The organism is Levilactobacillus sp. FUA 3915, from assembly GCF_044053135.1.
GTDB lineage: Bacteria > Bacillota > Bacilli > Lactobacillales > Lactobacillaceae > Levilactobacillus > Levilactobacillus lanxiensis.
Map to the genome: position 1 here is coordinate 519,045 of NZ_CP168704.1, position 57,671 is coordinate 576,715.

At 51.8% G+C, this 57,671-nt stretch carries 43 protein-coding genes, 1 tRNA gene, 3 rRNA genes, 2 pseudogenes and 1 other annotated feature (2 of these 50 cut by a window edge); of the genes and pseudogenes, 14 read left to right on the forward strand and 35 right to left on the reverse strand.

The window, feature by feature from the left end; genetic code table 11:
• The 6 genes from ACEPST_RS02785 to ACEPST_RS02810 form a co-directional block, all read right to left on the reverse strand.
• Positions 1 to 642 carry the 5' portion of an NAD-dependent protein deacylase gene (locus ACEPST_RS02785; RefSeq protein ID WP_203646715.1) on the reverse strand. 63 nt of this gene lie to the left of the window's left edge, so the window shows 642 of its 705 coding nt (coding positions 1–642); the start codon lies at positions 640 to 642; the stop codon falls past the left edge of the window.
• A gap of 706 nt (positions 643 to 1,348) precedes the next feature.
• Positions 1,349 to 2,314 (reverse strand): IpaB/EvcA family protein, encoded by a 966-nt coding sequence (locus ACEPST_RS02790; RefSeq protein WP_204121559.1) that lies wholly within the window; start codon positions 2,312 to 2,314, stop codon positions 1,349 to 1,351.
• Positions 2,315 to 2,329: 15 nt separating this feature from the next.
• Positions 2,330 to 3,592, reverse strand: coding sequence for a hydroxymethylglutaryl-CoA reductase, degradative (locus tag ACEPST_RS02795; protein WP_204121560.1), 1,263 nt, complete (start codon positions 3,590 to 3,592; stop codon positions 2,330 to 2,332).
• 11 nt (positions 3,593 to 3,603) lie between these two features.
• Complete coding sequence (locus tag ACEPST_RS02800) at positions 3,604 to 4,524, reverse strand: Ppx/GppA family phosphatase (RefSeq protein WP_125765446.1); 921 nt, start codon at positions 4,522 to 4,524, stop codon at positions 3,604 to 3,606.
• A gap of 20 nt (positions 4,525 to 4,544) precedes the next feature.
• Positions 4,545 to 5,564, reverse strand: coding sequence for a tryptophan--tRNA ligase (gene trpS, locus ACEPST_RS02805; RefSeq protein WP_204121561.1), 1,020 nt, complete (start codon positions 5,562 to 5,564; stop codon positions 4,545 to 4,547).
• Positions 5,565 to 5,998: 434 nt separating this feature from the next.
• Complete coding sequence (locus ACEPST_RS02810) at positions 5,999 to 6,949, reverse strand: alcohol dehydrogenase catalytic domain-containing protein (RefSeq protein ID WP_204121562.1); 951 nt, start codon at positions 6,947 to 6,949, stop codon at positions 5,999 to 6,001.
• A 936-nt stretch (positions 6,950 to 7,885) separates the two neighbouring features.
• Between ACEPST_RS02810 and helD the strand changes: the two genes are divergently transcribed.
• Positions 7,886 to 10,192 carry an RNA polymerase recycling motor HelD gene (helD, locus tag ACEPST_RS02815; RefSeq protein ID WP_204121563.1) on the forward strand — a complete coding sequence of 769 codons (2,307 nt, stop codon included), beginning with the start codon at positions 7,886 to 7,888 and terminating at the stop codon, positions 10,190 to 10,192.
• 53 nt (positions 10,193 to 10,245) lie between these two features.
• Here helD and ACEPST_RS02820 read toward each other — a convergent pair whose 3' ends face one another.
• The 5 genes from ACEPST_RS02820 to ACEPST_RS02840 form a co-directional block, all read right to left on the reverse strand.
• Positions 10,246 to 10,707, reverse strand: coding sequence for a hypothetical protein (locus tag ACEPST_RS02820; RefSeq protein WP_204121564.1), 462 nt, complete (start codon positions 10,705 to 10,707; stop codon positions 10,246 to 10,248).
• Between the two features lie 506 nt (positions 10,708 to 11,213).
• Positions 11,214 to 12,395, reverse strand: a complete 1,182-nt coding sequence (locus tag ACEPST_RS02825; protein ID WP_204121565.1) for a cation:proton antiporter — start codon at positions 12,393 to 12,395, stop codon at positions 11,214 to 11,216.
• Between the two features lie 100 nt (positions 12,396 to 12,495).
• Positions 12,496 to 12,684 (reverse strand): hypothetical protein, encoded by a 189-nt coding sequence (locus ACEPST_RS02830; RefSeq protein ID WP_204121566.1) that lies wholly within the window; start codon positions 12,682 to 12,684, stop codon positions 12,496 to 12,498.
• An 851-nt stretch (positions 12,685 to 13,535) separates the two neighbouring features.
• Complete coding sequence (locus tag ACEPST_RS02835) at positions 13,536 to 14,870, reverse strand: dihydrolipoyl dehydrogenase family protein (RefSeq protein ID WP_204121567.1); 1,335 nt, start codon at positions 14,868 to 14,870, stop codon at positions 13,536 to 13,538.
• Between the two features lie 55 nt (positions 14,871 to 14,925).
• Positions 14,926 to 16,191 (reverse strand): MFS transporter, encoded by a 1,266-nt coding sequence (locus ACEPST_RS02840; RefSeq protein ID WP_204121568.1) that lies wholly within the window; start codon positions 16,189 to 16,191, stop codon positions 14,926 to 14,928.
• A 187-nt stretch (positions 16,192 to 16,378) separates the two neighbouring features.
• Between ACEPST_RS02840 and ACEPST_RS02845 the strand changes: the two genes are divergently transcribed.
• The 3 genes from ACEPST_RS02845 (at position 16,379) to ACEPST_RS02855 (ending at position 18,075) form a co-directional block, all read left to right on the forward strand.
• Complete coding sequence (locus ACEPST_RS02845) at positions 16,379 to 16,825, forward strand: DUF3290 domain-containing protein (RefSeq protein WP_204121569.1); 447 nt, start codon at positions 16,379 to 16,381, stop codon at positions 16,823 to 16,825.
• A 3-nt stretch (positions 16,826 to 16,828) separates the two neighbouring features.
• Complete coding sequence (locus tag ACEPST_RS02850) at positions 16,829 to 17,467, forward strand: DUF421 domain-containing protein (RefSeq protein ID WP_204121570.1); 639 nt, start codon at positions 16,829 to 16,831, stop codon at positions 17,465 to 17,467.
• 77 nt (positions 17,468 to 17,544) lie between these two features.
• Complete coding sequence (locus tag ACEPST_RS02855; RefSeq protein WP_204121571.1) at positions 17,545 to 18,075, forward strand: NUDIX hydrolase; 531 nt, start codon at positions 17,545 to 17,547, stop codon at positions 18,073 to 18,075.
• 398 nt (positions 18,076 to 18,473) lie between these two features.
• On the opposite strand, the gene ACEPST_RS02860 is transcribed toward ACEPST_RS02855, so the two are convergent.
• The 10 genes and pseudogenes from ACEPST_RS02860 to ACEPST_RS02905 all read right to left on the reverse strand — a co-directional run.
• Positions 18,474 to 21,704: a MucBP domain-containing protein gene (locus ACEPST_RS02860; RefSeq protein ID WP_395390489.1), complete on the reverse strand. Its 3,231-nt coding sequence runs from the start codon at positions 21,702 to 21,704 to the stop codon at positions 18,474 to 18,476.
• 154 nt (positions 21,705 to 21,858) lie between these two features.
• Positions 21,859 to 22,710, reverse strand: a complete 852-nt coding sequence (locus ACEPST_RS02865; RefSeq protein ID WP_204121573.1) for a C39 family peptidase — start codon at positions 22,708 to 22,710, stop codon at positions 21,859 to 21,861.
• Positions 22,711 to 22,727: 17 nt separating this feature from the next.
• A complete protein-coding gene (locus ACEPST_RS02870) occupies positions 22,728 to 23,630 on the reverse strand; it encodes a C39 family peptidase (protein ID WP_395390490.1) in 903 nt (300 codons plus the stop codon).
• A 15-nt stretch (positions 23,631 to 23,645) separates the two neighbouring features.
• Positions 23,646 to 24,431, reverse strand: coding sequence for a CAP domain-containing protein (locus ACEPST_RS02875; protein WP_239064526.1), 786 nt, complete (start codon positions 24,429 to 24,431; stop codon positions 23,646 to 23,648).
• A gap of 380 nt (positions 24,432 to 24,811) precedes the next feature.
• A tRNA-Thr gene (locus ACEPST_RS02880) sits at positions 24,812 to 24,884 on the reverse strand.
• A gap of 73 nt (positions 24,885 to 24,957) precedes the next feature.
• A 5S ribosomal RNA gene (gene rrf / locus ACEPST_RS02885) occupies positions 24,958 to 25,074 on the reverse strand.
• A gap of 74 nt (positions 25,075 to 25,148) precedes the next feature.
• Positions 25,149 to 28,067 (reverse strand): 23S ribosomal RNA (locus ACEPST_RS02890).
• A gap of 220 nt (positions 28,068 to 28,287) precedes the next feature.
• A 16S ribosomal RNA gene (locus ACEPST_RS02895) occupies positions 28,288 to 29,853 on the reverse strand.
• The 16S, 23S and 5S rRNA genes sit together here with 1 tRNA gene alongside, the layout of an rRNA operon.
• A 570-nt stretch (positions 29,854 to 30,423) precedes the next feature.
• Complete coding sequence (gene tyrS / locus ACEPST_RS02900; protein ID WP_204122292.1) at positions 30,424 to 31,683, reverse strand: tyrosine--tRNA ligase; 1,260 nt, start codon at positions 31,681 to 31,683, stop codon at positions 30,424 to 30,426.
• A 55-nt stretch (positions 31,684 to 31,738) separates the two neighbouring features.
• Positions 31,739 to 31,937 (reverse strand) — a binding site (T-box leader).
• Positions 31,938 to 32,011: 74 nt separating this feature from the next.
• Positions 32,012 to 32,896 (reverse strand): annotated as a pseudogene (locus ACEPST_RS02905) (divalent metal cation transporter); the annotation flags it as partial.
• Positions 32,897 to 33,016: 120 nt separating this feature from the next.
• On the opposite strand from ACEPST_RS02905, the gene ACEPST_RS02910 reads away from it, so the two are divergent.
• Complete coding sequence (locus ACEPST_RS02910; RefSeq protein ID WP_204122300.1) at positions 33,017 to 33,910, forward strand: IS982 family transposase; 894 nt, start codon at positions 33,017 to 33,019, stop codon at positions 33,908 to 33,910.
• Positions 33,911 to 33,919: 9 nt separating this feature from the next.
• Here ACEPST_RS02910 and ACEPST_RS02915 read toward each other — a convergent pair.
• Positions 33,920 to 34,411: pseudogene (locus ACEPST_RS02915) on the reverse strand (Nramp family divalent metal transporter); the annotation flags it as partial.
• A gap of 203 nt (positions 34,412 to 34,614) precedes the next feature.
• On the opposite strand from ACEPST_RS02915, the gene ACEPST_RS02920 reads away from it, so the two are divergent.
• On the forward strand, positions 34,615 to 34,842 hold the full coding sequence (locus ACEPST_RS02920) for a hypothetical protein (RefSeq protein ID WP_204121902.1): 228 nt from the start codon (positions 34,615 to 34,617) through the stop codon (positions 34,840 to 34,842).
• Positions 34,843 to 34,877: 35 nt separating this feature from the next.
• Here ACEPST_RS02920 and ACEPST_RS02925 read toward each other — a convergent pair whose 3' ends face one another.
• From ACEPST_RS02925 to ACEPST_RS02940, 4 genes are all read right to left on the reverse strand, one after another.
• A complete protein-coding gene (locus ACEPST_RS02925; RefSeq protein ID WP_204121901.1) occupies positions 34,878 to 35,255 on the reverse strand; it encodes a MarR family winged helix-turn-helix transcriptional regulator in 378 nt (125 codons plus the stop codon).
• Between the two features lie 469 nt (positions 35,256 to 35,724).
• Positions 35,725 to 37,086, reverse strand: a complete 1,362-nt coding sequence (locus tag ACEPST_RS02930) for a DUF2252 domain-containing protein (protein ID WP_204121900.1) — start codon at positions 37,084 to 37,086, stop codon at positions 35,725 to 35,727.
• Positions 37,087 to 37,722: 636 nt separating this feature from the next.
• Positions 37,723 to 39,192: a helix-turn-helix domain-containing protein gene (locus tag ACEPST_RS02935; RefSeq protein ID WP_204121899.1), complete on the reverse strand. Its 1,470-nt coding sequence runs from the start codon at positions 39,190 to 39,192 to the stop codon at positions 37,723 to 37,725.
• Positions 39,193 to 39,280: 88 nt separating this feature from the next.
• On the reverse strand, positions 39,281 to 39,523 hold the full coding sequence (locus ACEPST_RS02940; protein ID WP_204121898.1) for a hypothetical protein: 243 nt from the start codon (positions 39,521 to 39,523) through the stop codon (positions 39,281 to 39,283).
• Between the two features lie 361 nt (positions 39,524 to 39,884).
• Here ACEPST_RS02940 and ACEPST_RS02945 point away from each other — a divergent pair, with 361 nt between their 5' ends.
• Genes ACEPST_RS02945 through ACEPST_RS02955 form a run of 3 tightly spaced genes read left to right on the forward strand, consistent with a single transcriptional unit; the run spans position 39,885 to position 42,139 of the window.
• Positions 39,885 to 40,958 (forward strand): glycosyltransferase family 2 protein, encoded by a 1,074-nt coding sequence (locus ACEPST_RS02945; protein ID WP_395390491.1) that lies wholly within the window; start codon positions 39,885 to 39,887, stop codon positions 40,956 to 40,958.
• A gap of 3 nt (positions 40,959 to 40,961) precedes the next feature.
• On the forward strand, positions 40,962 to 41,255 hold the full coding sequence (locus ACEPST_RS02950; RefSeq protein ID WP_204121896.1) for a hypothetical protein: 294 nt from the start codon (positions 40,962 to 40,964) through the stop codon (positions 41,253 to 41,255).
• Positions 41,252 to 42,139 carry a polysaccharide deacetylase family protein gene (locus ACEPST_RS02955; RefSeq protein WP_204121895.1) on the forward strand — a complete coding sequence of 296 codons (888 nt, stop codon included), beginning with the start codon at positions 41,252 to 41,254 and terminating at the stop codon, positions 42,137 to 42,139. Before ACEPST_RS02950 ends, ACEPST_RS02955 begins: the two co-directional genes overlap by 4 nt.
• 454 nt (positions 42,140 to 42,593) lie before the next feature.
• Here the strand turns inward: ACEPST_RS02955 and ACEPST_RS02960 are convergent, their stop codons facing one another.
• Complete coding sequence (locus tag ACEPST_RS02960) at positions 42,594 to 43,997, reverse strand: cytosine permease (RefSeq protein WP_204121894.1); 1,404 nt, start codon at positions 43,995 to 43,997, stop codon at positions 42,594 to 42,596.
• 450 nt (positions 43,998 to 44,447) lie between these two features.
• Complete coding sequence (locus ACEPST_RS02965; RefSeq protein WP_204121893.1) at positions 44,448 to 44,888, reverse strand: nucleoside 2-deoxyribosyltransferase; 441 nt, start codon at positions 44,886 to 44,888, stop codon at positions 44,448 to 44,450.
• A 423-nt stretch (positions 44,889 to 45,311) separates the two neighbouring features.
• Between ACEPST_RS02965 and ACEPST_RS02970 the strand changes: the two genes are divergently transcribed.
• On the forward strand, positions 45,312 to 45,791 hold the full coding sequence (locus tag ACEPST_RS02970) for a PH domain-containing protein (RefSeq protein WP_203646986.1): 480 nt from the start codon (positions 45,312 to 45,314) through the stop codon (positions 45,789 to 45,791).
• Positions 45,778 to 47,220: a PH domain-containing protein gene (locus ACEPST_RS02975; RefSeq protein WP_204121892.1), complete on the forward strand. Its 1,443-nt coding sequence runs from the start codon at positions 45,778 to 45,780 to the stop codon at positions 47,218 to 47,220. The genes ACEPST_RS02970 and ACEPST_RS02975 overlap by 14 nt, the downstream gene beginning before the upstream one ends.
• Before the next feature lie 178 nt (positions 47,221 to 47,398).
• Here ACEPST_RS02975 and ACEPST_RS02980 read toward each other — a convergent pair whose 3' ends face one another.
• The 4 genes from ACEPST_RS02980 to ACEPST_RS02995 all read right to left on the reverse strand — a co-directional run bounded on the left by ACEPST_RS02980 (position 47,399) and on the right by ACEPST_RS02995 (position 51,263).
• Positions 47,399 to 48,334, reverse strand: a complete 936-nt coding sequence (locus ACEPST_RS02980; RefSeq protein WP_204121891.1) for an ABC transporter permease — start codon at positions 48,332 to 48,334, stop codon at positions 47,399 to 47,401.
• Between the two features lie 12 nt (positions 48,335 to 48,346).
• Positions 48,347 to 49,240, reverse strand: a complete 894-nt coding sequence (locus ACEPST_RS02985; protein WP_204121890.1) for an ABC transporter ATP-binding protein — start codon at positions 49,238 to 49,240, stop codon at positions 48,347 to 48,349.
• Positions 49,237 to 49,608: a GntR family transcriptional regulator gene (locus ACEPST_RS02990; protein WP_125764762.1), complete on the reverse strand. Its 372-nt coding sequence runs from the start codon at positions 49,606 to 49,608 to the stop codon at positions 49,237 to 49,239. The genes ACEPST_RS02985 and ACEPST_RS02990 overlap by 4 nt, the downstream gene beginning before the upstream one ends.
• 926 nt (positions 49,609 to 50,534) lie before the next feature.
• Positions 50,535 to 51,263: a DUF975 family protein gene (locus ACEPST_RS02995; protein ID WP_204121889.1), complete on the reverse strand. Its 729-nt coding sequence runs from the start codon at positions 51,261 to 51,263 to the stop codon at positions 50,535 to 50,537.
• Between the two features lie 589 nt (positions 51,264 to 51,852).
• Here ACEPST_RS02995 and ACEPST_RS03000 point away from each other — a divergent pair.
• Complete coding sequence (locus tag ACEPST_RS03000) at positions 51,853 to 53,568, forward strand: aryl-sulfate sulfotransferase (protein ID WP_204121888.1); 1,716 nt, start codon at positions 51,853 to 51,855, stop codon at positions 53,566 to 53,568.
• A 108-nt stretch (positions 53,569 to 53,676) separates the two neighbouring features.
• On the opposite strand, the gene ACEPST_RS03005 is transcribed toward ACEPST_RS03000, so the two are convergent.
• Positions 53,677 to 53,895 carry a hypothetical protein gene (locus ACEPST_RS03005; protein WP_204121887.1) on the reverse strand — a complete coding sequence of 73 codons (219 nt, stop codon included), beginning with the start codon at positions 53,893 to 53,895 and terminating at the stop codon, positions 53,677 to 53,679.
• A gap of 185 nt (positions 53,896 to 54,080) precedes the next feature.
• Here ACEPST_RS03005 and ACEPST_RS03010 point away from each other — a divergent pair, with 185 nt between their 5' ends.
• Entirely contained in the window at positions 54,081 to 55,022 is a 942-nt protein-coding gene (locus ACEPST_RS03010; RefSeq protein ID WP_203647006.1) for a nucleoside hydrolase, read from the forward strand.
• Positions 55,023 to 55,149: 127 nt separating this feature from the next.
• Positions 55,150 to 56,094, forward strand: a complete 945-nt coding sequence (locus tag ACEPST_RS03015) for a DMT family transporter (protein ID WP_204121886.1) — start codon at positions 55,150 to 55,152, stop codon at positions 56,092 to 56,094.
• A 333-nt stretch (positions 56,095 to 56,427) separates the two neighbouring features.
• Here ACEPST_RS03015 and ACEPST_RS03020 read toward each other — a convergent pair whose 3' ends face one another.
• Positions 56,428 to 56,709 carry a type II toxin-antitoxin system RelB/DinJ family antitoxin gene (locus ACEPST_RS03020; protein WP_203647010.1) on the reverse strand — a complete coding sequence of 94 codons (282 nt, stop codon included), beginning with the start codon at positions 56,707 to 56,709 and terminating at the stop codon, positions 56,428 to 56,430.
• A 252-nt stretch (positions 56,710 to 56,961) separates the two neighbouring features.
• Positions 56,962 to 57,671 carry the end of an ABC-F family ATP-binding cassette domain-containing protein gene (locus tag ACEPST_RS03025; protein WP_204121885.1) on the reverse strand. Its footprint extends 922 nt past the window's final position, so the window shows 710 of its 1,632 coding nt (coding positions 923–1,632); its start codon lies off the right edge, out of view — the gene reads right to left on this strand; the stop codon is at positions 56,962 to 56,964.

The window sequence follows — 57,671 nt, forward strand, 5'->3', positions numbered from 1 at the left end:
AAAGCCTAAATCCAAGCGCTCTTGGTTGACCACGACCACCTTGGCCTGCTGATTGCGGTAATCTAGGAGCCCGGCAAACGGGTAAACCCGCATGGAGGTCCCGACAATCACGACCAAATCGGCCTGGCCCATCGCGGCAACTGACCGCTGAATATTCAGCTCGTTGAGGCCCTCGTCGTAAAGCACGACGTCCGGTCGTAACCAGCCACCGTCAGCGTCGTGGTGCGGGTCCTGCAAGTAATCTTGCCAGTCGACCTTCGCCCCGCAGAGCTGACAGTGAACCTGATACATGTTGCCGTGAAATTCCACCAAATGCTTAGTGTGCGCCACGTTGTACAGGTTATCAATGTTTTGTGTGATGACCATCGCCCGGTCCTGCTGGGTCAAGGCCGCCTGTTTTTCATGAATGACGTTGGGTTTGGCGTCTGGGTAGTACAGGTTTTGTTTCACATAATCATAAAAGACCTCTGGCTCCTGTACCAGGCAGGCGTGACTCAGGTAATACTCGGCGTTGCGGTGTCCCGTATACAGGCCGTTTTTCGACCGGTAATCCGGAATCCCCGACGGCGTCGAGACGCCTGCACCGGTTAGAAACACGATGTATTTGGCGTCATCAAAGGTTGCTTGCAAGCTCGCTTCCATCCCCATCATCCCTTCTTAATCCTTAACTTAGATGGACCTGTGCCGTTCCCGGCGGTGGGCTCAAGGTGCCCTGCTGTGGGGCACGGTTCCGGCCTGAGAAGCGGTCCTTCACCTCGCCTGAAAGCCTGGAAAACCACCAGTCTCTCAGGTCGTCCCGTGCTCTAGGCTGGAAAAGGACTCCAGCCAAGACCACCGACACAGCTGGTCGCCTTGTCCCACCTCTGGTCACTGACATGGTCCATCTAAGTTAACATTACTTCAGTTTATCAGTCTTATCGCAACTGCATTTATTTCAATACTCATTCTTCATGCCACAATGATTAACGTTTGCACGAAACAATCGAATCCTAAACAGATTTCGCTCTCATTGTATGCCGGTTTCATCTGATTGTCGCGGATCCTTTTCGTAAAGTTCAAATACATCTAGCTAAATGAGTCCAACTACTATCTGACAACTGACCATCAACCTCACACAAACACCATTCATCCTACTGTCGCGGGATACGCCAGTGTCAGCCGTGAGGGCGGGCAAAATGAGCCCAGCCGTGGGAGTTCTCTTGGCGGCCGTGCCGCCTAGAGAACTGGTATCTTTGAGACTCGCTCTTGGAGGCTCAAAGTAAGTCCCAAGACCGCTTCTCAGGCTTGGGACGTCCGCCCCAGCGTTCCGGTCTCATTTTGCCCCCCCCGGTAAGGCGCACCCTAGCAACTACCGTAAGATGTATGGCATCTTGAGTTGCTTGAAGAGCTCTTCGACCGTCATGCTGTAAATCTTCGTGAAGTACTCTGGCGTATCGTCCTTAGGTGCTGGTGCTGGGAGCACGAACGCGTTTTGCTCGTCGGCGTGATTGAAACCAACGTAGCCACGGCGTTGCGTGGTCTTTTCGTGCATGTCTGAGTGGTACAGCTCAAAGATTTGCTTGACCTGTAAGCTTAATTGTCGCTTGGACAAGACACTGGTCAACGTTGTGAACTCAGTGTTGTGCAGGGCTGGTAAGTTCCAGGCTTCCAGTTGGGCATCGAAGGCCTTGAATAGTTTGACCACGTTCCGGCGCAGACTAAATGGCGAGTCGACTGGCTTTTCCGTGATAACTTTATACAACTTTTGTGCGGCGGCGAAACTGATCGGATAGTCCTTGGTGAACTGTGCCATCAGGTCTTGGTCGTCGGTCCCGAAGAAGACCAACGCATCCAGCAAGGTCAACGTCCGCAACGTCATTTCATCATCAACTGGGTTAGGTTCTGGCTTAATGGTTGCCGTGACCCCTTTCAAGTATAAATCCTTGATGTTGTCGTCGATTAAATGGTGCTTGCGCTGTTCACTGACCACGACTTCGTGGCTGACGATATCATAGAGCTCGGTGCCCATGATCATCAGTTGTTCGTCGAGTTGGGGTTGACCGGTCGTCAAGGAGAAGAAGACTTGCGGGAACCCGGATAGAATCATTAACAAATGGAGCAGTTCATGTGAGGCCGTGTAGTTTGGCGCGGTCAAATCGGCCACTTGAATGGCAATATCCTTGCCCATTTGCATCTGTTGGGCCTGGTCATGCCGGACGAAACCGGCTTGCAGTTCCCCAATAAATTGGACTTCAACCTTACCTGGATAGATAGCGTTAACTTGATCTAACAGGCTTTGAACCTCTTTATTTAATTTGACATCTTTTGCTTGCATACTGTTTGTTTTCACCTATTCCTTTAAATTTGCTTGACGAACGGCGGTTAGGGCCGCTTGGGCCTGCGCCATAGTTGGCTGGGTGATGGTCGCTAAACGGTGCATCACCTCAGGTAGCTCCGCGGGGGTCGCCCCGACGGATAGGGCCAACGACTTGCGTTGCAAGGACATGTGACCGCGTTGAATGCCATCGGTCACTAAGGCCCGCAATGCCGCCACGTTCTGGGCGAGTCCGACTGCCGCGGTGATGCCCATGAGTTCACGAGCACTCGTCACGTGCGCAATCTGTTGGTTCACCTTGACCAGCGGCAACACGCGCGTTGCGCCGCCCACAAAGCCTAAGGCCAAGGGAAGCGTCAACTCGCCGCGTAATTTGCCATCAACGATTGACCATTGGCTGAGCCCCTGATACTGACCATTACGGCTAGCATAGGCGTGAACGCCGCTCTCAACGGCCCGCCAGTCGTTACCCATGGCCAGGACGACGGCATCGATACCGTTCATGATGCCCTTGTTGTGGGTCACGGCGCGGTACGGATCGACCTGAGCCAGGTCACTGGCCTCAACGATGCGTTGGGCCACTGCAGCCCCGGCAATCGTGGACGTTTTCAGTTGGTCGACTGGTACCTCGCAGGTCGCGGTCACCAGGCTGTGCGTCGCGTAATTACTGAGAATACTCATTAAAATATCCTCGTCGCGATGGGCCTTGATGTCCGCCGCCACGGCTTCCGTCATGGTATTGACCAGGTTTGCTCCCATGGCCTCCCCCACGTCAATGAAGACGTCCAACAATACCCAATCAGGCGGGAGCTGGCGAATCCGCAGACTGCTAGCGCCACCCCCGTGGGTAATCAGGCTGGGGTGCGCCGCATCGGCAACGTTAAGGAGTCGCTTGCGGTTAGCCGTCAACCATTTCACTAAATCACTGGCATCAATGACGTGACTGAAAACGATTTGTCCCATCAATTCTCGCTGGGTAACCTGGGTACTGATTCCCGTTGGGCTGGCCAATAGCCGGCCACCATTGCTCGCTGCCGCGATGACTGAGGGTTCCTCGGTCACCATTGGCACCGTCACCGGGCGGCCATCGACGGTCAGGTTCACGGCCACCCCCTCGGGCAGACCGTACGTCGTGAGATAATTTTCAATTAAATTCTCGTCGGTCGCCTGTCGGTGGGCGGTCAGCTCAACTAACTGGTCGACCGTCAAATGGCTTTGGCTGGCAATTTGGTCCCGGCGCGCCTCATAGGGTAGCCGGTAAAATGGTGGTTGGCTCATTGATGTCCCTCCTAACGTTGACTCAGGTACTCGGAGATGATGCCTTCCCGGACGCCACTTTCAGAGAAAATGACCCGGTCAGAATCCAGCATTTGGAGCAGCGTGACCAGGGGCAACATCCCCCCGATAATAATATCAGCCCGCTCCGTCTCTAGGCCAGAGATTCGCTTGCGTTCCCGCAAAGGCACGCGCAGTAACCGTTCAAACGTCTTCATGACTTGACCCGTGGTGAGTCGATACCCGTGAATATTTTCGACGTGCAAAATCTTTTGCTGCTGGCGGTTCATCCGGGCTAGTGTCCGGTTGGCACCACCCAGGAGCACCAGTGGCAGGTGTTTGGCATCATTGAGCCACCAAATATCTTGGAGCCGTTCCCGGAGGAAAACCTGGGCGGAGAACAAGTCTACCGCCGTAACCCGGTCATCGAGCCGAAATTGTTCCGACAGGTTAACAGCACCAAACGGCACGCTAATCAGGTTAGCATCGCGGCCATCCTTGACGTGAACCAGTTCACAGCTGGCCCCACCGGTATCCAGCAACAGACAATCCTTAATTTTTAACCGGTTGACCGCGCCCAGGTAGTCGTAGTAGGCTTCCTGGTCCCCGGACAACACTTCTAATTCAATGTTTGTGGCCGCCGCGACGCGTTTCAAGAATTCGTCGCGGTTGCGGGCTTGGCGCACGGCCGCTGTCGCAATTCCCCTAACAATTAAATGGGGTAATTGCTCATAGTACGGTCGAAACGACTTCAACGCCGCAATCGTGCGGTCCATCGCCTTCGGTTGGAGGATCTTTTCGGGACCCATCCCCTCTGACAAACGGCTGTCAGCCTTGATGCGGTTGACTTCGCGGTACGTACCGTCGTCATGCAGTTCGTTAACGGCCATCCGGACCGAGTTAGAGCCCAAATCAACAATGGCTAAGTTTTGCATTGTTCATCCCCCGTTTCAATCTAACCGAAGTAATCGATGCCAATCGCGTGCCGAACTTCACGTAAGGTCTGAGCGGCAACTTGGTTAGCCTTTTCGCTCCCCTGCTTGAGGATGTCGTAAACGGCGCCCTCATCAGCTGCGAAGGCTTCACGGCGTTCGCGGATTGGTTGTAATTTGGCTTGTAAGACTTCGTTCAGGTACCGCTTGATCTTCACGTCACCCAGGCCACCGTGTTGGTATTGGGCCTTTAATTCTTCAACGTGTTCATGGTCGTCGGCAAAAATGTCGAGGTAAGTGAACACAGTGTTGCCTTCGATATGGCCAGGATCTTCGATGTGAATGTGTTCTGGGTCCGTGTACATGGACATGATTTTCTTTTGAATCTCATCGGCGCTGTCGCCCAGGTAAATGGCGTTGTCGAGGGACTTGCTCATCTTGGCGTTGCCATCCAAGCCAGGGATCCGGCCTTGGCCCTTAGGTGGGAAGTAGCCTTCAGGTTCGACTAGAATCTCTTGTTGGTAGATATTGTTGAAGCTCCGCACAATTTCGCGGGTTTGTTCCAACATGGGTTCTTGGTCTTCCCCAACAGGAACCGTGTCGGCCTTGAACGCCGTGATATCAGCGGCTTGGCTAACTGGGTAAATGAAGAAACCAGCCGGCACACTTTCACCAAAGGCCTTTTGCTTAATTTCCGTCTTAACGGTTGGGTTCCGGTTCAAACGGGAAACGGAAACCAGGTTCAAGTAAGCCATGGTCAGCTCGTTCAAGGCAGGAATCTGGGATTGCACCAGAATCGTGGACTTGGCAGGGTCGATACCCACGGCCAGGTAGTCCAAAGCAACTTGTAACAAACTGTGGCGAATTTTTTCGGGATCTCGGGCGTTGTCGGTCAGGGCCTGCATGTCCGCAATCATGATATAAGTGTCGTAATCACCGGTGTTTTGCAAAGCGACCCGGTTCTTCAATGACCCCACGTAATGCCCAATATGTAGCTTACCTGTTGGTCGGTCTCCAGTTAAAATAACGTGTTTTTTACTCATTTTGTTCTTCCTTTCTGAAAAAGCGCCCTACTGGCCAATTGCCAATAGGACGCTCGTGCGCGGTACCACCTAATTTGTGGTCGTTGGGACCACCACTCTCGTCAATAACGGCGACACCGCGATAATTAATTATCGATTAAATGAAACTTGCTTGACCCATTTGGGCCGTAAAACCGTTTCAGCACGAGCGGTTTTTCTCTAATATTGGCCTACTTTTATCAAGTTCTATTTCCTTATTTTAGAGGTTTTTTCGGGTAAAGTAAACTGGTAACTTCCACAAAGATTTTTATACTGAAAGCGTTGGCGATTACGCCCCCACTTGGGCTGACTTACGTGAATTATTTGTCCCAGCTTACACGCCAAAACAATTCCTGATAACTTAAAAATCACCACCAGCATTTAACCGCCGATGATGATTTCAAAATTCAAATTAGCTAGTCTTGCGTGGCAATCAGCCGACCGGTCACGCCACCTTGACGCAACGTTTCCAGCCCCTCATCAATTTTACTGAAGTCGATGGTCGACAACGTTGGCTTGACCTGGCCTTTGGACAGCGCGTCGTAGCAAAAGGCAATGTCTGAGCTGTCACCGCCCATGCTACCGACGACCTGAGCGCGTTTCATAATCAAATCCCAGGTGCTGATGGTTGAATGGAGAATCCCCATCCCCACCACGACGACCTTGCCACCGGGTGCGACAACGGACAGGGCGTGACTCGTGGTGCTGTCGAAGCCTGCGAAGTCAACGATAAGGTCTGGTGCGATATCTTTCATCTCACTAACATCGTCGAAGATGCCCTTGCAGCCCATCGCCTCAGCCATCTTCTTAGCGGCTGGCTTCGGGTCAGCAGCATAGACGTCACAACCCGCCGCAATCGCGAGCTGGGCACCGAAGTCACCGATGCCACCAATGCCAACGATACCAACCTTCATCCCCGCCTTCGCACCACCGACGCCAAAGATAGCTCGGTGAGACGTCATGCCGGCATCAGTTGCCGCGGCACCATCGATAAAGGACACATTGTCGGGTAACGGAATCAGCTCGGTTTGCGGAACAACAAGTTTGTTGGCGTAAGCCCCGTCAACGACCCCGCCGATTGAGACTTGCGTGTCCGGATCAATGGGGCAAACCCCAACCCGGTCACCTGGTTTAAATTTAGTCACACCCGTGCCGACGGATGCAATCACGCCCGCACACTCGTGACCCAAAATAACTGGCGGCTGAATTAAATCCATCCACCCGGGGTCATCAATGATGGTCACGTCAGTATGACACAACCCCGAAGCCTTGATGTCAATCACAACTTGCCCAGCCGCCGCAACAGGATCAGCGACCTCAACCAATTGCAGTGGTTCATGCGTCTTCGTAAATTGCCAGCCTTGCATTCAAATCATCCTTTCCAATCTCAGAGAAACGACAACAATGCTTATGTACCACAAAATGTAAAACTAATGGAACAAGATAATCGTATCATAAAAGCGCTTACATAGTAAGGATAACTTATAATCCAGGAAATTGACAAGCCAGTAAATAAATTGCAAAAACACAAAGTGTCAGCCCAATCCCACTCCGATTATCGCCATCCCCCGCCACCGTCAGCCCTGCAGGGTGTTTCAAAATAGGCTCAGCCGTGGGATTTCCTGAGGGTACCTCAGGAAATGGTGACTTTGAGACTCGACCTTTGAGGCTCAAAGCAAGTCCCGAGACCGCTTCACAGGCTCGGGGCGTCCTCCCAAACACATCCACCTGGAGGAGAACAAAGTATCAGCCAAATCCCACTCCGATGTCGCCAATCTCCGCCACCGTCAGCCGCAGGGCGGGGCTAAATAGACTCAGCCGTGGAAATTCTCTTAGTGGCGGGCTTAGCCACTTAGAGAATTGGTGACTTTGAGACTCGCCTTTCGAGGCTCAAAGCAAGACCGGAGACCGACCTTTGGCTCCGGTCGTCCGCCCACACCCCCCACTGTCAGCCGAAAAAAGATAAAGCGTCAGCCCAATTCCACTCCGATTGCCGCCAACCTCCACCACCGTCAGCCCTGCAGGGTGGTTCAAAATAGGCTCAGCCGCGGGATTTCCTGAGGGAACCTCAGGAAATGGTGACTTTGAGACTCGACCTTTGAGGCTCAAAGCAAGTCCCGAGACCGCTCCTCAGGCTCGAGGCATCCTCCCCACAGCGTTCCGGCCTATTTTGAACCACCCGGAAGGGCGAAACCAAAGACCAAAAGAAAAAAGGCGACAATCGAAGTGGGATTGATTGACACGGCCGGGGAATATGACTAAACTTGTTAGGCACTTTAGCCTAGCAAAAGGAGGCGGTCAGTTTGACCACCAGCGAAGAAGCACAGGAACAACAGCGCGTCGACCGCGTGGCAAATGAAATTGGTAAGCGCATCGCGAAGACCGATGCGGATTACAACGCCGCGCACCAAGAATTGCGCAACGTCCTGCAGAATTATAGTGAAAACACCTCGGTCAACTGGTTTGAAGTCGATGACCGAATCGAAACCAGTGCTGAACTGCAACAGCAACGGGCGCTGGTCTCCCGGCTGACTGAAAACCAAAACATTATTCAAGACCAATTGGATACCTTTAAGGAACTCCAGAAGTCCCCTTACTTTGGTCGCATTGACATCCAGGATCCGGGCGAAACGCAGTCCGAATCCCTCTACATTGGGACCGCCTCGTTTGTCGACGATGACCAGAACTTCTTGGTCTACGACTGGCGCGCGCCCATTTCCAGTATCTACTACAACGGGGTGTTGGGGAAGGTCGCCTACAGCACGCCAGCCGGCGACCAACAGACCGACCTCTTAAAGAAACGGCAATTTTTGATTCAAAATGGTCAAATCGAGAGCATGTTCGACACCAACGAGACCGTGGGTGACGAGATGCTTCAGCATGCCTTGGGCGAGCAAAACGACGCCACCATGCAAAACATCGTGGCGACCATTCAGCGAGAACAAAACGACATCATCCGCGATACCAAGAGCGACCTCCTGGTGGTCCAAGGGGTGGCGGGTTCCGGCAAGACGTCCGCCATTTTACAGCGAATCGCCTTCTTGCTGTACCACAGCCGGCGCGACTTAGAGGCTGACCAGATTGTGCTGTTCTCGCCTAACCGTCTGTTCAGTCACTACATCAGCGACGTGCTCCCCAGCCTGGGTGAGCGGAACATGCGGCAGGTCACGTTGGCAGAATTTCTGACGCAACGGTTCCAGGGACTCAACGTGCAAACGCAATTTGAACGCTACGAAGCCGACCAGGAAACACCGGTCAACCTGCCCCTACGCAATTTCCGGGAGAGCGCGGCCATGATGACGGCGGTCAAGGACTACTGTTACCAGTGTTCGCCCGCCGATTTGAAATTCACGGACATTCGCTTCAAGAGTCGCGTTTTCTTCAGTAAGGAAGAAATTCGCGATATTTACAGCCAATTCCCAGACGCCACGGCGCCGGCCGACCGCCTACTCCGGACGAAGAACGCCCTGGAAAAGCGGCTCAAGCACCGCATTGCCGATGAGGCCAAGGAAGACTGGGTCCGCGATACCATCGACCAACTCAGCGATGAAGATTACCACAATCTGTTGGGTGAAAAGCACCTCGGCCAATTCGAACAGTTGGACGATGAAATTGACTTTATTGCCCGCCAAATTGTTCGGCGGCGCTTGCGCTCGGTCGACGATGCCATTTACAACGGCTACTTTTTGGACGCCTACAGCCAGTACACGGCGTTTCTGGAGCAATGTCCGCTACCGGACGACGTTTCCGCTGCCGACTGGCAAACGGTCGTCGATGCCTACCAGCACGACATCGAATTTCACCGGCTGGCGCTGACCGATGCGGCACCGTTGCTTTACCTGCGGGACATTCTCGCGGGTGGCGGGGCCAACCACCGGATGCAACACCTGTTTGTCGATGAGATGCAGGATTATTCGATGGCCCAACTGATTTACCTGCAACACGCCTTCCCACGGGCCAAGCTCACCCTGTTGGGCGATAGTGAACAGGCCCTGTTCAAGGCCGTGGAAGCACCGGAAGCCATTTTGAAAAAGTTGGACGCCGCGTTGAACGTCAAGCGGTCTCGACTGATCACGTTGCGGCGGTCCTACCGTTCAACGCTGCCCATCACCACGTTTGCCAAGGCGCTCCTGCCCGATGGTGACCAGATTGAGGCCTTCAACCGGCCGGGCGACCTGCCGAAGGTCATCATTCGTTACGATGCCGCGGCGGCCTTCAAGGCATTGGCCCACGAGCTGAAATTAGAGCTCGCGACCAACGGCACCGTAGCCATTTTGACCAAGAGCACGGCGGAGGCCAAGTACGTTTACCAGGAGCTTCACCGCGACTTCGATATCACGCGGCTGACGGACACCGACCGTTCCCTGCCGAAGGGCATCGTCGTCCTGCCAATCTACTTGGCTAAGGGCCTCGAGTTCGACAGTGTCATCGCCTACAACGTGTCCGCGGAGAACTATCCCGATGAACAGCTGACCGGGACGCTCTATACGATTGCGTCGCGGGCCATGCACCATCTGACCCTGCTGTGCATCGGCGCGGCCTCCCCGCTGATTGCCTCCAACAAGATTCCCGCGTCAGACCTAACGATCGAACACGAATTTCAAAATTAACTGAAATTAAAAAGTCTCACCAGCAGAAATTGTTGGTGAGACTTTATTTTTACCTATGATAAGCCGGCTGGTGCCTTCATCGTGGCGAAGGTCGCCTTGCGAACATAATTTTTATACCCCTTGTAGAAGTGCAATTGTTGCTTGGTCACCTTGACCTTGTACGTCATGCGCTGACCATCAAACTGGACCTGACTGCCCTTAGGTGAATACTGAATGCCGGATAACCGGTAAACATGTTTGCCTAAGGATTGGTATTTCAGTTTTTTCAAGCCATACCCGGGCAGCCGGTAGTAGCGTTCGCTGGTGCTGTCATAGCCAAATAGATTCCCCGTACTCTTTGACTTGCTGTAGGTGATGTAGGCCTTGTTGTCGTCCTTACCGTTGTAAAACCAGGTGTGGCGCAAAACCTTGGGCGTCCCCGCGTGCCACGTCGCCGCTTGGGCTGACGACACGTTGTTTGCCGTTAAGCCGAGGGTGACGGCTGCCAATCCGATTAAAAAATAGGGTTTCTTCATGATTATTCCTCCCGTGAAATGTTCCGCGCTGCGTCTAGCTTTCTCTAAATTTACGCGTTCCCCCCCGATAAAGCAAGTCTTTCACTGGACTGGGGGTTTCTATGGCTGGTTTCTTTGTCGTTCCCGGCGGTGGGCTCAAGTCGGCCTGCTATGGGGTCGGTTCCAGACTGAGAAGCGGTCTTCCACCTCGCCTTGAAACCTCACTAAAAAGCGTGAGTTTCCAAGGTCGTCCCGTGGTCTAAGGCTGAGCAAATCACTCAGCCAAGACCACCGACACAGCAGGGAACCTTGATCCACCTCTGGTCACTCAGACTGGCCGTAGAACCCCCAATCCAGCAAACTGGCTTTTACGCGACCTTGTATTCTGATTGGGTTGCTCAGCCTTGTTAATTGACTGGCATTCATGGCAATATTGCCGCCATCTTGGCTCGCTTAACCCTAAAAAGGCCCTGCTAAATTCTTCGCGAATTTGGCAGGGCCTTTAACGAACTTATTCAACTATCCTGTTAGACCGCCCGTTCCAGCTGACCCTCTGGCATATGTTTCAATGCCTGTTTCAATAACAAGGGGGCGATGACGGTGGCTAAAATAATGACCAGAATCATGGCGGAGTAGTCGCTACCACCGAGTAGACCGGCTTGATGGCCAATCTGAGCGGTGATCAACCCCATTTCGCCCCGGGCAATCATGCCGGTGCCAATCACGGTACTGCTGCCCTTGCTAAACCCGCTCATCCGGGCACCCAAGCCACAACCAATTAACTTGGTTACACAAGCCAGCACTGTTAAGATTGCGATGATGCCTAAGTTATCCGCTAAATGGTTTAGCGTCATATTTAACCCGACACTCACGAAGAAGACCGGAATGAAAATGGCATTACCCAATGGTTCCACGTGGTCAGCCAACACGGCGCGGTATGGCGTATGGGCCACCGCGATGCCGGCAAAAAAGGCGCCAATCGCCCCGCTCAGACCGACCAAATTAGCAATCCAAGCCATGCCTAAGCAGATGACCATCGACATGATGGTCACACTGGAAGCCATCACCAGGCGTTCGCTCAAATGCATTAAGTATGGGGCCACCCATTTGACCAGGATGTACGTGCCGCCAAAGAACGCGACCTGTTCCACCAAGACCAAGGCCAGCGCTGGCTGACTCCCGGCCGTCTCGATGCCCTGACTCGCCAACAGGCTGATCATTAAGGACAGAAGCACCACGCCAATAATGTCGTCGGCCACGGCCGCCCCCAGAATCGTGGCGCCCTCCCGCGTCGTCAGGGCGTGATATTCCTTCAACACCGCGACCGAAATGGAAACGGACGTGGCGGAGAAAATCACCCCGATAAAGAGGGATTCCAACGGTGTAAAGCCCCACCACCAAGACGTCAGCCCCATTAGTGTCACCGGAAAAATGACGCCAGAGGTTGCCACCACAATGGCCGGGCGCAGATATTTCATCAGTAACTGCAGATTGCTCTCCAGCCCCCCGAGAAACATCAAAATTACCACCCCGATATCGGCAAATAAACTAACTAAGCTGTTGAGCTGTACCCAGTTTAGCAATGCCGGTCCGACGATGATACCTACTAGCAACTCCCCGATAACTGCTGGAACGCCCAGGCGGTTCGCTAAGTTTCCCGCCAGCGTCGTCAGTACCAGGATTAAACACAACGTTCCTAGAAATGCCACGCGGATCCCTCCTTCAATAAAATTTAATAAATTCTATCATACGCCACATTTGGGCAACACAAAAGCACCACCGGAAACTTTTTGGTGGTGCTTGCGTAAGCTATGCCTGATGTTGTGGCCGGCAAGACCAGCCTAAAACCAGCAATCCCCACAAAATAGCTAGCCCCTCCGCCGTCAAATCCACAGCGGATTGCCGCGGATAAGTCAGTAGCCAACTCGTCGCGGGCAGCAACAAAAACCAACTAAATAGAAAACTGCACACGCGCTTTTCTCGTTCTAACCCCCACATTAGCCAGTCCCCCTCTTGGAATTGCCGCCAGTGTACCACGCTCACGAAAGGGTAGTGGCCACTAACCATTCAGTTACTTGGGTAACCGCGCAATCTGAAAATGGATTTGGCAGTTCGTTCCCGGCGGCGGATTCAAGCTGCCCTGCTGTGGGGACCGACCGGTGGCGGCCTAAGAGACGGTCCGCCGCCTCGCCTTTGAGCCCAAGAACCGGTCTCAAAGGTCGTCCCGTGGTCTAAACTGAGAAAACCGCTCAGTTAAGACCACCGACACAGCCGGTCAACTTGATCCATCTCTGGTCATTGACACTGGACAACTATTTTCTAAATGATTACTTCAACTGCTGAACAGCTAATCCCAAGTCAACCACAAAAAGGCCCAACCACTTCACAACAACAGAAGTAATTGAACCAATATTTTTATGACAACTCAAATAAACTAGGCATGTCGTAGAGAAGTAACCAGAGGCAAAACCAGAAACCTAGTAAGTAGCCTAACTTAGGTGATGATTACCCAAATAGCCAAAGCCAACAACTCAGACCGGCTGCTCACAATTCAGCGGGCTAAACCCGTGTCAGCCGCAGGGCTGGGAAAACTGGGCCGGTCGTGGGAGTGACCAGAGGCGCGCCAAGGCGCCCGGCTGTGTCGGTGACCTTGGCTGGCGTTTTTTGCCAGCCTAGTTCACGGGACAACCTTTGAGACCGTTTCCCAGGCTCAAAGTTGAGGCGGAAGCCCGCCCTTCGGCTAAAACCGGCCCCACAGCAGGGCACCTTGAGCGCGCCGCCGGGAACGGACGCGACCAGACCCAGTTTTCACCAGCCCGGAGGCGCTGCAAAACACCCATTTTCCCCGCTTAATTGAAGTAAGTGAGGTCTGAAGCTAGCGTTGGATAAGCCGTGATCATCCGGTTGATATCCGCCGTAGTCATGTGGTTTTGAATCACAAAATCCAGGTAGTTAATCACCTGCTCGGCCTCGCTGCTAAGAATCGTCGCGCCCACAATGTCACCGCTAATCTGATTGACCACGACTTTGATCCGCGCCGCCGGGTCCTGAATCCGCTGGTAACTGTACCAGTGCGTCAAATCCAGGCCCGTGACGTGATACTTGTCGGGTGCCGTCGCCGCTTCAGCGGTCGTGACACCCACCTGGGCCAGTTGCGTTTTGCCGTAAACGACGGACGGAATCGCCGGGTAGACGATAGCCGCCGCATCCCCCGTTGCCAGGGTATCCGCCAGGTACTGGCCTTCAAAGCCGGCAACCGGTGTCAACTTAGGTTGTGGCCGGTCGACCACGTCGCCGATGGCAAACACGTGGTGGTTGGTCGTCTGGAGCTGGCCATTGACCTTGATGCCGTGCCGACTGGTGACCACGTCAATTCGTTCCAGGTGCAGGTCCGCGATGACCGGCGTCCGGCCAGCCGTGGCAAAAACTAAGTCTGACGTCCAGCTCTCACCCGTAGACGTCGTGATGCGGTATTGGTCATCCGCTGGCGTTACCTCGGTGATGTCGGTGTTTAATTTAACATCGACCCCCTCAGCGGTTAACCGGGCCAATAAGTCCGTGACCAGGTCACCGTCGAAGGCCCGTAATGGCCGGTCGCTGTGATGCACCAGGTGGACGCGACTACCCGCAGCGTTCGCAATGGCTGCCAGCTCAACGCCGACAAACCCAGCGCCCATCAACGTGATGTCTGCCGGAAGATTGTCCAGGTCCAGGAAGTCATTGCTGGTCCGCAACCACTCCTGTCCCTTGATAGCGGGCAAATGGGGTTCTTGACCGGTCGCAATGATCCAGTTCGTCGCGGTCAGCTGGGTCTCCCCTACGGTCAGCGTGCCGTCGGCGTTAAAGCTGGCGGTGCCGTGAAAGTTAGCGATACCAGCGGACTGTAACCCGCCCTGGGTGCCACTTGGAATTTTGGCCGTGTATGCCCGCTTAGTGGCCATTAAGGCTGGCCAATCCAACTGGGGCACACTGGTGAGGCCGTGGCCCTGGAGCGCTTCACTGCGCCCCTGAGCTTCCACCGCGGCCATCAAAATCTTCTTCGGGTCACATCCCCGGTTGGGACAGGTGCCACCCCACAGGTCCTTTTCCACCACAGCAACGTTCAGCCCCCGCGCGTGTAACCCATAAGCTGCGGCTAGGCCACCGGGCCCGCCACCGATGATGACAACATCAAATTCTTGCATGTCAGACGCCTCCATTTCGTGTTGATTACGCTTCCGAGTTTAGCACGAAAATGAGTCAATCAGGCGTATTTTGCTCCGCGCCGGCACGCCGGTGAACGGCGAGGTAATTGCCGCCAATGTACAAGACGATGACGATACCGGTCACCAAATAAATGGGTCCCGCGGAAACCTTTTGAAAAGCAAACCCGTAAAACGCCGTCCCCAATGGCAGGGCCAGTTGCAACAGCGTGGAAAACGTTGAACCGACTCTTCCCAGTAATTTGGTGGGCACGGTCATCTGCATGTAGACCGACATCGGTGTGTTGACGAAGGCCAGAACACCCCCGATGATGAAGGAGATGCCAATCAGACTGGCAATCAGGATGAAGCTGGAGATGGGCACCAGGAAGAGCCCACCGATGACGCCAATCAGAACGCCCAATAGCATGGCTAATCGTAAGACGGCAACCAGCACATTTTTAAACCGGGGCAGCACCGACAGGACTAAATTGCCGACCAGGACCCCACCGGCAAAGGCGCTTAAGATCCAGCTCAAACGCGCATTGCCCAGGTGGCGGGTCTGGACGATGGCATACGGTAAGCCGACGTCAATCGAAGAAAATAAGAAATTCAGAAAAATGCCAATCGTCACGATGGTAAAGAGCGTAAAGTGGCGCCGAATGAAGACCAGGCCCACCTTAAATTGTTCCCACTGGGTCTTGTCCGTATCTGCCGTATCTTCGTCCGTGGCTTTTAACGGATGGAAGTGCATGCTTAGCGCAATCAGCCAGGTTAAGCTCTCGGCCACGATTTCAACTGCGACGATTCCCTCAAAGCCAATCCAGCCATACAACGCAGCGGCCAACACCGGCGAAATCAGCTGAATCCCCGCCGTTGCCGCCTGCTCAATCGTCGCGAGCGTTTTAATGTGCTCGTCGTTGACCAGCTCATGGATGGACGCGGTGTAGGTCGTCGAGGTGACCTTGTCTGCGCAGGCCAGGATGGTTAGCACGACAACCGCCAATGCCATGACGTTGCTGACGCGGTTTGCTAATAAGGCATAACCGACGAACGCCAGCAAAGCCACGCCTCGACTGGTCAGTAAGAGTGGCTTATGGCGCCGGCGATCCACTAAGTTGCCGACTGGCATGACTAACAGTAAGCCGACCAGTGGATAAATGATCGACCCCAAGCCAAAACTGATGGCAGAGTGGGTCGTATGTAACAGCATGAGTCCCAGGGCAAAGCTGAAGGTGTCACCACCAAGCGTCCCGATGATGTCGCTGCTAGCGGCCTTAACAATTTGAATGACCGACTGGCGATTCGTGATTTGAACGTCCATGGTGGTCCCTCCTAATGTAAATATTCTCATTATACTCTAATCATTTCTTAATTAAAATATTAATTGCTAGGTTGTCAAGTCAGCTTAATATCGAATACTTGAAACGACTTCTCCGCAAACGTGGTCCGACCCGCCATCGCCATTTCGTGATAAAATAACCCCTAGTAACTATTGAAGGGAGTACACGATGACATTCTATACTTATGGGTATCTAACCAATCATCACAACACCTGGCAATACGCCCGCATCGGCCTATTAATTGCCCTCTTGATTGTTTTCATTGGGTTGTTCGTTTACTACTTACGCCACCGGTGGAACGTTAAATATAAAGATATGAGTATTATTACCGGGACCCTGCTTTTACTCGTGCTGGGGTTTCAAATCAACAGTCTGGTCTCCCTACGGTCGGCAACCGAACAGACCGGTGAGATTACCAGTACCGTCACGACCGTCGCCAAGCAACTCCACGTAAAACCCGCGCAGTTGGCGGTCAACGCGACCAATACGAATACCAATTTATTGATCAAGGCCCCGCAAGGCTACTACCGGTTGGATTACAACGCCGATGGGTCCGCCTACGTTTTGGAAAAGGTCCAGTTACATCGGCCTAAAATCACACTTGTAAAGGAGTAAGCTATGTTCGTTTATTCAGACGTTTTTATTAAGCTGCTGGTTGGTTTTATTTTCATGACTCTCCTGATTAACTTTTCGGGGAAGGGTAATCTGGCCCCCACCTCCGCTATTGACCAAGTGCAGAACTATGTTTTAGGGGGAATCGTTGGTGGGGTCATCTATAACTCGGCCGTGACCTTAATCCAGTTCATTATGGTATTGCTGATTTGGTCACTGCTTATATTGGTCACCCGTTACCTCAAGATTCACGTCCGGGCCATTGGTAAATTCATTGACGGCGGCCCCATCACGGTGATTCGCAACGGTCAGTTACTCGTCCATAACTGTTTAAAGGCCAATCTATCCGCCAAGGAAATTGATTTCAAGCTCCGAACGGCGGGCGTTTACCAGATTGATGATGTTAAACGGGCTATCGTCGAGCAAAATGGGAGTCTGACCGTGCTTCGGCAGGGTGACGGCTCCATTCGCTATCCCGTCATCGTGGATGGCCAGATTGACTACGACGTTTTGGAATTGATGAGCCACGATGAAACCTGGCTTCTGGCGCAGCTGAAGCAACACGGCGTTCAGAACGTGCGGGACGTCTATATGGCTAAATACGAGAATCACCAGTTTGAGATTACCCGCTACGACGAAGCCTAAACCCTTTAGTAAATTTAACAGTCAACGTTTTGTCCTAAAAGTGGTACGCTAGACTAAAAGGTAAGGAGATGACCGGCATGGCCGCGGATCGTTTAAGTGAGTATTGGGATATTTATAATCGGCGCCTACAACGCGTCGGCCAACAACAGCGACGTAATCCCGTGCGAGCCGGGGAATTTCACCTGGTCGTGGACGCATTTATTTTTAATCCAGCCGGCGACGTGCTCTTACAAAAACGGTCGCCCAACAAGCTGAACTTTCCCGATTGCTGGGACTGCTCTGTTGGGGGTTCCGTGGTCGCTGGCGAAACCATTACAGCCGCCATGCACCGTGAAATGTCGGAGGAACTGGGACTCGATTTGCCGGTCACGCCGGCGGATAACTACTTACTCCAGCCCCATTCTCACTGGATCGAAGCCTGGTTCGCCTTTCAAACAGACCAACCAGCAAGCGCACTGACGATTCAAACGGAAGAACTCCAGCGAGTCGCCTACTTTGATCTGCCAACCGCCCATGAACACCTCAAACAAATTGGCTTCAACGCCTACACCCAGGAACTTCAACGCGCCTGGGCGCACATCCAGCAGCACAGTCAAATTAATTCGTGACATCAAAAAAGGTATGGCTTCGTCAACTGACGGCCATACCTTTTATTTCCCTACTCTTTGGCGTTGCTAGTGCTTATCTTGCTTAGTTGGCGTTTGCGAACGCCCTAGTCGCAGCGCTGCCAATAATGTTCCTAACCAAAGCAATGGTGTTACTGATTGTCGTCGCGGGACTCCCCCAGTCCGCAATGACTCGCGTGTGTCTTTAGGTGGTGATTCACCGCGCTGCCCGGTCGTTATCCCAGCAACCGGTTCCGGCGGATTTTTTGGTTTCATCGTCAGCCTCCCATAATTTTCAAAATTTTTGTCTTTCGCTACATCAGGTAATCATTGGATTTATATTCTGCTCAACACCTATCTTTTCAGTAATGCCTAACCCTTCTATTCTGCGTGTTACCCTGCTAGTTCTGACGCCGTTTCCGGTTGACCAATTTCCAGCCACCTAACGTGATGACCGTTAACAGAGCCCCTAGCCAAGCGGCAGATGACTGCTGTTCGTTGGCCTGCGGCAAGACACCACTTGTGGTAGAACCGCCAGTTGGGTTGCTGCTGTGGCCGTAACTGCCTGATCCACTGCCACCAGTCGAGCCAGTTCCACCGGTTGAACCTGACCCGCTGTAACTTACCCCAGTTGGCGCATCGTCGTTGGTCGATGCCACGCCACCCGTTAAAGTATCAGCCGCCGAGCCCGTAACGTTTTGGTCACCCGTATCATCAGTGTTCTCAGTGCCAGTCACGCTACCTGTTTCGCCGGTTACGCCGCTGCCAGTGCCATTGTCAGTTGCTCCCGTGCCAACGTCAGTCGTGCCATTACCCGAACTGGTATTGTTCCCGGTTCCGGTGCCACTGTTGGCATTGCCAGTGCTGTGATCATTACCGTTGCCAGTGTTCCCACTGCCCTGGTTGCTGCCGTTGCCATTAGCATTACCCGTATTGGAACCGGAGCCGCCGGTACTACCGTTGTTGCCATTGCCGGTGCCGCCCGTGTTGCCGTTACCGGTGTTGTTGCCAGAGCCACTACCGTTGCCAACGCCGGTGTCATTGTTGTTACCTGTATTGGAACCATTACCGCTACCAGAGCCATTTCCGTTGCCAGATTCATTTCCGTTGCCAGAGCCATCCCCGTTACCAGAACCGTCCCCGTTACCAGAACCGTCCCCGTTACCAGAACCGTCCCCGTTACCAGAACCGTCCCCGTTGCCAGATCCATCTCCGTTACCGGAACCGTCCCCGTTACCGGAACCGTCCCCGTTGCCAGAACCGTCCCCGTTGCCAGAACCGTCCCCGTCACCAGAGCCATCCCCGTCGCCAGAGCCATCTCCGTTACCGGAACCATTTCCGTTACCGGAACCGTCTCCATTGCCAGAGCCATTTCCATTACCAGAGCCGTCCCCGTTGCCAGAACCGTCCCCGTCACCAGAACCGTCCCCGTCACCAGAACCGTCCCCGTCACCAGAACCGTCCCCGTCGCCAGAACCGTTCCCGTTACCAGAACCGTCCCCGTTACCAGAACCGTCCCCGTTACCAGAACCGTCCCCGTTACCAGAACCATCCCCGTCGCCAGAGCCATTCCCGTTACCAGAGCCATCCCCGTTACCAGAGCCATCTCCGTTACCGGAACCGTCCCCGTTACCGGAACCGTCCCCGTTGCCAGAACCGTCCCCGTTGCCAGAACCGTCCCCGTTGCCAGAACCGTCCCCGTTGCCAGAACCGTCCCCGTTGCCAGAACCGTCCCCGTTGCCAGAACCGTCCCCGTTGCCAGAACCATTTCCATTGCCTGAGCCATCTGTACCGGTATCATTTTCATCCCCGTCATTGCCGTCGCCAGAACCAGAACCGCCATCGCCGGAACCATCCGAACCGTCAGAACCATTGTCCTCACCGTTACTACCGCCGTTGCCAGGACCGCTACCACCAGGGCCAGTCACATTGCCATCGTTACCCCCGCCTGATCCAGATCCGCCATTTCCGTTGCCAGAATCGGAACCGCCATCGCCATTCCCGTTGCCAGAACCACCATCGCCGTTCCCGGTGTCAGAACCACCATCGCCGTTCCCGTTGTCAGAACCACCATCGCCGTTCCCGTTGTCAGAACCGCCATCGCCGTTCCCGGTGTCAGAACCGCCATCGCCATTCCCGGTGTCAGAACCGCCATCGCCATTCCCGTTGCTAGAACCACCATCGCCGTTCCCGGTGTCAGAACCACCATCGCCGTTCCCGGAGTCGGAACCGCCATCGCCATTCCCGGAGTCGGAACCGCCATCGACATTTCCGTTGTCGGAACCACCGTCGCCATTCCCAGTGTTCGTGTCGCCATCACCGTTATTATTACTGCCATTGGAACCGCTATCATTTTCATCCACTTCGTAAACAAAGGTCACGGTCTGTTTCTCTTCGGTAAAGGTTCCACTAGCTTGGCCGTCAACCTTCTTCAGTTTGTACCCAGCAATTTTCTTTTCCTCTGCCGTGTACGCCACCCCAAGATTATCTGCTAACACAACGTCTTCGCTCAGTGCTTTCCCAGCTTCATCAACGTATGAGACCGTCACTGGCGCTGGATAAACATCTGATGAATAGGTGTCAATATACGTCCAAATGGGTTTGCCGTCGTCCCCCAGCACTTCGCCAATCATGGCATACCGATCATCTTGGCCGACGTTGGCAACCTTCCCCTCACCAATTTTATCCGTCGCTCGGACTTTTTCCTGAACGGCTAAATTCTTAAAGTCTAGTCCCAGGTCTTGCTTATTCGCCGTTGCCTTGCCCCCGCTGAACCGGGGCTTGTAGAAACGCGTCGTTGCTTGCCAGTCCCCCAGCTCGTTGCGATATTCTTGGTAGTAGGAGGTGATGCCAAATTCTTGGGCAGCGGTCATCTGTTTCTTCGTACCGTCGACCCAGATAAAGTCGTTAGCCAAATGAGCGTTGACTGTCTGCCCCTTCAGCCGGCTGTTATCGGTGATAATCTGGCCGGAAATTTTCAAGATCTCAAAGCTCGTGCCCTTCAGTGGTGAAAAGTCTTTGATCCGACATCCTTCAAGCTGAAGCACCGACAGTTCGGGCAAGCCAGCCAACGAGCTAACATCCTTAATCATGTTGTTACTCAGGTTAATCGCCTTTAATTTATGGAGCCGTTCGAGCTGCTTCAAACGGGTGATTTTCCCTTGTGCCTGGCAGATGGGCTTTTGACCAACTGAGAAATTACCCTTATCATCAAAATTCCGAATGGATCCATCTAACGAAAGCTCTTCCAGGTCGGTGAAGTACTTCAACCCATTCAAGGTAAATTCTCCGGTTGGGATGTTCGTTCCATAAATCGTATTATCGGTTGTAATGGCCAGCCGTTTGACATGGGCAACGTCTCGAACCTTAACTTCCGAGAAATCTTTCCATTTTTTACGACTCTGATTTTCGTTGTTAAGCGCTTGCAAAACGATTTCTTGTAAATAGGTGTTAGTCATTTCCTTGTCCAACCGGTCGCCGGGTTTTAAATCACCCGTTTCGACCACGCGGTGTTGGGCGTCCAATGTTGCGGCAAAGACGTGCTTACTTTGGTCATCCGTCATCAGCATTCCGGCCCCCACCAGAGTCGCTGCCGCCGTTAACCATAAACTTGTGCGTACGTGTTGTGTCATTATCTTTTCCCCCAAAGTTTTTAAATTTAATTGTCTGTTGTTCTCTCTCCGATAACCAATATCCTATCAGGTTGATACGCAGAAGGAAACACAATTCGTTGTGCACAATCAAAAAAGGAAGCACCGCCTTCGAACGGTGATTCCCTTTTTTTAATTAACGTACCGTAATTGCCCGTGAATGCCGGGATTGGTACACCTTCATAAAGTTTGACGATTTTGTCCAATAAGTTTTATTTGGCCAGCTCTTTTTCATGTACGGATCAGCAACTAAGAATTGACCGTGCTGATACCCAACGAGCGCTAAAACGTGATAAGGACGGAATCCCTGCATGCGCCAAGCCCCTGAGAAAATCACGGCATTGCCGCGTTTGATTTCCGTGATCAGCTGTTGCTTGCTGGCACCGGTAATATTTTTGGCCTGCGCATCATACGTTTTGGTATAGGCCGTTAGCGGTTTGGGATAAATGGTCCGGGTCTCCCCTGGACGACTCTCCGTGTACGGATTACCCACGAATCCTTTGCTAGGGGTCTTGGCCTTGGGCATCTTAGTGATGATGGTCTTCGGGCTCGTCTTGGTCGCAATTCCCTTGACCGACAGCGCCATCTTCATACTAGCCGCCTCGCACGCATTGGGCGCGTACAACGGGTAAAGTTGACTGGTGTAGGTGTACGGCAAGACATAACGACTGGTGGTCTTCAATCCTTGAGCGTTGAGCCAACCGTAATTGTGCCCGCGGCGGCTGATCTGAAAGTACGTGTCGTTCCCTTGCTTGGCTACCCGATCCACTTGGACCAGTTGACCGCTCAACTTTCCCGTCTTGCCCAACGCTTTAGCTTGCTTGGTGTACGGCTGGTTCCATAACCGCCAGCCCTTGCTCCGGACGATGCGGGAATTGTAGGTCCGCCCAGATTTGACGGTATAGCTACTAGCACTGGCCGCTTGACTCAGTCCCAATAATCCAAAAGCAACGACAAATCCGGTAAAAATTTTTGGCCACTTTGACATGTTCATTCTCCTATCTCTTACTGTACGGCAACGGCGAAATGTTTGTAATTATAACTCCGCGCAAATTTCTTGGCGCTGACCCAATATTTGCCATGGTTCGGGTCGGCCACGTGGTACGCCCCAGACTTATAGCCATCGAGCAGCATGACGTGGCTGTTGTTGATGCCAGTCCCCCAGAAGTAATGGCCATACTGGGCCTTAGCAAAGTGCAAGGTCACATAGACCACAACGGGGTTATGTAGCCGGAGTTGCGCGCGTAATTCGGCTAACTTGGCACCACTAATATTCTTAACCGGCTCGTACCGGTTCCCCCACTTAGCTAACGGCTTCGGGAAAATGGATTGGAACACCCCCGGCGTGACCTTATAAGGACTCCCAGCAAACCCATTATTGGGATTATTATTTTTACTACGAGGTAGGTGTTTCATAAAGGCCACTAGGCCGGTGGAGGTCAAGACACCTTTGTAGTGTAGACCCTCAAGTAAACTGGCAGACTCGCACCCCATCCAGGCCTTCACCGCCTGCTGACTCACATAAGGAGCGCCAAGTTTAACGGTCTTGGGCGTCTTGAGGTAGTGCGCCCAGACCCAGCCACTCACCGTCTTTTTAGTTTTGGAACTGGTCGACGTCACGTAGTTATACCGATACTGCTTGCCATTCGCCTTTTGAATAACCGCAGACTTGCTAACGATCCAAGCCGTGTGCGGGTAATTCTTTAACTGATGAGTCGCCGTTAAAGTTAACGCCTGCCCAGTGATCTTAAAGGCGTATAACTTGCCTTTAACGTTACCGGTCACTTTACCAGACCGCGTCACCGATTTTTGTGAAACAAGTTGCTGGTTACTAGCGGCTTGTGCGGTTGCGCCCAGCCCCAAGACTGCTAAACTGGCAGCAAGTCCTAAACTAAGTTGCTTAAACATGTGCGATCTCCTAACTTAAATTTGGAATAATTGCGCCATCATGGCCGAACCGTCAGAAGCGAAGCTAAAGCCCACTTGGCTGTAATGCGCCCAGGTATTCAGCTCCGTACTCCGGTGCAATTTATCAACGGTCATCAACTCGTTGACAGCCGTCTGGGCAGTGCCTTTGTAGGTGATGTTCCCCTTGGCGTTATAGACCAGCGTGGCACCAAGGCCCCCAACCATCATGCCGGCTGGCGTGTAGTAGGCGGGTAACTCCGCCATGGTCTCGGCATAACCGCTCATCTTGGCGTTGTAGGATTTACCGTTAGGACGAACATGATCGTCACGAATCCAGAGTTCATGCGCGCGGACGTTCACCTTTTTCAGCAGGCTCTTCCGGTGCTTCAATGGTTGAACCCCTTGCTTCTTCCGGTAGGCGTTAAACTGCTTAAGATAACTCGCAGCGACTTTTTTATTGAGGACGGACTCCTTCACATAGGTCACGGTCACCTTGGTAGGCACTTGACTGTATTTGTAGGCCTTCTTCAATGAAAACGGCACGTAGCCTTTGATTTTCTTAACGTACCCGGTGCCGCCATTGCCAAAAGTCCCAGTCCCACTAGCACTAAACTGACTGCCATAAGCCTGAACCGTGGCACCGGTCGTCGTAATTTGCTTGGCAGGTTTAAGTGTCTTGCCCGTCGTTGATTGGTAATGTACGGTCATCTGTTTTGCCGGTTGCGTCGTGGCTGCGAGTCCGGTAGTCGTACCGAGCAAGCCCAGTAACAAGCCAACCGCAATTCCCCATTTAGTTGTCAAAATTTCATCCTCCTTAAAAATAGTTACAGCTAAAGTATACAGCCGGTAACACAAGGAAGACAAGGCTTCCCATAACATTAACTGCTCTTATCCCAAGTTATTCACCCTGTGGCATTTGTTACGGTATTCTGCCTTTCGTTCCGCATTAGAACAATGCACAGCACCCAGTGAATCAAGAAGATTTTGATGTCGCTTCACCACGCCATGCCTTGCCGCTTAGCTGGCAACAACGAATTTAAGAATTCAAAAATGATTCAAAAGCGACGCGCAAAATCTGCGCAACCTTTTCTTTAACCCTAGTCCAAATAAAAAAGGAACCACACCGGAATACGACTCCAGTGCGGTTCCTTCTAGACGAAAATGTGAAAAACTTGCTGATAAGCCGCTTATTGGATTTGAACCAACGACCTCTTCCTTACCATGGAAACGCTCTACCTTCTGAGCTAAAGCGGCATAAGTCCATTATCGCGAACTTCGCAGAAAATGGCAATAAAAAAAGAACCCAATCACTGGGTTCCTTACGTTTGCGTGGCAACGTCCTATCCTCGCAGGGGGCGATCCCCCAACTACTATCGGCGTGCTAAAGCTTAACTTCCGTGTTCGGCATGGGAACGGGTGTATCCTTTAGGCTATCGCCACCACACTATAAGAGAACTTATTCCCTCAAAACTAGATATCATCAAATTATTTTCTATAGAGAACACCACGTTTTTCAACTTGGTTAAGTCCTCGACCGATTAGTACTGGTCCGCTTCACGTCTCACAACGCTGCCACTTCCAGCCTATCTACCTGATCATCTCTCAGGGGTCTTACTTCCATATAGGAATGGGAAATCTCATCTTGAGGCGAGTTTCACACTTAGATGCTTTCAGCGTTTATCTCATCCATACATAGCTACCCAGCGATGCGCCTGGCGGCACAACTGGTACACCAGAGGTATGTCCATCCCGGTCCTCTCGTACTAAGGACAGCTCCTCTCAAATTTCCTACGCCCGCGACGGATAGGGACCGAACTGTCTCACGACGTTCTGAACCCAGCTCGCGTACCGCTTTAATGGGCGAACAGCCCAACCCTTGGGACCGACTACAGCCCCAGGATGCGATGAGCCGACATCGAGGTGCCAAACCTCCCCGTCGATGTGGACTCTTGGGGGAGATAAGCCTGTTATCCCCAGGGTAGCTTTTATCCGTTGAGCGATGGCCCTTCCATACGGTACCACCGGATCACTAAGCCCGACTTTCGTCCCTGCTCGACCTGTCTGTCTCGCAGTCAAGCTCTCTTCTGCCTTTACACTCAATGAATGATTTCCAACCATTCTGAGAGAACCTTTGGGCGCCTCCGTTACTTTTTAGGAGGCGACCGCCCCAGTCAAACTGCCTACCTGACACTGTCTCCCACCACGATAAGTGGTGCGGGTTAGAGTGTTCACACAGCGAGGGTCGTATCCCACCAGCGCCTCACTCGAAACTAGCGTTCCGAGTTCTACGGCTCCGACCTATCCTGTACAAGCTGTGTCAACACCCAATATCAAGCTACAGTAAAGCTCCATGGGGTCTTTCCGTCCTGTCGCGGGTAACCTGCATCTTCACAGGTAATATAATTTCACCGAGTCTCTTGTTGAGACAGTGCCCAGATCGTTACGCCTTTCGTGCGGGTCGGAACTTACCCGACAAGGAATTTCGCTACCTTAGGACCGTTATAGTTACGGCCGCCGTTTACTGGGGCTTCATTTCTGGGCTTCGCCGAAGCTAACTCATCCACTTAACCTTCCAGCACCGGGCAGGCGTCAGCCCCTATACGTCATCTTACGATTTTGCAGAAACCTGTGTTTTTGATAAACAGTCGCCTGGGCCTTTTCACTGCGGCTACACTTGCGTGTAGCACCCCTTCTCCCGAAGTTACGGGGTCATTTTGCCGAGTTCCTTAACAAGAGTTCACTCGCTCACCTTAGGATACTCTCCTCGACTACCTGTGTCGGTTTGCGGTACGGGTAATTAATTACTAACTAGAAGCTTTTCTCGGCAGTGTGACATCTGGCACTTCCCTACTAAAATTCGGTCCTCGTAACGCCTTGTCCTTAGCAATAAGCATTTAACTCATCACCAGACTTGACGCTTGAACGCACATTTCCAATCGTGCGCATACCATAGCCTGCTGCGTCCCTCCATCGTTCAAACATAATTAACTAGTACAGGAATATCAACCTGTTATCCATCGCCTACGCTTCTCAGCCTCGGCTTAGGTCCCGACTAACCCTGGGAGGACGAGCCTTCCCCAGGAAACCTTAGTCATTCGGTGGATCAGATTCTCACTGATCTTTCGCTACTCATACCGGCATTCTCACTTCTAAGCGCTCCACTAGTCCTTACGATCTAGCTTCGTTGCCCTTAGAACGCTCTCCTATCACGTGACCTAATGGTCACATCCATAATTTCGGTAACATGCTTAGCCCCGGTAAATTTTCGGCGCAGGATCACTCGGCTAGTGAGCTATTACGCACTCTTTAAATGGTGGCTGCTTCTGAGCCAACATCCTAGCTGTCTATGCAACTCCACATCCTTTTCCACTCAGCATGTATTTAGGGACCTTAATTGATGGTCTGGGCTGTTCCCCTTTCGACGGTGGATCTTATCACTCATCGTCTGACTCCCGGATATAAATCAGTGGCATTCGGAGTTTATCTGAATTCAGTAACCCATGACGGGCCCCTAGTCCAAACAGTGGCTCTACCTCCACGATTCTTAATTCCGAGGCTAACCCTAAAGCTATTTCGGAGAGAACCAGCTATCTCCAAGTTCGTTTGGAATTTCACCGCTATCCACACCTCATCCCAGCATTTTTCAACATACACGGGTTCGGTCCTCCAGTGCGCTTTACCGCACCTTCAACCTGGACATGGATAGGTCACCTGGTTTCGGGTCTACATCAATTTACTGAAACGCCCGTTTCAGACTCGCTTTCGCTACGGCTCCGGTCTTTACACCTTAACCTTGCAACTTAACGTAACTCGCCGGTTCATTCTACAAAAGGCACGCTATCACCCATTAACGGGCTCTAACTAATTGTAGGCACATGGTTTCAGGAACTATTTCACTCCGCTTCCGCGGTGCTTTTCACCTTTCCCTCACGGTACTGGTTCACTATCGGTCACTAGGGAGTATTTAGCCTTGGGAGATGGTCCTCCCGGTTTCCGACCACGTTTCACGTGTGTGGCCGTACTCAGGATCCTGAACTGAGGGCCAACGATTTCATCTACGGGGGTATCACCCGCTATGCCACGCCTTCCCAGACGTTTCGATTATCATTGACTTTGGTAACTCAAATGTTCAGTCCTACAACCCCAACAAGCAAGCTTGTTGGTTTGGGCTATTCCCCGTTCGCTCGCCGCTACTTAGGGAATCGATTTTTCTTTCTATTCCTGTGGGTACTTAGATGTTTCAGTTCCCCACGTCTGCCTCAATTCAAGTATGTATTCCCTGAATTGTAATAGTCGGTTAAAACTACTGGGTTTCCCCATTCGGAAATCTCCGGATCAAAGCTTACGTACAGCTCCCCGAAGCATATCGGTGTTAGTCCCGTCCTTCATCGGCTCCTAGTACCAAGGCATCCACCATGCGCCCTTCATAACTTAACCTAACGATTACTTCGTAATCGTTGATTAATTGAGTATTAGCGATAAAAACTAATTAAAAACTCAAAAAAATTCGCAGTGTTCTCGGTTTAATTATTAATAAAAATAATTATTAGAAAATATTTGATAATATCTAGTTTTCAAAGAACAAGTTAGAGAGGTAAGCCCCTCAAAACTGACCATTGTTTCGACAAAGTATGTGTAGCCTCCGTATATTCCTTAGAAAGGAGGTGATCCAGCCGCAGGTTCTCCTACGGCTACCTTGTTACGACTTCACCCTAATCATCTGTCCCACCTTAGACGGCTGACTCCCGAAGGTTATCTCACCGGCTTTGGGTGTTACAAACTCTCATGGTGTGACGGGCGGTGTGTACAAGGCCCGGGAACGTATTCACCGCGGCATGCTGATCCGCGATTACTAGCGATTCCAACTTCATGCAGGCGAGTTGCAGCCTACAATCCGAACTGAGAACGGCTTTAAGAGATTAGCTTAGCCTCACGACTTCGCAACTCGTTGTACCGTCCATTGTAGCACGTGTGTAGCCCAGGTCATAAGGGGCATGATGATTTGACGTCATCCCCACCTTCCTCCGGTTTGTCACCGGCAGTCTCACCAGAGTGCCCAACTTAATGCTGGCAACTGATAATAAGGGTTGCGCTCGTTGCGGGACTTAACCCAACATCTCACGACACGAGCTGACGACAACCATGCACCACCTGTATCCATGTCCCCGAAGGGAACGTCCTATCTCTAGGATTTGCATAGTATGTCAAGACCTGGTAAGGTTCTTCGCGTAGCTTCGAATTAAACCACATGCTCCACCGCTTGTGCGGGCCCCCGTCAATTCCTTTGAGTTTCAACCTTGCGGTCGTACTCCCCAGGCGGAGTGCTTAATGCGTTAGCTGCGGCACTGAAGGGCGGAAACCCTCCAACACCTAGCACTCATCGTTTACGGCATGGACTACCAGGGTATCTAATCCTGTTCGCTACCCATGCTTTCGAGCCTCAGCGTCAGTTACAGACTAGACAGCCGCCTTCGCCACTGGTGTTCTTCCATATATCTACGCATTCCACCGCTACACATGGAGTTCCACTGTCCTCTTCTGCACTCAAGTTACCCAGTTTCCGATGCACTTCTCCGGTTAAGCCGAAGGCTTTCACATCAGACTTAAGAAACCGCCTGCGCTCGCTTTACGCCCAATAAATCCGGACAACGCTTGCCACCTACGTATTACCGCGGCTGCTGGCACGTAGTTAGCCGTGGCTTTCTGGTTAAATACCGTCAACTTCTGAACAGTTACTCTCAGAAGTGTTCTTCTTTAACAACAGAGTTTTACGAGCCGAAACCCTTCTTCACTCACGCGGCATTGCTCCATCAGACTTTCGTCCATTGTGGAAGATTCCCTACTGCTGCCTCCCGTAGGAGTTTGGGCCGTGTCTCAGTCCCAATGTGGCCGATTACCCTCTCAGGTCGGCTACGTATCATTGTCTTGGTGGGCCTTTACCTCACCAACTAACTAATACGCCGCGGGATCATCCAGAAGTGATAGCCGAAGCCACCTTTCAAACAAGAACCATGCGGTTCTTGTTGTTATACGGTATTAGCACCTGTTTCCAAGTGTTATCCCCTGCTTCTGGGCAGATTTCCCACGTGTTACTCACCAGTTCGCCACTCGCTTCAATGTTAAAATCAGTGCAAGCACGTCATTCAACGGAAGCTCGTTCGACTTGCATGTATTAGGCATGCCGCCAGCGTTCGTCCTGAGCCAGGATCAAACTCTCATCTTAAAGATGATGCTTGAATAGCTCATCGATTGTTGTTACTTTTTGTTATAAAAGCGAATTGACTTCGCAAATATTGTTTGGGTTTGATACCAAGTATCAAACCGCCCTACACATATTTGGTTTGTCGAAACAATGTTCAGTTTTCAAAGGTCTACCAGCTATCTGCTCTCGCAGACAACTTAATCATCATATCATTTAACTGATTTGATGTCAACAAGAAGTTTGATTTAACAACGTTTCTCGTTGACGGTTACTTCCAACGAAGCAACCTAGTTAATATATCATTTTGTTGTCATGCTTGTCAACAACTATTTTCAATCTTTCGAATTGGTCTAGTTGGTTAATCGCCGTGACAACGTATATAACTATACCAACCACAGCCCACCCCGTCAACTAAAAACTGAAAATAAAACAATCTTTTTTCAAAGGCATATCTTATGATTGAAAGCTTCCAAATAGTTACCTGACGGCCGTGTGTTTCCTGTTTTTTATCCAACAACCGTTCGTCTTTATTTTGACGACAAAAAAGCACGCGCTAGCCAATGGCCTGCGCGTGCTTCATTATTTTAGCAATTAAGCTTCAACCCGGACTAAGAAGTAACGCTTTTTACCCCGACGAACGATGACAAACTTACCATCAAACGCACTGGTTGGATCAATATCGATATCCGTTGCCGTGACTTTTTCACCATTGATGCGGATGGCACCGTTAGTTAAGTCTTCTCGTGCTTGACGCCGAGAGGATTCAATCTTCGTGTCATCAACTAACCACTCAACGATGTTCTTCTGATCAGCGTTAACCGTGACGGAAGGCATCTTCTTGAAACCCTGTTCGATTTCACTAGCCGTCAGGTCAGCAACATCCCCGGAAAAGAGGGCCTTGGTAATGTGTTGGGCTTCCGCAACCGCGTCTTCACCATGAACAAACGCCGTGACTTCTTCAGCCAAACGCGTTTGGGCCAAGCGCTTTTCTGGATGCGTGGCAACCGCGTCTTCCAGTTCTTTGATTTCATCTTGGCTCAGGAACGTAAAGTACTTCAAGAACTTCACAACGTCCCGGTCATCCGTGTTGATCCAGAATTGGTAGAATTCGTAAGGTGAAGTCTTTTCTGGGTCTAACCAGATGTTGCCGCCTTCAGACTTCCCGAACTTGGTGCCATCGGCCTTCAATAACAAGGGGATCGTTAAACCGTAAGCCTTAGCGTCCGCACCCTCTTGCTTATGGATAAGGTCGATACCGGCCGTGATGTTCCCCCATTGGTCAGCCCCACCAATTTGCAGTTGAACATCTTCTGCTTGGTATAAATGAAGAAAATCGATGGATTGCAAGATTTGGTAAGTGAATTCCGTGTAAGAAATCCCGACCTCTAGCCGTGAAGCGACAACTTCCTTGTTCAACATGTTATTCACGTTAAACAGCTTCCCGTAATCACGCAAGAAGTCTAACAGGGAAACCTTTGAAAGCCAGTCGTAGTTGTTCACAATTTTGAAGGACCCATCTTGACCAAAGAGGTGTTCCATCTGCTTCGTTAAGCAGTCCTGGTTGTGACGAACTTGATCCATCGTTTGTAAGACCCGTTCCGCCTTCTTACCTGAAGGATCACCGATTGACCCGGTGGCCCCACCAATCACAATGTATGGCCGGTGACCGGCTAATTGGAATCGTTTCAAAATCATGAAGGGAATCAGGTGACCAATGTGCATGGAATCCCCAGTTGGGTCAATCCCTGCGTACAGTCCAACGGCCTTTTCGTTGACCAAGTCGCCTAAACCCGTTTCATCCGTCTGTTGGTTAATGGCGCCGCGCCATTTCAATTCATCAATAATCGACATATTTCGTTCCTCCTAAATTAGCTACAACATAAAAAAGTCCCCAATGGCTAATGCCATCAGGGACGAATTAAAATCCGCGTTACCACCCAAGTTGTTGTCAATTGACAACCGCTCGCCATCGTTAACGGAATGACCCGCCGGAAAATCCGGCCGCTCCACAGCGTAATTCGTGAACACGGACGTTCTGACTCTCAGCATCGTCAGATCTCTTGACCGGAGCCGCCCTCACTACTGAACTGTTTCTTAGCTTATGCCCTTGATGATACCGGGCGCGCACCGAAAAGTCAATAGACGGCCGCGGTTTTACCCGCTAGACGTTAAAGAGGTTCTAAAACAAGTCTTTAATCGTGGTCAGCACAATCTGCACGTTGAGAATCGTTAAGACAATGGTACAAGTCCATGCCAACACCGTTACCCAGCGCTTGTTGACCCACTGCTCCCCCATGATTTTCTTGGAGGAGGTAAAGATGGTCAACGGAATCATGGAGAATGGCAGAGCAATCGACAGGAAGACCTGTGAATTCACCAGCAGGTTATCCAGTGCGCGTTCGCTTCCCCCGTAAAAGACGGTCGCGATAATCACGGGCACCACGGAAATCAGCCGGGTAACCAGTCGCCGGACCCACAAAGGAATCTTCATATTGATGAAACCTTCCATAATAACTTGTCCCGTCAGTGTTCCCGTAATCGTTGAGTTTTGCCCAGACGCCAGTAAAGCAACGGCAAACAGCGTGGATAAGACGGGTGACGCCACGGCGCCTGCCAAGTGGTTATCCTGTAAAGCTGCGTACAGGTTACCGAACGTGCCCAACTGATCCGTCCCCTTACCGAAGAACATCGCTGCCCCCAGCAAAAGTAACAGACAGTTGATCACAAATGCGCCAAACAATTGAATGTTAGAATCCCAAGTCGTGAATTTCACGGCCCGCGCCATTTCAGCCGGGTCTTCTCGGTCAAACTTACGGGTCTGTGAAATTGAAGAGTGTAAATACAGGTTATGTGGCATCACGGTTGCCCCCACAATTCCTAAGGCCATGGTTAATTGCCCGGGATGCACAATTTCTGGCCGCGGAATGAAGTTGGCCACGGCTGCGCCCATGTTCGGCTGCGCAATGATGACTTCGTAGGCGAAGACCACCAGGATCACCGTGATCAAGCACAAGACGATAGCTTCAATTTTACGGAAGCCCAGTTTAGTTAATAACAATAGTAACGCGTAGTGCTAGTCATGTAATATTTATTGGATAGAATCTTGAATCAAATCAAATAGTATGCAAAAAGCCCGCATTTGCGGTAGCTTCTAAGGTGACTAAACCAGAAAGAAGAACCGTAAATGCAAGGCCTCCTTAAAACTATCCCAAAATTCAATTTAATTCAAGAGACTATCCAGAAATTCATCAAAATTATCACACCTGTTTACCAACTTTTGCCAAAATATATTCGTTTCCGTCAAAATTACAAACAGCTAAAAGTCAGTGATATCACTATTATCGCCTGCATGCTTACGCGAATAGACTTACGGGACCCATCAGAAACGCACTTCCACCAAACTTTGATGGCAGCAGGAATTATCGTCCCAGAACGTAGCCGTTACAACCGCCGGTGCCGAAATCTTCTTCAAATAATGAAGCTGATTCGCTGGCAATTATTGAAGCAATATCGTCACAGCACTACCTATGAAATCATTGATAGTGCACCAATCACTTTAGTCTCAGCAAGGCGTAGTAATCAAGCTAGGGTCTTACGAGGTGTTGCCGATAAAGGTTTTAACGCCACCAAACAGTTATATTATTACGGATTCAAACTACACGCGGTCATGGATAATAATGGATATTTCGTGAACTGGGAACTAACAGCGGCCAACGTTGATGATCGAAAGCCAGTCGAAGAATTATTGCGAGAAGTCCCAGCACGTCAGGTTCTAGCGGACGGCGGCTATCTTAGCCGTCCCCTTCAGCAACGGCTGAAAACGCAAGGAATCAACTTCTGGTTCCCACTACGAAAGAACATGCGTGACTCAGGCCACGTTAACTCTTCGTTTTTAAAGAATCAACGGCGCCACATTGAGACTGGTTTTAATAATCTCAATACGGTAGGCCACTTTGAACATCCAGGAACCGGTACGCTAATCGGCTTAGGCAGCCGATTAGCAGCACTGTTCTTGTGGAATACACTCAAAGTTCATAGTAATCTGGTTCGTGGCCGAAGTGGATTGCGAATAGACTAGCACTACGCGTAATAGTAATAAAACGTCAAAGACGGTCAAGGAAACCCCGAGAATCAGAGGAACCCCAAACAGCAGCTGCAAGGCGATTGCGCCCCCGATAACTTCCGCAATATCCGTTGCCATAATCGCTAATTCCGTCATGACCCACAAAACGGCACCGATGCGTTTCGTGGTGTGGGCCCGTGTTGCTTGGGCCAAGTCCATCTGTGTCACAATGCCCAGTTTAGCCGCCATGTACTGTAATAGCATCGCGATTAAACTCGAAATCAAGATGACGGACATCAACAGGTAGCCGTACTGAGCACCCCCACCGATTGAGGTCACCCAGTTTCCCGGATCCATGTAACCCACGGCAACCAGTGCGCCCGGGCCAGAGAAGGCCAATAGGTTCTTTAAGAAGCCTTTTTCCTTTGGAATCGTCACGGTCCCATTAATTTCTTGTAATGACGGGCCGTTCGCGTAACCAGTTAAGCTGGTCTTCGTTGAAACGTTGTCTGTCATGTTTTCCAACTCCCCTATCTCTATGATATCCCACTATTATACTGACTGGTCAGTGATTGTAAAGCCTTTTTTAACCGAGCCTAACTTTAATTTTATATTACCCATTAAATTAATAATCCCAAAAATACCAAATTTTCTTGTGTTTTCACGAATCTTGGTCGATAATAATCTTTCAAAGAAATTTTCAGAAAGTGGTGACCTTGATGTCAAATACCAAAGTATTTATTGAAATTCTTGCGCCAATCTTTATTGCCATTCTGGTATTAGCCGGATTGGCCGCCCTCCTCACTTGGCAACTAAGTCCGGTCGTCATCGGCCTCGCTGGTCTCGGTGCCGGTGGCTTACTTGTGGTCATGCTCAGCGGCTTGCTGGCAGACAGCTGGACCCATCGCCAGGCCCAACAACTTCATGAACAACCCAAAAATCGGTAAGCCCACGTGGGTCTACCGATTTTTCTTTATGTAAATTAGCCAAATTCGCGCGTGGTGCCACGTAGTTCCGTCAACGTTTGGTCGAGAATCTCAGGCAACTGCTGCTCGATCAGTGCGAGCTTCTCTTCCCCCAACTTGGTCAGGCCCAGGTACCGTCGACGCCGGTCATTCGGGGCCACCCGTTGTTTCAAGTAACCGCGCTTGCACAGATCGACCACCAGATTCGACGTGCGGGTGGCCGAAAAACCTAATTTCTGAGCCACCTGGGCCACGGACAAATGCTCGGCCGCCACGTAACTCATTAACTGACACTGCGGCAGATTCACCGCCAGCCCCGTTAGCGGTTGATTGTAGCATTGCGTGACTAGGCTGTAGATTTGCGTTAGCTGCTGCAGCTGTTCCTGATTTGCCATACTCCCCACTTCCTTCCCCGCACTTGATGGCTACAATAGGTGCTGACTCTCGTTCCACAGGACAGTAAAAATAAGGGATGGTTCTGTCCGTTTCCGCCAGCGGGTTCAAGGTGCCCTGCTGTGGAGCACGGTTCCAGCCTGAGAAACGGTCTTCCACCTCGCCTTGAAGCCTCGCTAAAGACCGCGAGTCTCCAAGGTCGTCCCATGTTCTAAACTGAGAAAGTCACTCAGTTAAGAACACCGACACAGCTGAGCACCTTGACCCGCTTCTGGTCACTCACATCGACCACTCATTTTCACTACCTTAACAACTAATCAGTACGTTTTCCCCCATCAAATGGCTCATTTACCGACAAGCCTGTTACTATTGATTGGGAAAATCGCGGAACTCCCAACGCAGGTAGACGCAAGCACATCAGTAATGTATCCGCTTACATTATACCACGCACCACAGAGGTGTGGTGGACGATTATGCCAGGCGGTAACTGACGAAAGATTGGTAATCCTTTTGGACTTGTTCCGCGTATGCCCAGGCGAAATCAGCCAGGGACTCGTCGAACAATTTGCCGTTTCCCAGGTAGCCGCGAATCATGGCTGCGGTTGGGCTTTGACAGTGTGCGATGGCCAATGTCCAGGCACAGGTGTTGGCGTACGTTTGAAATTGGTCCCAGTCTAGCTGCGTTAAGTCGATAGATTCCTTCATGTCCCGGAACTGCCGCACGTAGAAGCTCTGTTCGGCGCCGGCAAAATATCCCAAGAATGGGTCGGAGGCGGACTGTAAAATCTTTTGGCAATCCACGATTCGTTCGCCTTCCGTTTGTTCCAAGGCCACCGTGATTCGTGTCGCCTGCTGACTTCCTTGACGCCGCGTTGGCAAGGCTTCTTTGACCTGTAAGACCAGGTGCGAGCCGTCGATGCTGGTCAACAAGACCAAGTAACACCGCGAACCAAAACTGCCGACGCCCACACTGTGCCGGACCACATCCGTGATGTGATACTGCGACAATAAGAGGTTCACGTCGGGCCGCAACGTTTGCCGGTAAGCAGAGAAATAAGCCGCAATATGGCTCGTGAAATCATCGGCCACGTGGGTCGTCCGTGGGGCATTTTCCCGAAAACATAGGTTGCCCCGCACGTCAAGCGTCGTAAACTTGCGGACCACTTGCTCAGAGTCCCGCTTGTTGGCACGACCGACGATGGACGTCAGTAATTTGGAACTGTCCTCGTCCAACGCACTCGCCTGCACCAGCTTTTCCACTTCATTCATGGGGTAGAAGCGGTTCAGCGTGGTCTGCTCAAACATCTGCTTGATGCTCTTGCGGTAACTGGCCGCCACCATTGGCAGAAGCTGCTTCAATTTTTTATCCTTAAATTCGTTGGCCTGTCCCGCCAGTAACACACTCACCAGCAGGCGTTTCAGATCCCATTCCCACGGATTAATGCCCGCTTCATCAAAATCGTTCAAATCAAATAACAACCGCCGCTCCGGGGACGCATAAAACCCGAAGTTCCCGATGTGCGCATCCCCACAAATAAAGGTCGCAATCGTCGAGTCCGGCTGGGCACTCAAATCAGCTTCCATCAATTCGGCCGTGCCCCGGAAAAAGGCAAACGCTGAGGCCCCCATCCGCTGCGTCCGTTCCGGTAAGAGTTCCGGAATCAAAAGCTGACGAATGCGGTCCATCATCTGATTGCTATCCCGGTCCGTTGGGGTGTAGGACCCTAACTGTTCAAACGGTACCTGCATCCGAGCCGCCTTCCCCATCCGTCGAAGCTCATCGATGGTTTTGTTGACCTGAACCCGTCCCGTACTAAATGCTGCTGGCGTCATGGCGCCACCTCCCGTTACTAATTGACTCCTATTCTACCGCATTTCACTGAATTCTGATACGACGTAAAAGGACATCCCCGATTGCCGGAAATGCCCTTGGTTTTAGGTGAGCTTAGACAAACATGAAAAACATCTATCCATCGGTAGGATTAAACGGCACGATTGTTACCACTAGTCCACCAATTAGCTACCCACAGATTTGCGTATTAAATCAATTTACTTTCATTAAAGTAGCAAAATGAGTCAAACTCTAAAACGACATCGAAAGCGCCATTAATATTCGTTACGTTATAAACAACCAATACCAACACAACCACCAAGGAGACACCACTCACCGCACAATGACCGGGCTCAGTCGATGTCAGCCGCAGGGCTGGGAAAACTGGGCCAGTCGTGGGAGTGACCAGAGGCACGCCAAGGTGACCAGCTGTGTCGGTGGTCTTGGCTGGAGTTTTGTTCCAGCCTAGACCACGGGGCAATCTTTGAGACCGCACTTCGGCTCAAAGTTGAGGTGGAAGCCCGCCCTTCGGCTGGAACCGACCCCACAGCAGGGCACCTTGAGCGTGCCATCGGGAACGGACGCGACCAGGCTCAGTTTTCACCAGCCCGGAGGCGAACACCAAGACCAAACCCCTGTCATTGTGGACGGTTGTCGAAGTTGAGGGCGAAGAGGGACAGCTCGTGGTGCCGCAGCTTTCGAATCAGCCGGTCCAAGTTCTCCCCATAAGCCAGCTCCTTGACCCAGTGGAACACCTCCACCTGGTGTTGCTCAGCGAACTCCCGGGCCAGCGGGTCAACGCCATAGACGACCAGGTATTTATCCCGGTCATCCGGGTCAATCCGCGTCTCGTTCGTTAGCAAACTCAGATGCACCACCCCACTCAACAAGCGGTTAAAGATGTCGGTGGTCACACCAATCATGTCGTAGGTCACCAGAATTTCCACCTTGGCAGCCGTCAGGGTCAGGCCGTTCGTGTACTTGCTCAAAAACTTTTGCACCAGCCGCAGATCCATTGGGCCAACCTGCCCAGGATAGAGCTTGCCCATTTCCTTGGCAATTTCGCGGGCCGCAGCCGTTGAGGTCGGCGTTGGCTGATACAGCGCGGTGATTTCCGGTCGTAACAACGGGTCAACGCGGAACAGCAACATGAATTGACACAGCGAGAACAGCCAATTGGCGAACCAATTTTTCCCAGTCGCAAAATCAGCCAGCGTCGCAATCCCGGGTGCTAACTGATAATCCCCGTGACTTTGCTGGAGGCCCCGATAAAGCCGGGCCAACGCAGCCGGTCGCAAAGCCCGCACGAAGTAAGGCGAACTGGTCAACAAATAATCTAGCGTTGCCAACTCGGTTAAGGCCTGTAGCGGCGTGTCCCCCAGTCTTTCCTGAAAGAGCTCGGCCAGTGGCCGCAAGTCCGTCAGGTGGCCCAGTGGCAGGCGTAGCTTTCGGTAACGGTGTCCCTGCCCTAACCGCAGCAGCGCAACGGTGATCATCAGCTCCCGCCGTCGTTGTAAACTGGGCGAGTCCTGATACAGTCCCGACGTCGTGTAAGTCCGGGCAACGGCCGTCCCCAACGGCTGCAGGTCCTCAGACAACACGGGCAACTCCGTCATGGGGGTCAACGTTGACGTCAGCACCATGAAATAAAACAGTTGAATCAACGCCTCGTTGCCGGTCATCCCCATTGGCTTGACCGCCATCTGCAAATTATACTGCGCCAGTTCATCACGCAGCGGCCGCATTTGCCGGTTAAAGGTCGATGAACTGACGCCATGTTCCTGACAGAAGGCTTGCAGCGACAGGTCCGGTTGCCTGAGGGTCGCCAACAAGGCCTGGTAGGGCAGACTCTGTTGATACAACCAGTGACGATAGGTATCCATGCTGACCGTCGTCGTCAACGTATCCTTCGTCAATACCGCCGTTTGATCCAACGCCTTTAAGTCTTCCCGCAAGCTCAAGACCACGTGGTAGGCCCGCGAATAGCTCAGGTCGACCAGCGTCGCAAAGTCTGTGAGGCTAAAAGACCCATGGTGATCCCGAATAAATGTCAGTAACCGAATTTTTAAAATAGCGCGATCATTTAAAATGGCAAAATCAATTTTCAACGCGCTCTCCCCCTCTTACATAATATGGCGAAAGCCCCTGAGCCGCGGGAATAATCTCCCACCGACTCAGGGGCAATCACGGGTAAATCTAATCGATACTGGTCACAGTGACGCCCTGTTCATCAAATTTCGCTAAAGTTTCTTTTAGAATAATACGGGCATCGTCATAACGAATCCCCGGGAGAATTGTGCTCACAAAGTTTCCTGTGAGTTGACCGGCAACGACTTCTGGTGAAACGCGGACGTCTTGGCCCTTATCCGTGGACAACGTCACGCTCTCCCCCTCAGTCAGCCGTTCAACTAAGGGTAAAATCGGCATTTCCTGCATCATTTTGCTCACCCTTTCTCTTTCACTTTCTTCTATATTCTACCACGGCGGCCAGTAACTAGTGTTCAGTACCGCTCGCAACCGTTAGCTTTCAAAATTTAATTTATGAAATGTTAGGATTTCGTCATTTTTCATTTTAACCTTTATTTTCAATCCCTAGCTGTGGTATGCTGATAGCCGCTAATTAATAAGGTTAAATTCTAGGGGAGAATAATAAGTTATGTGGTTTAACAAGCTAAATGCCGCTTTCGTGATCGGGTATCCAATCTTTGTTTCCATCATTTGGATCACGGGTTGTCTGTTTTCTGGGCTATTTCGTCGACGTCAGTCCCGAACTCTCTTAAACGAGAAGACGGCACCTTTCGTGTCGATCCTAGTCCCATCCCACAACGAAGCGGAGACTTTACACGCCGCCGTCCGTTCTTTAGCAGAATTAAACTATGAACGATACGAGCTGGTACTCATTGACGACTGTAGCAGTGATAATACGCTGAGCATCATGTCAGAACTAAAAGCCAAATGGGCCAACATCGCCATCACCATTGTGGCTCTGCCCGTCAATCAAGGCAAGGCTAACGCCCTAAACGAAGGGCTTAAAGCCGCTAAGGGGGACTACATTGTCGGCATCGATGCCGATAGTTTACTGGCACCCGATGCCGTCACGCAACTGATGACCACGCTGACCTCACAGCCCGATTATGGTGCTGTGACGGGGAAGCCCGTAGTTCGTAACCGCTCCAACTTACTGAGTCGCCTCCAGCTGTTAGAGTACATTGGGGTAATCGACCTCATCAAGAAAGCCCAGGCCTACCTGACCGGCTCAATCACCACAGTTTCTGGGGTCATCGTGGCCTTTCGCCGCGCAGCCTTAGAGGATGTGGGTGGCTGGAATCCGGCCGTGATGACCGAAGATATTGATATTACCTGGCGGATGTACCGTCACCACTGGCGCGTTGCCTACGAACCACGTGCGATGTGCTGGATTCTGGTTCCCGAACGTTTGCGGGGATTATTGAAGCAACGTCAGCGCTGGTCACGGGGTGGTTTGGAAGTTCTGGTAACTAACTGGCGGGGATTTTACCGAAACCCTTGGGGCCAACGTTTCCTGTTATTAGAGACCGTTGTCAGCAACCTATGGGCCATTTCCACGGCACTCAGTGTCCTGATTTACAGCATTAAGTTGCTGTTCTTGCACGATTTGTCACTAGATGGCAATCTGCTGGTCATTCTGCTATGCCTGAGCGGCATCCAATTTACCGTCGGCTTTCTGGCTTCCCAAATGACCGCGCGACTCGCTGGCCCAGAACTGCTGCTAGTGCCCATCTACGTGCTCTACTACTGGATGATCAATCTGGTCAGCTGTCTGTCCGCTATCGCATCTTACTTCGTCAGTCCGCAACGCAAAGGAACCTGGCGTAGTCCAGACCGGGGGTTATAACATATGAAATTACAAAATTTTGATCCAGTGGTTCGGCACAAAACGAGCCGCGCTAGTCGCGTCGTCCGGGCCATCCTTTTAATCGTCCTGTGGCTCTTCGTGGTCCTGGTCGTTTTTGCCAACATCAGCTTTAGCCTGGGATGGTACAGCGATGGCTTAGTCAGCCTGTACCTGGTGCTCAACCTGCAGCCCCACGCCAACAATAATCTCTTGATTCTGATTGGCATCTTACTGCTCATCGTTCCCGTGTACTGCGGTTGGCGGTGGCATCAATTGACGAAGGAGGCCCATTCATGAGTCGTCACATTCGCCAAGGCTTACTGGTCGTCTTGCTCCTGACCCTGGTGTTCACCCTAGGCTGGACCTACGACCGTCAAGCCACCAAGCAACACGAAACAGAAGAAAGCTACGCCCTACCTGAGCGTTACCGGGAAATGAAGGATGGCATCATGGTCTTCTGTTATCACCGGGTCTTGAAGGACTCGATGTCCACGGAAATCGCCCAAAAGCTGTCTAACAACTCGCAACTGCATGAATTCAACGTGCCTGCGAGTGAATTTGCCAAGCAGATGGCCTTCTTGAAGAAACATCACGTCAAGGTCATCTCGGCCTCGACCATGACCCGGATGGTCCAGTCACACCGTCCCATCAAGGGGAAATACGTGGTCCTGACCTTCGATGATATCGACCGCAGTGTGATTGACAACGCCATCCCCGTGATGCGCCACTACAACTTCCCCTTCACGACCTTCGTGATCACGGGGAACACTGGCCGCTACCGGGAAGGGAGTCAAATGGCCACCTGGTCGCAGATCAAGGGCGCCCAAGACGAAGCCGGGCACCTGATGACCCTGGGGTTACACACCCACAACATGCACTATTTAGACAGCAAGATGCAACCGGTTTTCCTGGAACCCCATACGTTTGGTAAATTCCAAAAGGACTTTGCCACTTCGGTCACGGAACTGAAGGAACATACCGGCGTAACGGCCACGTCCTTTGCCTACCCTTATGGTGGTGGGACACGCCAAATCAACAACTTCCTCGCCCAACAAGACTTGGACTGGGTCGCTACCTTGGATTCCGGCATCGTTTCCAGCCAAACCAATCTGAACGAAACGCCGCGGTTGATCATCAACCAGGAGAGTTGGCCCTCCATCAGCGGCTGGCTTGTCAAATAGACGGGGACAACGGAACTAAGGTCGGTGGTCGTTCCCGCCGGCGGATTCAAGGTGCCCTGCTATGGGGTCGGTTCCAGACTGAAAACCGGTCTTCCACCTCGACTTTGAGCCCTAAAACCGGTCTCCAAGGTCGCCCCCTGGTCTAGGCTGGTACCCAGCCAAGACCAGCGACACAGCTGGTCACCTTGATCCGCCTCTGGTCACTGAAATTGGTTGACTTGTACCGTCCCTTCAGATTGATATAACACCTTCAATATTACTAATCAGCAACGATTAAAAGCGCCTCATCCACCTGCCTTAAGGGCAATTTGGATGAGGCGTTTTCTGTTAGTTTAATATTTACCTATCTACGACAAAACGCCCACCAGCAAAGGACTGGCAGGCGTTGGTTTAGTTGTTTGATTGACCTAGTTCACCGTTTGTGAGGCGCTGCCCCACCACTAGGCTGTTAAGCTTACGCGTGAATCGGTTGTTTCTGGGTTAGCCGCATCCCAGCCCAGTAGATGACCGCCGTGATGGCCATTGCCAGGAACGTGGCCCCGACCGTCGTCGCGATCACCGGCACCTGTTTCAAGCCCCAGTACGCGACAACGCCGAGCACCCAACTAGCAACTGCCACCCAGTTCACCCCATGGGCATACCAGTAAGCACCCCGAATCTTGGTGAACTCGTCTAAACGGTAGTCCTTGCGTTTCAAGAAGAAATAATCCACTAAGAATACGGCAATTTCTGGTCCGAGGAACATGCCGATCCCATCTAAGAAAGTCTCGAACACATCCAGGAAGCTGGCCAGGTACACCGGAATAAACGTGACTAACGTGGCCGCAATCGTCACCAACCACAGGCTGACGTTCAGCGACAGGCGGTGCGTCATGTTGGTCAGAGCCGAGCCCGCCGACATTAAGTTGACGGCGTTGGCCGTGGTACTCGTGAGCACGATGACCAACAGGGCAATCACGCCCAGTCCCAATTTAGCCGCAACCGTACTAGGGTCCGAATTATTGGGGTCGAAATGGTTTAGCGAAACCGCCGTGCCAATCGTGGCAAATAACCCAATGAAAGCAAACCAGAAGAGCCCCACGTTGGCTCCCAGAAATGACGCTGTAGTGGCCGCAGACTTTTTGGCCGTAAAGCGACTAAAGTCCGAGGCCGCCGTAACCCACGCCAAGTTGAAGGCGGCTAACGTATCGGCCGCCATCCCCGAAGACATTCGGAGACTCGTTGGCGCATGCCACGCCAAGATTTCGTGAAAAGAGACCGTCCGGAAAACCACGACGGATTCCCAGAGCACAAAAATTACGACCAGGACGATACCGACCCGTTCAATCAATTGAACTGACCGTGCGCCCAAGGAAATGCTTAATAAATGCAGCACACTCATAATTAGAATGCCGACAATCAGGCCAAAGGTCCCGCCTGGCTTGCCGTAAAGTGGCCAGCCAAAGAGCTCGCCAAAAATATAGCTGATCGACGTGGCGGCGATAAACGTATTTACAGCCGCCCAGCCGATGAATTGAATCACATTAATTGCGGAGGGAATCAGACTCCCCCGCAAGCCAAATGAAGCGCGAGTGAGCGCCATGGCTGGTACGCCGGTGCGATACCCCATGTAACTGGCAACCGCCAGCAATGCATAGGAAATCAGGCCGACAATCACCAGAGTCGTCGAGGCTGTGACAAAGCCACAGGCCGCGATGACCCCACCGATGTACCACGTTCCGTTATTGGCGTTAGCGCCAATCCAAGTCGCAAATAGATCCCAATTAGACATCCGCCGATGAGCCAAGGGAATGGCCTCGACCCGCCCAAAACTGGGCGTCTTCTGGGTGCTAGCAACTGTTTTAACCTCTTGTGCCATGGTTTCTCACCTTTCGCTTGGTTTGGCTCAGGTGAAACCCGCAAGTGATTGGTGACTAGCAATGATTAAGCCACCAGATCATCTGAAGGCTCCGACTTTACCACACCAATAGTTTTAAATTTTATCCATAAATGACGCTTAGTAAATTAAACCACTATCCAAATAGGCTTAGCTGCAGCGCTAGTTTAAAATCAGACTGTATACCAGTTAAAAACTATTGCACAACCCCAGCTAATCACCCACAATCCTTAAATCTAGTTGCGGGTCTTAGACAGTCTTCGCCGCAGGGATGGGGTAAATGAGCCCAGCCGTGGGAGTTACCTTTGAGACTCGCAATTCGAGGCTCAAAGTAAGCCTGGAGACCGCTCTTTGGCTCCGGGCGCGCGCCCACAGCGTCCCGGTCTCATTTTCACCAGTCCGGAGGCTCTGTCAAAGACCAGTCAAATTGCTTTAAAGGATTTCGCCGACGAACTCGCCCTTGGCCAATTCGTTAAAGTCATAGCTCTTAAAGTCATCCACGTTCTTGGTATACCAGTGCATGCTCTCGGTAATCATCAAGTTGACTGCCTCGTCCTTTTCCTGTAAGGCCAGGATGGGCTTCTTGCTCATCGTTGCCACGCCCAACTCGTAGGCCGTGCCGGAGTCTAAGTTCTTGGCTTCAAAATCGATGACCGTCACGATAACGTCTGCGGCTTCGATTTGACCCATGTCCCGGTGGAAAATTTCCGTGGCCCACGGTTTCGTGAACTGTTCGTTGGCAGCATCCTGGTGTAACCGGGGTGAATAGTAATCGGTTACCGTCGGATTAGCAGCTAAAGCGGATTCGAGACGTTTGACCCGATCCACCTGTTCGGGACTAAAAAACGGACTTGCGACATAAATCTGTGCCATGAAAAAATTCCTCCAATGTTTTCATTTCAACCAACCGGCCATGAAAAAAGCGGCCGGATCCCGCAAGGAGTCAGGCCGCTAGCTCACAATTTTGCTTAAACAGTGAATTCTACCGGACCTTTGTTAGCCTCACGGGACTAAGTTAAAAGGACTATTTGGTTGTTGCTAGCTATTATACGGACTTGAAAATGACTCGTCAATCGTCATTTTCACAAATGCAGGTAAGGTTAACCGGTTGACGCCCGACAGACGTAGCCTCGGTCGCTGTTGCATTAATTTTTAAGAGCTAATGCGTCCATCCCGTCAAAATATTTACCCACAAACCCGTCCATCCTGCCGGACATTTCCAAACCATTTCAGTCAAGGTTGTCAACCATGCGTTGGCTTGATACACTGGGATTATCACAGGGAGGAGTCACACACATGGAACAACCACAGACCCATCAATTACCACCCCGCATCAAGCGTATCTGGGGCTTTAGCGCCCTCGGCAGCCTACTCGCCTTACTGGTCCTCGACGGCCTGATCTGGCTCGCCTACAAATTCTGGGACTGGCCCCTTTGGCTGGTCATCTTCTTCTTAATCCTAACCGTCATCGAGCCCACGATTGAAACGGGCTTGATTCCCTACCGTTACCGCTTTACCCGCTATCAGATCACCGACCTGGCCGTGGAAATGCAGGCCGGCTTCATTTTTCAGAAGCGCGTTGCCATCCCCATTGCGCGGGTGCAGAACGTCACGCTAAATGCCGGTCCCTTACTACAGTGGCAGAAATTAACCAAGGTTTCCATCGCCACGGCCGCCACCAGCCACGACATCGAGGGCCTAGAACTACCAGAAGCTGAGCGTCTCCGTGAACAAATCATGCGGTTGGCGCAGGAGGCCCGCCATGACCAAGCCTAAGCGCACCCATCCGTTGGGCCTGCTCCAACATATTGCGAAATCATTTAAGGATTATTGGTATTTAATTATTCTGTTGTTCACCCAGCGTGAGACGGATTCCATTTGGTTCTGGGCCATCATCACGTTACTGGTCATGGCCTTTATCATCGATCCGCTTGCCAAATGGCTGACCCTAACCTACGTGGTCGACCCGGATGCCGTAATCATTCACTCCGGCGTCTTTGTCCGGCACCATGAGCACATCCCCTATTCCCGGATTCAAACGGTCCAGAGTAAGCAGTGGTTTTACCTGAAGCCGTTCAAGCTGGAGGAAGTCCTGATTGAAACCGCCAGCCACGAAGACCGGGCACCGGAAGCTCGCCTCGCCGCGGTCCCAACCAGCGTGGCCGTTGAGATTGAACGCCGCCGGCAAGCCAGTCTGGTGCCGGCCACCGACGCCGCAGACGAAAGTGAGACAACGCCCACCACGGAACCAACCGTTGCCCCAACAGATTTACACTACCAGATCAACAACGGTGATTTGATCAAATTTGGGCTCACATCGCTCATCTTCATTCCGTTTCTGCTGGTACTGCTGGGACTCTACAATAAGGTTCCCCGGTCCCTGTCCGACCACCTGATTGCGGATGCAAGTCACTTGGCCTTGGCGCTGTTGATTGGCGGCGCTCTAGTCATCATCGTCGTGGCCTGGCTGGGCGCCTTTCTCTGGACGCTGACTCGCTACTACCATTTCGAGCTCACGCGCCGAGACGACAATCTGATCACGGCCAAGGGCTTATTTCAACGCAACACCATCACCGCGCCACTCAATCGGTTACAGGCCGTTCGCATCAAGCAAAATATTTTGCGGCAGTGGCTGCATTTGCAAACGGTCCAGATTCTGATTGCCTCTAAGGCCGCGAGTGATGACGATGACAACGACCTAGTTGTGATGCCGGTCATTCCGACGCCGACCGTCTACACGGTCATGCGGCCGTTCATTGACTGGCTGCCCGCCCAACGGCCCGACCTCAGCCAGCTGACCGTTCCCCGGAGTTGGTATCAGATTCGTAATGCCATGCTCACCGTGGCCGCCCCGGTGGCCCTGCTCTGGTGGCTATTTCCCAGTTGGGGCTGGGTCGGCCTGATTCTGCTGCCCATCGCTGCCATGCAGGGGCGTTACGCCGCACGCAATACCGCCGGCAATTTGGTTACACCCACGTTGCTGGCCTTGCAGACAGGTCACTTTTGGACCCGCGAGGTCTACTACGTGCCGGTCGATAAGATTCAGTCCATGAAGCTGAAACGTTCTATTTGGATGAAGCGGACCCAGCTCGCGCACCTGACCATTAACGTGCGCCACGGCAACAAGAATCAGTCGATCCATCTGCGTTATCTCACCGTAGCCGCCGCGAACGACATTTATCAGTGGTACCTGCACCAAGCCTAACTGATTTTTCCAACGCAAAAGACGCGATACCTGCCAATTAATGACAGATACCGCGTCTTTTTGACCGCACCACGTTCCCCAACGTCTTGCGGTTCCCCTTGGCAACCACCCAACTTCCCCAAGCTGGTAGTCACCGATATGACTTGTTTAATTGCCTACTCCGACTCACTCTCTAGCCTTAGCTTCTAGACCGTCGTTCGTGCCACTTTTCCATGATGCTGGGCCGCCAAAGCCAGAAATAACCGAAGGCGACCGAGACCAGGAAGGCAATCACGGCGGAGGTTCCGTCGGCTGCGTTCCAAGCATTTAGGGAGGTCACGTACACGACGAACACGATGTATACTGGCACTTTCAACCCCGGGAAGAGTAGGTACTCGCCGTTGTGTTCCAGTGACAGTCGTGGATACAGGTAGGCGCCCCAGACGAACAAAATCAGAGCTGCGACCAGTGAGATACCGGCCCACAGCCACGAAAATTGTGTGCTACTGAGGCCCATACCCGTTTTGCCGAAAATACTTTCGACAATATTCATGACGCCCGTTAACGATAATGAAAAACCAATCACGGTAATCGCCAAGGCGCCCGTTTGCCCAATAATCAACGCGGCAAACCAGCAAATGGCGAAGAACCCAATGGAGCCGGCCAAGCCGGACGCCCACGAGGTCAGTAGCCCCGGCCAGGCTAAATGGAAGCCCACGCTTGCCGGGAGACTGACCCAAAAAATACCACACTGAAAAGCTATCGTCAAGGCAGCCACGACAATCGCAGCCCCTAAGCCCATCCCCAGCTTGGTCCAATAGACCCGCCGCCGGGTAAAACCACTGCTGAATAAGAATTGGTTAAAATTGTCCTTCAGGTCGGTATTCATGAGGACAAAACCTAACATCCAGAAAGCAAAGTAGAGCCAAAATGAATAAGCGGAAAATTCATTGGTATCGTAGATCTGCCACTGGTTGATCTTGTTGCTGACTAATTCGTGCACGTTGTTCTCATTGCTCAAGGTATGCAACACGACCACCACGTTGGACAGGGCCACCAGTAAGGACAGCCCGCCGATGAGGCCAAATAGCCGCCGGTGACGCCGCCAGATTAACTTATTTAATTGTTTTTGCAAAGTCTCCGCCCCCTATTTCAGCAGTTGATAACCCGTGTCGTGGGCTAAGTTTGCCCGGAACAGGTCTTCCAACGTCAACGGTAATTCTTCAAGCAACACGGGATCTAGCGCCCGCAATTGCTGATCGATAGCGTCCGTGTAATCCGTGATGACCACAACCAATACCCGGCCGGAAACGCGAATCAACTGGCTGTGCTCCTTTAGAACTGCCGGAATCGTCTTGTCTCGCAGGACCAGCTGAATCTTCTTCGCCGATGCCCGGACGTCTTCCAGGTTGTAATCATGGGCCAGCTTGCTTTCCTTCAGCAGTAAGACCCGGTCGCTCAACCCATCTAATTCATTCAAATCGTGAGAAGAAATCAGGAAGCCCTTTTGTTGTTCAGCCACCTCGTCAATCACCATGGTCGCAATATTTTCGCGCACGATAACATCCAGCCCATCAAAGGGTTCGTCCAAAATCAGGTAGGTCGCGTTAGAGGTCAGCGCCAAAATCACGTTGACTAGCGCCCGCATCCCCTTGGATAACCGCCGATATTGGCTCCCCGCGTTTAGGTCAAACTGGTTCAGGAGCGCCGTGTACCGTTGCCGGTCAAATTCCGGATAGACAATCCCGAAAAAGTCTGGTAATTCCTTTAAACTATAATTGCTTAAAAAATTGTACTGCGTATCCAGGAAGAAGACTTCCCGCTGCTTAACGGAGGTCTGGGCCAAGTTCTGGTCATCCACCACAACTTCTCCTCGGTCAGGTACGTAATGGTTCATCATCGTCCGAAACAGGGTGGTTTTCCCGACACCGTTTCGACCAACGAGCCCGATGATTTCGCCCGGCGCCCATTTGAAACTAATATCGTCGATAATGGTGCGCCCATTAATCTGTTTGCTTAACCCTTTCACTTCCAAGGTCATTGTTCTGCCCCCTCATATGCCGCCTTGATCCAACTCACAACTTCATCGAGTGGGACCCCTAAATACCGAATTTCTGTGAGTAATGTCATTAATTGCTTCTTGCTTGCCACGACCTGTGCCGAATCACCAGCCGCCGTCGTGGTCTCGCGGACGTACGTGCCCTTGCCGTGAACGGTAGTGATGACCTGCTGACTTTCCAACTGCTTGTACGCCTTACTGACCGTGTTCGGGTTCAGCTGTTCCTGCCGCGCCATGTCCCGTACGGATGGTAAGCGGTCACCCGGTTGCAAAATGCCTTGGACAATCTGCTGTTTGACCCGGAGAACTAGCTGTTCGTAGTAGGGTAGGCTTGAATCGTTTGTTTGCATGTTTCTTTCACCCCTTGGTGTGTGCCACGTGTCCTGTGTGTACTATTATACCTAGTACACTCGATTTGGCAAGTCCTTTTTTCTTTACGCCTTTGTTTTCGTTTCGCCTGCGGTAGCCAAGTACTTCCTGCCTGTGGGGACCGCCCGGAGCCTGAGAAACGGTCTCCGAGCTCGACTTTCAGCCACCAAAGATCAGTGTCTGAAAGCTCGTCCCGTGCTGTAAGCCGAAGAACCATCGGCTAACACCACCGACACAGGCGTCGTACTTGGCTGCCTCCGGCTTCACTGACACTGGCGCAAAGACAGGACTTATCAAATCAGAGTGAAAGGATTGGCTATTCTTTAGATTCGACTACAAATCTATACAGTTACTAAATTTTCACATGCTACCTTATCGCCCATACCGTAAGGCCGGACAGCCCACCGGTTTAACACCATCGACACAGGGATATCCGAATCTGGCTGTCTCCGGCTTCACTGACATCAGCGTAAAGAACGGACCTGCCAAATCAATGTAACGGTCTCGCCGGTTTTGCTTGTGTCTTCGAGTTTACGTGACTACTGGGTTCCACCATGCCAACAAAAAAGGAGGCCTCCGTAGAAGTCTCCTTGTCATTCATACAGTTTGATACAATCGACGTCACGCCAGCCACAACCAAGACTAACCGACGCGGACCAGCTAAAACTGGCTGCTCCCGTCACACTGCCGTTAGCCGTGAGGGCGGGCCAAATAGACTCAGCCGTGAGAATTCTCTTGTCGACGCAAGCCGACTAGAGAATTGGTATCTTTGAGACTCGCTCTTCGAGGCTCAAAGTAAGCCGGAAGACCGCCTTTTGGCTTCCGGCGCCCGCCCACAGCGTCACGGTCTATTTGGCTTGCCCGGTAAGGCGCCACCAACGACCCGTATGACCAGCAACCAACTTAGCTAGTCCTCGGATTGAGAATCGTCGGTAAATTGCGTGGCACCTGGTTGGTCTTGTTGACGGACCACCAGCTGGTTGTAGAATTTGGCCCGGGCCATATCATAGTACGGGTAGACGAACAGCCCAGCGATGTTGAACGTGATGGAGACCAGCAAGAACCAGAGAATGTAGCTTAAGTCCATGATGAACAGGAAGGACTTGTTACCGTCCATCAGTCGACGTGATGCCGTAATCGCTTGGAGCGCCGACATTTGCTCGCCCCGGTCGTACGCGTCACGGTAAATGTAGAAGGCTTGGGAATACGCGTAGGCCTTGATGATGCCGGGGAATACCAGCAGTAACGCCCACAGGAAGGTGAAAATCCCGACTAAAATGCTGATGAAGATCCAGCCTAAGAAATATTGACCCTTGTCGAACAGCGCAAAACTGCGTTGAATCGGATTATCCAAGGTTGCTTTGCCCCGATCCAAATCAATCATGGTTAACCGGGCACCCATCCGCAACATGGCGGCAACGAGGAAGAATAACCCTGCAAACGAGAAGAAGCCATTGAGGCCCATCCCGTTTTCTTCGTTGATACGCGCTACCCAGCTCATGTCACGGGCGTACATGCTCCCGCCAATCCACTGCAGGGCTAACCATAAAATTGATAATAGCAAATAGAATTTAAAGTTGGTGGTAACCTGTTGCTTGGCCCCCAGCTTAAAGTTTAACCGATCTTGTTTGTCCATGCTTTCTCCTCCCGACGAGTCGCCCCGTCTCAACCGTTGTCCAACAATTTGCTTACCTAGGTTAGTGATCAAAGTCCGTTCCCGCCGGCGGGTTCAAAGTCCCCTGTTGTGGGGCCGGTTCCAGCCAAAGGACGGGCTTCCACCTCGACTTTGAGCCTGAGAAACGGTCTCAAAGGTCGTCCCGTGATCTAGGCTGAGTAAGCCCCTCAGCCAAGGTCACCGACACAACTGGGCACTTTGACCCGCCTCTGGTCACTCACACTAACCTAGTAAACAAAACGTTGGTAGTTTGATAGCCTCCCTCAAACTACTTGTTGACCAACAGTCGCTCTCCATTAATCATTGTTCAACCGAAAAGTTTCCCTATTCAGTTAACGTTGAAGCTAATATTAGTATACAAGATTTTTAGTTTAGGCAATAGGAAAACTCCCCCACTAACCCAAATTTTTCTGACGTTGGTCGCACATTAATTCACACATGGAATCTTTGTTACTATGGGTGCGGTTGTCTTTGCCGCAATTAATTGCTAAAATAACAGGAGCAATTGTTCGTTATTAGCACGGAAAATAGGTAAGGAGTTTGGCATATTATGAAGAAGTTTTGGAAAATCAGTTTGGGCGTTGTGCTCGCACTGATTGTCATCGGTGGCGCTGGGGCCTACCACGAACGACACAACGTTCGCAAGGTTCTGCTCGTTCACCAGCACTACCACAAGAAAAATGTGCTATCGACCAACCAGATCAAGCTGAATCTGCGGCCCGCTATTTCGACGAAAAACACCACGGCGACCAACAAGATTACCGCTGGCTACCGGCAACAACTGGCGCAGTTGACGCCCGGGGTTGCCCACGCGAAGGTCATCGTCAATCCGTACGAGACGTCCCCCCTTTCCGGTCTGATTCTGGTTAAGACCCAGGCCGCCACGAGGGTGAAGCTCACCGTCCACGGGGATACGCCGAAGACCACGCTGACGAAAACCCTGCCCAAGTACCGCACCAATCACGCGATTGGGGTGCTCGGCCTCTACGCCAACCGGACCAACCGGGTGACGCTCACATTTACCAAGAAAAACGGCCAAAAGACCTACGCCACGTACACCATGCAAACGGGCAAGGCGCCTAAGGAAATCGGCAAGAACACGCTGAAGACCAGCCATCCCAAGAAGATGGCGTTGGGTAAGGGCAATAACCGGCTGACGTTTGCCGTCTCCAGCCAAGGCATCACCTATGGTCTGGACGCGCAAGGCAAGATTCGGTGGTACAGCACCAACCTCATCTCCCACGTTTTCAAACGTCTGGCCAACAACCACTTGTTGATTCTGACCAAGATTTCCGCAAGTGAGCATAAATATAACGCCCTGCGTGAAACCGACTTCTACGGCCGCGTTTACCGACAATACAACTTCGAAGGCAAGTTTCCAACGCGTCAGGACCACAACAAGCTGGAAACCAACACTGTGATTCATCACGACGCTATCGAGCTGCCGAACCACAACCTGTTGTTAACGGTCGACGACGGGAGTAGCAAGTACGTGGAAGACACCATGATTGAGATTGATTACAAGACGGCCAAAATCGTCAAAGTCATTGACCTCAAACGGATTCTTCCCCAATCGGCCTACACCCAGTACACCGGGACGAAACGCCCCGATGGCAAGATTGACTGGTTCCACCAAAATTCGATGGTCTACGACGCCAAGAAGGATGAGCTCATCGTCTCCGGTCGAAACCAGGATATGATCTTTGCCATTAACTATAAGACGACGAATCTAAAGTGGATCCTGGCTGCTCCTGACAAGCTGCCGAAACATTATCAACAGTATCTCTTACAACCAACCACCCAGAACTACCGCTACAACGGTGGCCAACATGCGGTCGACATCATTCCCCAACAGACCAAGGGTGACACGATTGGCCTCGAATTTTACGACAACAACGTGCCCGTTACCCGCGGGAAGACCAAGCAATCCAAAAAGTGGTCGGCCGGTGAAATCGTTTCGATCAACCAGCTGGAGCACACGGTCACCAAGACCTGGAGCTTTGGGAAAACGTTGGGTCAACGCAACTTCACCAACATCGTCGGTAGTAGTTACGCTGTCGGTCGCAACAACACCTTGATTGGTTTTGGGTATGCCAGCAACGGGAAACGCAGCGAGTTCGTCGAGGTCAACCGCAAGACGAATCAAATCGTCTTCGACGTCAACCGTACCCATTTCAAACACGGCGACTGGAGCTACCGCGCGCAACGCATGGCGCTATATCCGGGTAGCGCGTCCGTTGATTTGCATGAGATTACAACGAAATAACTGAAACTCACACTGAAAAATGCGTGCCACCTGTCAATTCTTTGACGGTGGCACGCATTTTTTGTTGGGTTCTGACTGACAAGCCGGCAACAATCACGCTAATGTTCGTTAATTACTACTACTGCTACTTTGATCCGGCATACCGCTAGGCTTACCAGACGGCCGATTTTTCATGCCTTTCGGGGTATTTTTTAATTGGGTTGTTTGTGCGGACTTGGCTTGCTGTTGGCCCAGCATGTAGCCCATTCCGCCACCACCGACAAAGAGAATAACTCCCGCTACCAATAGTGCTAACCAATGTTTAGGCCCTTGACGGACTGATTTCATCCCGTACTCATCCTTTCGATTAACCACTTGTTCGTCAACCTGTTTATAAGTATACGAAAGTTTCCTTAACCCTGGCTAAATTAATTCGGAAACGCCCTTGCAATTCACAGACCGGTTCGGTAAAATATGAACTATTGAAGAACAAATCAATTATAACGTTCGTAATAAAAGGGAGCGATTGTGCCATGCGTAATGTTTATTTCAATCATGACGGTAGTGTCGACGATTTAGTTTCTTTATTGTTACTGCTTCAAATGCCCGACGTTCATCTGACTGGCGTGGGGGTTGTCGGCGCCGATTCCTACCTGGAACCCGCACTGGCAGCCAGTCGTAAAATCATCGACCGGTTTGGCCATGGTGTCCACCTAGACGTTGCGGCCTCCGATTCACGTGGCGTGCACCCCTTCCCTAAGGAGTGGCGGCTAGATGCCTTCAGCCTCGACGCGCTCCCTATTCTGAATGAAGCGGGAACCATCACCACCCCAGTTGCGGCCAAGCCTGCTCACCTGGACCTGATTGACAAACTTAATCAGACTGACGGTCAAACAACCCTAGTCATGACCGGGCCTTTGACCGATTTGGCCCGTGCCATCATCTTAGAACCTGGCATCACGGCCAAAATCGACAAGCTTTACTGGATGGGTGGGACCTTTGACGGTCGCGGCAACGTCGCCGAACCCGAACAAGACGGTACGACCGAGTGGAATGCCTTTTGGGATCCGGAAGCCGTTAAGACGGTTTGGGATAGTGACATCGCCATTCAAATGGTGGGCTTGGAAAGTACCCGCCAAGTGCCATTGACTCCCGCCATCCGTCAAAATTGGGCTTTACAACGGCAACACCCGGCCATTGATTTCATTGGCCAAGGTTACGCCTTAGTTCCTGCCCTCCAACACTTTGAAACGAACTCGACCTACTTCCTGTGGGATGTTCTGGCGACAGTTGCCAGCGAATCCCCAGCCATTGTCACGACTAAGCAGGTCACCAGTGACGTCCTCACCACAGGCCCAGGCCGCGGCCGGACCTTTGAAACCCCAGAGGGTCGTCCAGTCACGTTGGTCACCACGGTGGACCACGACGCCTTCTTCAAACGAATCGATGAACTGGCGATTTTAGCCGATAAATAAGCTATACTAAGGGAGTGGTCAACGGGCTACTCCTTTTTGTGCGGCATTAATTTCAGCTGCGTCGCCTCTCTACATAAGTCACGGTTGACCACACCTATTATGAAATTGTCTTTGAGGAGGAAAAACTATGCTTCCCATCACCATCGGTATCGTCATTGGTATCATCCTGTCGCTTCAGAGCGCTGTAAATTCTCGGTTGCGGAGCTTTATTGGCTCACCCTATCAAGCCTCCTTCGTGTCCTTTACCATTGGTACGCTCTTCTTGGCCGTGGTGATGCTGGCTAGCCACGAATCTTTAGGCGTCTCTGGAAATATCTTCGCCACGCAACCTTGGTGGATTTGGATTGGCGGTCTCTTGGGCGTTATCTTTTTAACGACCAACATTCTCCTCTTCCCCCACATCGGTGGCGTTCAAACGGCTATCATGCCGATTCTGGGCCAAGTCTTCATGGGCTCCATCATTGATGACTTTGGCTGGTTCAACTCTGCGCAGCAACCTTTGACTTGGGTAAGAGCCGCGGGCTTGCTGCTAGCGCTGGCTGGTATCGTTATCACCGTCGCTCTGCCAGACATTCTTCGGCGCCGAGCTAATGGTCAGTCCGATGCTGCTGCTAGCGCTGGTAACCCGTGGCCCTGGCGACTACTAGGTATCTGTACCGGGGCGTTGGGGGCGATGCAGACGACCATCAACGGCCGGCTGGGGTTGGCTTTGAACTCGGCCCTCCACGCCGCCTTCATCTCATTTCTAGTGGGGGCCCTCTGCCTCTTCTTCATTGTCCTGGTCGTCAATCACGGCTTCCGGGAGATCAAACGGGCCACCGGTCACGGTAAGCCTTGGTGGATCTGGATTGGCGGGGCCATGGGCGGTATCTTTGTCCTGGGAAATGCCTACCTGGCTCCCATCATCGGGACCGGCCAAACGGTGGTCTTCGCCCTACTCGGCCAGATTGCCGGTGGCTTGTTGGTCGATCAGTTTGGCCTGCTAGGGGCCAAACGCAAGCCCGTCGTGGCCGTCCAGTTACTCGGCCTGTTGATTCTCATTGGCGGGGTCGTTTTGATCCGATTGTTCTAAATAATAACGTCAAAAAACAGGTAGCGCTCGGATTAATCCGGGCGCTACCTGTTTTTAATGACTTCCTTAGTGCTAACCACGTTCACTTTCGAACATACTATCAGTTGTTCAAATCCTGCCAAAGTTCTTCAAGCGACTCAAATGATTTAAGCTTGCCCGTCTCTGCCGCTCGCTTGGCAGCCAGGGCTTCCGTGGAAGTCAAAAATGAGGCGAACTTCTGATTGGATAAATGAATCTGAATGCCCTGACGATAGATCAATAATTGTTTAGTTTTTCGAAGTGGACTTAACGCTAGTTTAAATCTTTTGAGACTAATGATACCTGCCTCCTAGTCTACAAATCTTTCCAATCCTGCCACAACGCCTCCACGGCCGCCAACGATTGCGTATCGCCGGTGGCCTTTTCCCGCGCAAGTTCCGACTGTAGTTGATCCTTGGTGAGCTCCAAGTCGAAGGGCAAGTCGTGGTCCGTGACCGATTGCTGTAAGAACAGGTGAATGGCCGTCGTCAGGCTCATCCCGTACTGTTGATAAACTGCCGCCGCATCCCGCTTCAGCTGCGGGTCTAACGTCAAGTCAAGGTGTTCTGGTTGTGTGGGTTCATTTAATTTTGTCATGATTACGCTCCTTTATCGTTTACGTCTAACCGCCACCTACGACCCCAAGGTAACATGCACTTATAGGGTCAGACAATGGTTATCGTTTTAGGCCCTATCGCCATTAAGACGCTAAATGATTAGCCGGTAAAATCCCCCTAACCTCTTGACCACCTGCCAGTTTTTTTCGCATGAATAACAAAAAGGACGCTAACCCATCCCCTTACCTTCAGCGGCAAGCACATGTGTTAGCGTCCTTCATTTTAAATAAATTTATTTTTCGTCGTACAGCTTAGCAACTTGGTCCTGAACCTGCTTGTGGCCCAAGAACTCATCATAAGTCGTGTCGGCCCGGTCAACGATGCCCTTTGGTGACACCTCAATGATTCGGTTGGCAATCGTTTGAATGAACTCGTGGTCATGGGAAGTGAACAGGATACTGCCACTGAACCCAACCAGACTATCGTTCAACGCGGTGATGGATTCCAAGTCCAAATGGTTGGTTGGATCATCCAGCAACAGCACGTTGGCCTTGCTCAACATCATCTTGGAAAGCATGGCCCGCACCTTTTCGCCCCCGGACATCACGTCAACTTCACGGTTCACGTCGTCGCCAGAGAACAGCATTTTCCCTAAGAACCCACGGAGGAAGGTGTTGTCGCTTTCTTCCTTGGAAGCGAACTGACGTAACCAGTCGATCACCGACATTTGGTTTTCGGCAAAGTAGTCGTTCACGTTCTTAGGCAGGTAAGTCGTGCTGGTCGTTTGACCCCAGACCACGTTACCGCTGTCTGGTTCCAACTCGCCGGCAACGATTTGCATCAACGTCGTGGTCGTCACGTCATTCCGGCTGATAAAGGCGGTCTTCTCACCTGGCCGCAACGTGAAGCTCACGTCGTCTAAAATCGTCACGCCGTCAATGGCCTTGGACACATGTTCCAGGCGCACTAAGTCGTTCCCCAATTCGCGTTCTGGATTGAACT

What these genes read in the sequence shown, in the direction of transcription:
- ACEPST_RS02920 (WP_204121902.1), top strand. Translation starts at nt 34,615, where the DNA reads ATGTCAAATACCAAAGTATTTATTGAAATTCTTGCGCCAATCTTTATT.
- ACEPST_RS02860 (WP_395390489.1), bottom strand. Translation starts at nt 21,704, where the DNA reads ATGACACAACACGTACGCACAAGTTTATGGTTAACGGCGGCAGCGACT.
- ACEPST_RS03000 (WP_204121888.1), top strand. Translation starts at nt 51,853, where the DNA reads ATGAAGAAGTTTTGGAAAATCAGTTTGGGCGTTGTGCTCGCACTGATT.
- ACEPST_RS02845 (WP_204121569.1), top strand. Translation starts at nt 16,379, where the DNA reads ATGACATTCTATACTTATGGGTATCTAACCAATCATCACAACACCTGG.
- ACEPST_RS03015 (WP_204121886.1), top strand. Translation starts at nt 55,150, where the DNA reads ATGCTTCCCATCACCATCGGTATCGTCATTGGTATCATCCTGTCGCTT.
- ACEPST_RS02990 (WP_125764762.1), bottom strand. Translation starts at nt 49,608, where the DNA reads ATGCAAACAAACGATTCAAGCCTACCCTACTACGAACAGCTAGTTCTC.
- ACEPST_RS02970 (WP_203646986.1), top strand. Translation starts at nt 45,312, where the DNA reads ATGGAACAACCACAGACCCATCAATTACCACCCCGCATCAAGCGTATC.
- ACEPST_RS02830 (WP_204121566.1), bottom strand. Translation starts at nt 12,684, where the DNA reads ATGTGGGGGTTAGAACGAGAAAAGCGCGTGTGCAGTTTTCTATTTAGT.
- ACEPST_RS02800 (WP_125765446.1), bottom strand. Translation starts at nt 4,524, where the DNA reads ATGCAAAACTTAGCCATTGTTGATTTGGGCTCTAACTCGGTCCGGATG.
- ACEPST_RS02870 (WP_395390490.1), bottom strand. Translation starts at nt 23,630, where the DNA reads ATGTTTAAGCAACTTAGTTTAGGACTTGCTGCCAGTTTAGCAGTCTTG.
- ACEPST_RS02835 (WP_204121567.1), bottom strand. Translation starts at nt 14,870, where the DNA reads ATGCAAGAATTTGATGTTGTCATCATCGGTGGCGGGCCCGGTGGCCTA.
- ACEPST_RS03010 (WP_203647006.1), top strand. Translation starts at nt 54,081, where the DNA reads ATGCGTAATGTTTATTTCAATCATGACGGTAGTGTCGACGATTTAGTT.
- ACEPST_RS02820 (WP_204121564.1), bottom strand. Translation starts at nt 10,707, where the DNA reads ATGAAGAAACCCTATTTTTTAATCGGATTGGCAGCCGTCACCCTCGGC.
- ACEPST_RS02810 (WP_204121562.1), bottom strand. Translation starts at nt 6,949, where the DNA reads ATGCAAGGCTGGCAATTTACGAAGACGCATGAACCACTGCAATTGGTT.
- ACEPST_RS02955 (WP_204121895.1), top strand. Translation starts at nt 41,252, where the DNA reads ATGAGTCGTCACATTCGCCAAGGCTTACTGGTCGTCTTGCTCCTGACC.
- ACEPST_RS02975 (WP_204121892.1), top strand. Translation starts at nt 45,778, where the DNA reads ATGACCAAGCCTAAGCGCACCCATCCGTTGGGCCTGCTCCAACATATT.
- trpS (WP_204121561.1), bottom strand. Translation starts at nt 5,564, where the DNA reads ATGAGTAAAAAACACGTTATTTTAACTGGAGACCGACCAACAGGTAAG.
- tyrS (WP_204122292.1), bottom strand. Translation starts at nt 31,683, where the DNA reads ATGTCGATTATTGATGAATTGAAATGGCGCGGCGCCATTAACCAACAG.
- ACEPST_RS02965 (WP_204121893.1), bottom strand. Translation starts at nt 44,888, where the DNA reads ATGGCACAGATTTATGTCGCAAGTCCGTTTTTTAGTCCCGAACAGGTG.
- ACEPST_RS02795 (WP_204121560.1), bottom strand. Translation starts at nt 3,592, where the DNA reads ATGAGCCAACCACCATTTTACCGGCTACCCTATGAGGCGCGCCGGGAC.
- ACEPST_RS02940 (WP_204121898.1), bottom strand. Translation starts at nt 39,523, where the DNA reads ATGATGCAGGAAATGCCGATTTTACCCTTAGTTGAACGGCTGACTGAG.
- ACEPST_RS02930 (WP_204121900.1), bottom strand. Translation starts at nt 37,086, where the DNA reads ATGACGCCAGCAGCATTTAGTACGGGACGGGTTCAGGTCAACAAAACC.
- ACEPST_RS02865 (WP_204121573.1), bottom strand. Translation starts at nt 22,710, where the DNA reads ATGTCAAAGTGGCCAAAAATTTTTACCGGATTTGTCGTTGCTTTTGGA.
- ACEPST_RS02855 (WP_204121571.1), top strand. Translation starts at nt 17,545, where the DNA reads ATGGCCGCGGATCGTTTAAGTGAGTATTGGGATATTTATAATCGGCGC.
- ACEPST_RS02910 (WP_204122300.1), top strand. Translation starts at nt 33,017, where the DNA reads ATGCAAGGCCTCCTTAAAACTATCCCAAAATTCAATTTAATTCAAGAG.
- ACEPST_RS02790 (WP_204121559.1), bottom strand. Translation starts at nt 2,314, where the DNA reads ATGCAAGCAAAAGATGTCAAATTAAATAAAGAGGTTCAAAGCCTGTTA.
- ACEPST_RS03005 (WP_204121887.1), bottom strand. Translation starts at nt 53,895, where the DNA reads ATGAAATCAGTCCGTCAAGGGCCTAAACATTGGTTAGCACTATTGGTA.
- ACEPST_RS02995 (WP_204121889.1), bottom strand. Translation starts at nt 51,263, where the DNA reads ATGGACAAACAAGATCGGTTAAACTTTAAGCTGGGGGCCAAGCAACAG.
- ACEPST_RS02950 (WP_204121896.1), top strand. Translation starts at nt 40,962, where the DNA reads ATGAAATTACAAAATTTTGATCCAGTGGTTCGGCACAAAACGAGCCGC.
- ACEPST_RS02960 (WP_204121894.1), bottom strand. Translation starts at nt 43,997, where the DNA reads ATGGCACAAGAGGTTAAAACAGTTGCTAGCACCCAGAAGACGCCCAGT.
- ACEPST_RS03020 (WP_203647010.1), bottom strand. Translation starts at nt 56,709, where the DNA reads ATGACAAAATTAAATGAACCCACACAACCAGAACACCTTGACTTGACG.
- ACEPST_RS02985 (WP_204121890.1), bottom strand. Translation starts at nt 49,240, where the DNA reads ATGACCTTGGAAGTGAAAGGGTTAAGCAAACAGATTAATGGGCGCACC.
- ACEPST_RS02850 (WP_204121570.1), top strand. Translation starts at nt 16,829, where the DNA reads ATGTTCGTTTATTCAGACGTTTTTATTAAGCTGCTGGTTGGTTTTATT.
- ACEPST_RS02840 (WP_204121568.1), bottom strand. Translation starts at nt 16,191, where the DNA reads ATGGACGTTCAAATCACGAATCGCCAGTCGGTCATTCAAATTGTTAAG.
- ACEPST_RS02925 (WP_204121901.1), bottom strand. Translation starts at nt 35,255, where the DNA reads ATGGCAAATCAGGAACAGCTGCAGCAGCTAACGCAAATCTACAGCCTA.